Below are 56,300 nucleotides of genomic sequence, written 5' to 3' on the forward strand. Positions count from 1 at the left end.
CGGGAGCCCATCGATATTCTCAAACTCCCGCTCATCTCTCCGAGCGATCCCTGGTGGCAGGACTGGTTCGCCGCTGCAGGAGAGACGAATGTCGACCTCTCGCGGCGCCCCGACAATTCGCTGGGGGTCCAGCAGCTCGAGGGCATGGCTGCCATCGCCGGGCAGGGCGTCGCGCTCATCAATCCCTTTTTCTTTCCCGAGGACTTGGCCTCCGGACGGCTGGTGAAGCCATTCGATCTGCTGGCCACCACGGACCGGAGCTACTGGCTCGTTTATCCGAAGGCCCGGAGACGCTCCGCAAAGGTCGAGGCTTTCAGGGATTGGGTGTTGAGCGAGGTGGCAGGGGACAGCGAGGCGGCGGATTGCAGGGCCAATGCGAAAACCGGGGCGTGACGCCCCGGTTTTCATCACTTCTTATTCCGCCGCCTGCGCTTCTGCGGGCTTGGGCTTCAGATGGACGAGCATGTCGATGAGCGCCCGGTCGTGGAGAACGACCATCCGCTCCTTGTTGTGCAACCAGCTGACGGCATCGTCGATGGTTTCGGCATCGACGAGTTTAGCCTCCGCGAGGGCCCGCTCCGTCTCGATGATGCCGCGCTTGCGGGGCAGGGCGGGCGGCAACATTTCGAGGTGCCGCTCCCGCAGGTTGGCATCCTCATAGATGGCCCGGACACTGTCGGCGTCGTCAAAGCCGAAAGCGGCATTGCGAGCCTGCAGCTCGTTTGCGCGCGTCGCGATGGCAGGCGGCTGGTACTCCTCGGGCGTACGCAGAAGCCCCAGCCGTTTCAGCGCCAGACCGGCGCCGAGTTGGCCGCTGAGCCAGGAAAGGGGAATGGCAAGCAGCAGGCCGATGATCGTGGGGGACATCCAAAGGAACAGGGATGTGGCGATCATGAAGGCGGAGATGCCGGCCAGTATTCCGAGAACCGTGTGGGCGCGGTGGCGGCGCACGATATCCTTGAATGGGATGGATCCGTCGTCGCGACGCTGCGGCTGCCAGCCCGTGTCGCGTCCGAGCAGGATCTGGAAGACCGAGCCCGACTGGATGAGCATCAGGATCGGTGCCAGGAGCGCGGAGAGGATGATCTCGATCGTGGACGAGATGATCAGCCGGATGCCTCCTCCCGATGCCCGCCGGTCGCTGCTGCGGATGAGCATCAGCAGGAGACCGAAGATCTTCGGGGCCAGCAGGATCCCCATGGTCAGCGCGAAGAGCGCCAGGGCTCGCTCGGGGTCGAACCGGGGCCAGATCGGATAAAGGCGGAAGTCACGGGCGAAATATTCCGGCCGGATGTAGGTGGTCTGCAGGACCAGCGCGATACCGACGATCAGCTGGAACAGCCAGAACGGTGAGGCGAGATAGGACATGATGCCGGTGGCGAAGTGCTGTCGCGTCGGCAGCTTCAGGCCTTTGGCCCCGATGACCCGCATGTGCTGGAGATTGCCTTGGCACCAGCGCCTGTCACGAGCCGACAGGTCGATGAGGGACGGCGGGCTCTCTTCATAGGAGCCCTGCAGATCCGCCAGCATATAGACCGACCATCCGGCACGGCGCAGAAGGGCCGCCTCGACGAAGTCATGGCTCAGGATATGGCCGCCGAAGGGAGGTTTGCCCTTCAGGTCGGGCAGCCCGCCATGGGCGGCGAAGGCCTTGGTCCGGATGATCGCATTATGGCCCCAGTAATTGCCGTCTCGCCCCATCCAGACTGCGAGGCCCATCGCGATGACCGGACCCGTGACACGCGCGGCATATTGCTGAAGCCGGGCAAAGAGCGTGTTGCGGTTGATGATGAGCGGCAGCGACTGAATGATTCCCGCATCGGGATCGGCTTCCATGGCGGCAGCCAAGCGCACGATGCACTCACCCGTCATGAGGCTGTCGGCGTCGAGGACCAGCATGTGCTCGTAATGCCCGCCCCAGCGGGACACGAAATCGGCAATGTTGCCGGCCTTGCGATGGTGGTTCTTCTGGCGATGGCGGTAGTAGAACCTCGCTCCCGGGCCAAGACGCTCCCTTAGGGCAAGGAATGCCCGCTCCTCCGCCACCCAGGCATCCGGATTCGTAGTATCGGACAGGATGAAGTAGTCGAAATGGTCACCGAGGCCTGTCGCCTCGACCGATTCATGGATCGCTTCCAGGGCTGCAAAGGTCCGGTCCGTCTGCTCGTTATAGACAGGCATGACGATGGCAGTGCGCTGCTTCAGCGAAGCAGGCAGGTGCCCCCTGTGTCCGGGGCGCCGCAGCAGGGCGAAGAAGCCTAACAGGGCGCTGGTGAAAGCGACTGCGATCCAGGAGAAGTTCACGGTGAACAGCGCAACGAGCACCCACTGGAGCGCCGTCGTCCGGCTCACCGACACGACTTGGTACATCTCGTAGGTGCCGTAGGCGGTCAGCAGCAATCCGCCTCCGAAAACGAAAAGGCGGGCGAGCCAGATCCCCAGCTTGGGGTGCTGGTGAAGCGGCCGGCGCTCCTCCGATTCCGACCAGCGGCGAAGCGACTGGGTCGGCATGTCCAGGTGCTTTTCCGGCGGCATAGAGGGTGTGGGCCGTCCGAGGGCGGCCACGTTCGGGTTAGAGTCGGGACCTACGGTGTCCAACGATAAAGCCATGTCTCGCTAATCGGTTTCCCGCCTGCTTCAAGGATCAGGCGCATCTCACACGCGTTTTCGTTGCCCGGGTCAAGCTCGAACGCAACACGTACTGTCTTTCGTTCCGGATATGGCAAAAGTTTGAGGTTCTGAAACGTTCCAGGGCCAACGGTCAGAACCGATTTTAGGTCCGTCGGCAGATTGTCGCCCAGCGCGTCGCCGGTAAAGTCGACCGTGAATCGCCGTCTCCTGCCCCCGCTGCCCCGGCCCGAGCGCGTCGCCGATACGGTTGCAAGGGGCGGCCGTTCAGGGGCGTTCCATCCCCAATACTGCCGGTACGCAATGGCGACTTCGGACCCGGCCGCCATCGGCGCCTTCGGACGCCAATAGGTCAGAATATTGTCGTTGATTTCCGAGTCGGTCGGAATTTCGAGCAGCTGGACGCTGCCTTGGCCCCAATCGCCCAACGGCTCGATCCAGAGGCTCGGCTTGCGCTCGAATCGCTGGTCGTCGTCCTGGAAGGCTTCATAGGAACGCTCCCGCTGCAGCAGGCCGAATCCACGTGGTGAGCTGTCGACGAAGGCCGAAATCTGAAGAGTTTCGGGATTGTGCAGCGGACGCCACAGCCATTCTCCCGAGCCGTTCAGCATCTGGAGCCCGGAGGATTCGTAGACGGCGGGGCGGATGTCGTCCGAGTTGAGAAGATCGTTCGGCCCATAGAGGTAGGTCGAGGCGATCCCCCCGAGGCCCACATGCTCCAGGTTGACGCGAGGGAAGAGGGTCATCTCCACGTCGACGATGGTCATGTCGCCAGGGCGGAACGTCATTCGCACCGCGCCGGTGGTCGATTCCGAATCGAGTACGCCATGCACGGTGATGGCGTTGCTCCCTACGGCCGGACGTTCGAGCCAGAATGCACGGAAAACCGGAAATTCCTCACCACGTGCTTCGGCCGGGCGCAAGGTCAGAGCCCGGGCGATCGCACCGTAAGACTGGCCGCGTGCGATGGCACGGAAGAAGGTGCCGCCCTGAACGAAGGCGAAGTCGAACGGTTTCCCGTTTCCGAGCTGCGCGATCAGCTTGAAGCCCGAAAAGCCGATATCCGGCAGATTGTTCGGCGGATTGATGCGGCCATAATCGAACTGGCTCGGGCTGAAGCCGATCCGTCTGACGGCGCCATCCTCCACGAGGTAGAGATCCACCGCATCCCTGAACACGAAGCCTCGATGAAGCGGCTCGACGGAGATGCCGCGGTTTTCCGTGCTCCAGATGGCCGGCTGATTGTAGCGGATGGTGGAGTATTGCTCCTGATTCAGGTTGCCGAACACATCCGGCAGATCGTTCGGGGCGGCTACATACGGCTTCTTGGAGAGCTGCCGTGCAATATCGATCACAACCGCCGGGTCGAACCGCTGATTCTCGCCCATCCTTGCTGAAATTGTCGCTTGAGGTGTTTGGGCTCGGACGGCAGGCGCGTATGCGAGCCCGGCGACGGAGACGCCGATATAGGCCAGCATGTCGCGCCGGCGAGGATGAAAAGGGGAGGAACCCCTTGGCGGAACCGGCACAGCGATACTCTTGTGTGAACGAGGCTCTTCAGCCAGACAGTTGGAATGCCCTATACATATCGTCAATCGTGAGCATGAAGTAAACGCAGCTGGCGGTGGAAAGCGCCTCATTGCTTATGAAAAGATTGCTGAAATACCCCTTCGGACTAAGTTCGACACCAAAGTGTCACGGGATTGAAACTGTATGACCTCGCCTGACTCCTTCAAGACGCCATCGTCACGTAGCTGCCTTGCCGTCGTACTGGCCGCAGGTGAGGGAACCCGGATGAAATCCGGAAAGCCCAAGGTCCTGCACCAGGTGGCGAACCGTTCCATGGTCGGCCATGTGCTTGCCACTCTCGCGAAAGCCGGCGCCTCGAGTGTTGCTGCGGTCATCGGGCCGGACCGGGACGATGTCGCGAAGGAAGTGCAGAAGGGTTTTCCCGAAGCGCGGATCTTCGTTCAAAAGGATCGGCTCGGGACAGCCCATGCGGTGCTGAGTGCCCGGGAGGCTCTGGCCCTTGGAGCGGACGATGTCATCATCGCCTTCGGCGATACGCCGCTCGTCCTGGCCGAAACCTTCGCCAAGCTCCGGGCTCCGCTCGCGCAAGGGGCCGGCGTTGTGGCCATGGGTTTCGAGGCGAAGGATCCCACTGGTTATGGCCGTTTCATCACATCCGGCGATGAGCTTCTAGCCATCCGCGAGCACAAGGACGCCAGCGAGGCCGAGCGCAGGATCACGCTCTGCAACGGCGGCTTGATGGCAATCCGCGGCGACCTTGCCCTCACGTTGCTCGACCAAGTCAGAAATGACAACGCGAAGGGCGAGTACTATCTCACGGACATCGTCGAGATCGCTCGCTCCCTTGGATATAGGACAGCCGCCGTGGTCGTCCCTGAAGACGAGGTTCACGGCGTCAACGACCGGGCCCAGCTCGCGGCAGCCGAGCGGATCATCCAGGAGCGGCTGCGCCAGGAGGCCATGGCATCGGGTGTGACCCTCGTGGCTCCCGAGACGGTCTTCTTCAGCCATGACACCCGTCTTGGACAGGATGTCGTGGTGGAGCCTCATGTCGTCTTCGGTCCCGGCGTTGTTGTCGAGGAGGGGGCTGTCGTGCATAGCTTCAGCCACCTTGAGGGCACGCGGATTGCATCCGGAGCCGGCGTCGGGCCCTTCGCGCGGCTGCGCCCGGGCGCCTCGATCGGTCCCAAGGCCAAGGTCGGCAATTTCGTCGAGATCAAGAACACGGAGCTCGGGGCCGGCGCCAAGGTGAGCCACCTGACCTATCTGGGCGATGCCAGCATCGGAGCCGAGGTCAATATCGGCGCGGGCACGATCACCTGCAATTACGACGGATACGGCAAGTACCGGACGGAGATCGGCGAGGGAGCCTTCATCGGCTCGAACTCCTCACTCGTGGCTCCCATCACCATCGGCAAAGGAGCTTTCGTCGGATCCGGGTCGGTTATTACGGACAATATCCCTGAGAACGCTTTGGCCCTCGGCCGCGGACGTCAGATTGTAAAAGAAGGCTGGGCCCTTGCATTCAGAGAGAAGGCTCAGGCCGCCAAGAAGAAATAAGGACCCTTGTCACAATAGGTTACGCAAGTTGATTCCGCCGTAAGGCCGAGCCTCTGTAAGGACACCTCGGAGCTTAGCGGCTGTCGGATTAGATGGAGGAAGTTTCAGGGCATGTGCGGAATCGTTGGAATTGTCGGAAAGACTCCTGTCGCGCCACAGATCGTGGAGGCTCTCAAGCGGCTGGAGTATCGCGGGTACGATTCCGCCGGCGTCGCGACTCTGGAGGAAGGCCGGCTCGACCGCCGGCGTGCCGAGGGCAAGCTGCGCAATCTGGAGACCAAGCTCTCCCAGGCCCCGCTCTCCGGTGTGATCGGCATCGGCCACACCCGGTGGGCCACTCATGGCAAGCCCAATGAGACCAATGCCCATCCCCATGCGACCGATAAGCTCGCGGTCGTCCATAACGGTATCATCGAGAACTTCCGGGAGCTGAAGACGGGGCTCGAGGCGAAGGGGGTGCGGTTCGAGACGGAGACCGATACCGAAGTGGTTGCCCAACTCGTGACCTATGAGATTCGCCAGGGACGGCTACCCATCGAAGCGGTCGCCGTGACCTTGCCGCGCCTGCGCGGTGCTTTCGCGCTCGGATTCCTGTTCTCGGGTGAGGACGACCTGCTGATCGGCGCCCGCCACGGCGCACCCCTCGCCATCGGCTATGGCGAGGGCGAGATGTATCTCGGCTCGGACGCTCTGGCCTTGGCCCCGTTCACGGATGAGGTGGTCTATCTGGATGACGGCGATTGGGCGATCCTGACCCGTAGAGGGGCCGATATCCGGGACGAGAGCGGCAAGCCGGTGCAACGGGTCCGACACAGGATACCGGTTGGTTCCTTCCTAGCCGACAAGGGCAATTACCGCCATTTCATGGCCAAGGAGATCCATGAACAGGCGGAGGTCGTGGGCCGCACGCTCGCCCATTACGTGAACTTCGGAGCCGAGCGCGTTGAACTGCCAGTCGAATTGCCTTTCGACTTCAGGGACCTGAAGCGGATCTCCATCTCCGCCTGCGGAACCGCGTATCTCGCGGGGCTGATCTCGAAATACTGGTTCGAGCGTCTGGCGCGCATCCCGGTCGAGATCGATGTCGCGTCCGAGTTCCGTTACCGGGAGGCTCCTCTGGAGCCAGGCGGCTTGGCATTGTTCGTGTCCCAATCGGGCGAGACGGCGGATACGCTGGCTTCGCTCCGCTATGCCACCGCCGAGAAGCAGCATACGCTCTCCGTGGTGAACGTGCCGACCTCCACCATGGCGCGCGAGAGCAATGTCATCGCGCAGACGCTAGCGGGCGTCGAGGTGGGCGTGGCCTCGACCAAGGCCTTCACCTGCCAGCTCACGGTCCTCCTGTCTCTTGCCATCGCGGCCGGCCGGGCGCGCGGCGCCCTCAGTGCCGAGGAGGAGAAGGAGCTGGTCAATGCCCTCATTGCCGTTCCTGGTCAGATGACCGAGGCCATGAAGCGCGAGCATCAGATCGAAATCCTGGCCCGCGACCTCTCCAAGGCGAAGGACGTGCTGTATCTCGGGCGCGGCACGTCCTATCCACTCGCCATGGAAGGAGCTTTGAAGCTCAAGGAAATCTCGTACATTCACGCTGAAGGCTATGCGGCGGGCGAGCTCAAGCACGGTCCCATTGCGCTCATCGACGAGACGATGCCCGTGATCGTGATCGCGCCGCACGACAACATCTTCGAGAAGACTGTGTCCAACATGCAGGAAGTGGCCGCCCGCGGTGGACGCATCATCCTCATCACGGACGAGCGCGGTGCGCTGGAAGCCGGTCTCGACACCATGGCGACCATTATCCTGCCGTCCGCGCATCCGGTCGTGGCACCGATCGTGAACGCGGTTCCGATCCAGCTGCTCGCCTATCACACGGCCGTTTTCATGGGCAAAGACGTGGATCAGCCGCGCAATCTCGCGAAATCCGTCACGGTGGAATGAAACCTCCGGGTTATGCCATCCGCCTGGCGCGGCGGGACGATCTGGACCGGCTCGGGGCCGTCGAGCGCTCCGCTGCGTCGGTCTTTCGCGACGTCGGTCTGGCGTGGCTCGCCGACGGTGATACGATGAATCCGGGCGTCTTGGCCGATCTCTGCCGAGGCGGGACGCTGTGGGTGGCTGCTGACGGAAACGACGAGCCGGTCGGCTTTCTCGCCGGCCACGAGCTGGATGGCTCGTTCTACATCGCGGAGGTCTCGGTTGCCCAGTCGCACCAGCGCCAGGGAATTGGTGTCCGGTTGATAGAAGCTGCCATAGACCATGGCAGGCGACTGGGATTCGGTGCCATTACGCTGTCGACCTATCGTGACCTGTCGTGGAACGGGCCGTTTTATGCCCGATTGGGGTTCGTCGAGGTCGACCCGGACGAGGCCGGAGCTCGGCACCGCGAGAAGCTGCGGGACGAGGCAGCGGCTGGGCACGATCCGGCCCGGCGCTGCATCATGGCGCTGCGCCTCGATCAGCCCGCCCGCAGCAGCCGGATCGCCGAGTCCCGTTCGAACAGGTAGAGCAGCACCCGCAGAGCCTGTCCCCGCTCACTCACGAGATCGGGATCGCGGTCCACGATCAGGCGGGCGTCGTCCCGGGCGGCTCCGAGGAGATCGCCGTCCACCTCCAGTCGGGCGAGCTTGAAACCCGGCGTTCCGGATTGGCGCGTGCCGAGGACCTCGCCTTCGCCGCGCAGGCGCAGGTCCTCTTCGGCAATGCGGAAGCCGTCCTCGGTCTGGCGCATCATCTCGAGCCGGGCCTGGGCGACCTGGCCCAAGGGTCCCTTGTAGACCAGCAGGCAGGTCGATGATTTCGAGCCCCGGCCGATGCGGCCGCGCAGCTGGTGGAGTTGGGCGAGGCCGAAGCGCTCGGCGTGCTCGATGACCATGATCGTGGCGTTCGGCACGTCGACTCCGACCTCGATCACCGTGGTGGAGACGAGGATCTTGGTCTCGCCGCCGGAGAAGCGCTCCATGGCGGCATCCTTGTCCTTGCCGGCCATCTTGCCGTGGACGAGGCCGACCTGATCGCCGAAGAAGCTCTTCAGCATCTCGTAGCGCTCCTCCGCGGCCGCGAGATCGATGGATTCGGATTCGCCCACGAGCGGGCAGACCCAATAGACCTGATCGCCGTTGGCGATGGCGCGGCCGATGCCGCCGACCACCTCGTCGAGCCGGTCGATGGCAATGAGCTTCGTGCCGATGGGCTTGCGGCCGGCAGGCTTTTCGCTCAGCACCGACACGTCCATGTCGCCGAAATAGGTGAGCGCCAGGGTGCGCGGGATCGGGGTGGCGGTCATGACGAGAATGTCGACCGCCTCGCCCTTGGAGCCGAGCGCGAGGCGCTGGTGCACGCCGAAGCGGTGCTGCTCGTCCACCACGGCGACGCCGAGGTCCTGGAACGCCACGCCTTCCTGGAACAGGGCGTGGGTGCCGACCGCGATCTGGATGCTGCCGTCCGCGAGTCCCGCCAGGATGGTCCGGCGCGCGACGCCTTTCTCCCGCCCGGTGAGCAGGGTGATGGTGAGCCCCGCCTGTTCGGCCATGGGGGCGAGGCGTTCGTAGTGCTGGCGGGCGAGGATTTCGGTCGGGGCCATCATGGCGGCCTGCCGGCCCGCCTCGATGGCGCTCGCCATGGTGAGCAGGCCGACCACCGTCTTGCCCGAGCCCACATCGCCCTGGAGCAGGCGCAGCATCTTCTTGTCGGACGTGAGGTCGTGCCGGATGTCCTCGATGGCCCGGGCCTGCGAGCCGGTGAGCCCGAAGGGCAGGGCGGCCTTCAGCCGTTCGACCAGATGGCCGTCTCCGGCGTTCACCCGGCCCGGCAGCCGCCGCATGCGGCTGCGCACGAGCGCCAAGGCCAGCTGGGAGGCCAGCAGCTCGTCATAGGCGAGGCGCCGGCGCGGCGCGGACTTGGCGATCGCCTCCTCGGAGAGCTGCGCGGCGTTGTCGGGCTTGTGCAGGGCAAACAGCGCCTGCCGGAAATCGGGCAGGGCGTTCCGGTCGAGCCAGGCCGCATCCTGCCATTCCGGCAGACCGGGGATCTTTTCGAGGGCGGCTCCGATAAACTTGCCCACCATCCGCGAGGAGAGACCCTCGGTGAGGCCATAGACCGCCTCGACGGCGGGCAGGTCCGCGATGCCCTTCTCGTCCAGGATCCGGTCCGGATGGACCATCTGGCGCCGTCCGTCCCATAGCTCGATCTTGCCCGACACGTAGCGGCGCTCGCCCACCGGTAGGATCTTTTCGAGGCGGGCCTTCTGGCCGTTGAAGAAGACCAGTGTCACGTCGCCGGTCTCGTCTTCCACGAGGATCCGGTAGGGAGCCCGGCGGCCGGGCGGCGGGGGACGATGCCCCACGACGGTCACGGAAAGCGTCACCGGCTCGCCCACGGGGGCATCGGCGACCGATCCCTTCATCTCCCGGGAGATGCCGCTGGTCGGCACGTGGAACAGCAGGTCCATGACGCGCGTGGGCTTGCCCGGCTCGCCGAGGAGACGGTCCAGCAGGGGGGCGATCTTCGGGCCGACGCCGGGAAGGGTGTTGGCAGGGGCGAAGAACGGATCGAGGATGGACGGACGCAATGACATTCAAACGGGTGGCATCTGGAAGGGAGATGGTTATATAGCGGCTAGAGCATCGGACCCAAAAGTGGAATGCACTTTTGGGAGCTATCCGATGCTCATTGCTTTAGGCGGCGCATCGTGGGGCCCTCTTGGTCCGCGCGATGCGCTGGGTCGCCTGGAGGCGACGTTATCTTTGATCGATCGGAGCAAAGCCATGAGCGGAACGACACGCAGCAGCGCCGGCCTCGACACCCGCCGCAGGCAGATCCTGTATCGCTCCTGGCATCGCGGCATGCGGGAGATGGACCTGATCATGGGCCGCTTCGCGGATGCGGAGATCGGCGAGCTGTCCGAGGAGGACCTCGACGAGTTCGAGCGCCTGATCGAGGTGACCGACCGCGACCTGCTCGGCTGGATCACGGGCGAGATCGAAACGCCCTCCAATTACGACACGCCGCTGTTCAAGAGGCTGAAGGCGTTCCACACCCACACGTCGCCGATTCACAGCTGACGCTCACCACGTCATGGCCGGCCTCGTGCCGGCCATCCCGATAAGGAAAGGCTCGGCGCTTCAATTGGTCGGGATCACCGGCACAAGGCCGGTGATGACGTGGGTGGTTGGTCCCCATACCAGTCACAAAGCGTGGCGCCTCACCGGGGATGACAGGAGCCCTTGCATCGGACTAAACCACACCGCTCCTTCAATTTAACGAACCGGCCCCTCGGGCCTGCGTTCTCCTTGATCTCTGAACCGATACCTCATCATGAAGCCAGCCCTGACCCGTGCTCTCGACGCCCTGAAGAAGGGTCAAAGCCTGACGCTGTCCAGCGTGCCGGACGGCTTCGACGCGCTTGCCGTCGCCGATCTTGCACGCGGCCTGTCGGGGCAGGTGGAGGGGCCGGCGGTTCTGGTTCATGTGGCACGCGACGGACAGCGGCAGCAGAACTTCGCCAACAGCCTCGCCTTCATCGCGCCCGAGATCGAGATCCTGACCTTCCCGGCCTGGGACTGCCAGCCCTATGACCGGGTCTCGCCCAATGCGGCGATCACGGCCCAGCGGATGACGACGCTTGCCCGGCTTGCCCGCTCCAAGACCTCGGAGGACAAGCCGCGCATCCTCTCGACCACGGTGAATGCCCTGGTCCAGCGCGTGCCGCCGAAAGCTCGCATCGCGGCCGAGACCTTCTCGGCAGCGCCGGGCAACGTGGTCGACACGACGCAGCTCATCAACTGGCTCGAGGCCAACGGCTTCCTGCGTACCGGCACCGTGCGCGACACGGGCGAATACGCGGTCCGGGGTGGCATCATCGATCTGTTCCCGGCGGGGCTTCCCAACCCGGTGCGCCTCGACTTCTTCGGCGATGCCCTGGAATCGATCCGCGCCTTCGACCCGGAGACCCAGCGCACGGTCGGTACCCTGCGGTCCCTCGATCTGGTTCCCATGAGCGAGGTCCAGCTCACCACGGAGAGCATCCGGCGCTTCCGGCAGTCCTACGTGGCGGCCTTCGGGGCGCCGACCCGGGACGACAGGCTCTACGAGGCGATCAGCGAAGGCAGGCGCTATCCCGGCCTCGAGCACTGGATGCCCCTGTTCCACGACCATCTCGACACCCTGTTCGACTACCTGCCGGGCATTCCGGTGGTGTTCGACACGCTGGCCGACGATGCCGCCGGAGAGCGCCTCGCCCAGGTGAAGGATTATTACGACGCCCGCCGCGAGGCCATGGGGCAGAACCAACCCGGGGTCGCGCCGTATCGCCCGCTCCCGCCGGATGCGCTCTATTTCAAGCCGGACGAATGGTCCGACCGCACGGCCAAACTGCCGCTCGCGCGGCTGACCCCCTTCGCCGTGCCGGAATCCTCCGGCCGTCTCGTCATCGATTGCGAGGCCCGGCAGGGACGCAACTTCATTGCCGAGCGTGCCGACGAGAACGCGAACGTGTTCGAGGCGGTGGTTCGGCACATCCGCGAACTCCAGGCCGGCAAGAAGCGTGTGATGCTTGGCGCCTGGACCGAAGGCTCGCGTGAACGCCTGTGCCATGTGCTGCAGGACCACGACCTGCGCCAGACGAAGCCCATCGCCCGTTTCTCCGACGCGATGGCCTATCCGCGCAACGAGATCCCGGTCGGCATCTGGCCGCTCGAATCGGGCTTCGAGACGGCCGACCTCGCCGTCATCAGCGAGCAGGACATCCTAGGCGACCGCCTCGTGCGCCAGAAGCGCAAATCAAAGCGGCCGCAGGACTTCCTCACCGAGGTTGCGGCGCTGACGCCGGGCGACCTCGTGGTCCATGTGGATCACGGCATCGGCCGCTTCGAGGGCCTGAAGACCATCGAGGCGGCGGGCGCGCCGCACGATTGCCTCGAGCTGCATTATGCGGGCGGCGACCGCCTGTTCCTGCCGGTGGAGAACATCGAGCTTCTGACCCGCTACGGGTCGGAAGAGACGGAAGTCCAGCTCGACAAGCTCGGCGGCGGGGCGTGGCAGGCCCGCAAGGCGCGCATGAAGCAGCGCATCCGCGAGATGGCGGGCGCGCTCATGAAGATCGCCGCAGCCCGCATCCTCAAGGAAGCACCTCGTCTGACGCCGCCGGAAGGCCTCTACGACGAATTCGCGGCCCGCTTCCCCTATGACGAGACCGAGGACCAGCTCAACGCCATCGAAGCGGTGCTGGACGACATGGCCTCGGGCCGTCCGATGGATCGCCTTGTCTGCGGCGACGTGGGCTTCGGCAAGACGGAGGTCGCGCTGCGCGCCGCGTTCGTCGCCGCCATGAGCGGCAAGCAGGTGGCCGTGGTGGTGCCGACGACGCTGCTGGCCCGCCAGCATTACCGCACCTTCTGCGACCGCTTCCGCGGCCTGCCGCTCAACGTGGCGCAGGCCTCCCGCTTCGTCCCGGCCGCCGAGATGAAGAAGACCAAGGAGGGGCTGGCCGACGGGTCGGTCGACATCGTCATCGGCACCCATGCGGTGCTCGGCAAGACCATCAAGTTCAAGGATCTCGGCCTCATCATCGTCGACGAGGAGCAGCATTTCGGCGTTTCGCACAAGGAGCGCCTGAAGGAGCTGCGCGCCGAGGTGCACGTGCTGACTCTCTCGGCCACTCCGATCCCGCGCACCCTGCAACTGGCGCTGACCGGCGTACGCGAGCTGTCGCTGATCACCACGCCGCCGGTGGACCGTCTTGCGGTGCGCACCTTCATCACGCCCTTCGACCCCCTCCTGATCCGCGAGGCGCTGCTGCGCGAGCGCTACCGGGGCGGGCAGGCCTTCTACGTGGTGCCTCGCCTCGACGATCTCGGCGACGTGAAGGCCTTCCTCGACAAGGAGGTGCCTGAGGCGAAGGTGGCGGTGGCGCACGGCCAGATGGCGGCGGGCCAGCTCGAAGACGTCATGACGGCCTTCTACGAGGGCAAGTACGACATCCTGCTCTCCACCACCATCGTGGAATCGGGCCTCGACATCCCGACCGCCAACACACTCATCGTCCACCGGGCCGACATGTTCGGCCTGTCCCAGCTCTACCAGCTGCGCGGCCGCGTCGGACGCTCGAAGACCCGCGCCTATGCCCTGTTCTCTGTCCCGGCCAACAAGACGCTGACTGTCCAGGCGGAACGCCGCCTCAAGGTGCTCCAGACCCTCGACACCCTGGGCGCGGGCTTCCAGCTCGCCTCGCACGATCTCGACATCCGCGGCGCGGGCAACCTGCTCGGCGAGGAGCAGTCCGGCCACATCAAGGAGGTCGGTTACGAGCTCTACCAGCAGATGCTGGAAGAGGCTGTGGCGCAGCTCAAGGCCGGGATCGAGGAACCGGCGGAGGATCAATGGTCGCCCACCATTGCGGTCGGCGCGCCGGTGATGATCCCGGAAAGCTACATTGCCGACCTGCAATTGCGGCTCGGGCTCTACCGTCGCCTCTCGACCTTCGAGACCGACCAGGAGATCGACGCGTTCCGGGCCGAGCTGGTGGACCGTTTCGGACCGGTGCCGTCGGAGGTCGATCAGCTTCTCAAGATCATGGCGATCAAGGTGCTCTGCCGTCGTGCGAACGTGGAAAAGGTGGACGGCGGCCCGAAGGGCATCATTATTTCCTTCCGCGACAATTCCTTCGCCAACCCGACCGGGCTCATCTCCTATGTCACCGAGCAGGCATCCTTCGCGAAGGTACGCCCCGACATGAAGATCGTGTTCGTCCGCGACACCGAAACCCCGGACGAGCGCATCAAGGCTTCGACGACGATCCTCCGCAGCCTCGTGCGAATCGCGGAGAAGAAGGCGGCCTAGGGCGTGAACGCATGACGCGTCATCACCGGCCTTGTGCCGGTGATCCCGATGGCATGAAACGCCGAGTCTCTCCGTATCGGGATGGCCGGGACAAGCCCGGCCATGACGTGGGGACTGTCATCCCCGGCGGCCTTAGGCCGGGAAGGGGATCCACCGACACGCCCGGAGCTATGGATTCCCTGCCCCTCCGCGACGCTTCGGCCGGGAATGACACCGAGGGCGGTCCTATAAGCGAGATCACCGGCACAAGGCCGGTGATGACGTGAGAGGGTTATAGCGGACCCGAAAGCTCAGATGTCCTGCGCCGCGACGGCGTGCATGCTGAGCTGGTTCTGGAGCATCGTGACGGCGCCGCTCACGCCGCCCGTAAGGATCACGGGAGTGCCGCTCTCGGCCAGGTTCTTGCGGAGACGGTTGGCGAGTTCCAGGAAGCGGCGCCGCTCGGCCCAGCCGGCCTCCCGGGGCATCTGCAGCACCACGGCCGCAGGACTCGGAATCAGGGCCAGAACATCGTCGGCGGCCTCGAAGGGGGTCGTGACGCTCGCATATCCCATGCCGGCCAGTTCCATCGACAGAGCACTGTCGGGAGCACGGTCGCCGTTGTCGACGACGAGAACCTTCGGCATTGCGTTCATGACGATACCCTGCAGTTGGACGCGACAGATGAGACAGGAGGTGCTCACCTAACGTCGAAGCAGAGCATTTGTTTCATCATCTACATGAATGGAAGCTCAACAATAGGCCCCGTGCACGGCCCATCGGGGTTAGTGCGGCTGCCACCACCAGGTATCGATATTGGTCCCCATGAGCGGCGTCCTGTCCGGCCGCCTGAGATCGGCCTTGTGGGCAAGCCATTGATCTTTCAGGTAGAAAAGAGGAACCACGTAGAAGCCTGAGAGGAGGGCGCGGTCGAGCGCCCGCACGGACGAGACGAAGTCCTCCCGGCTTTTGGCCTCGAGCAGGCTGTCGATCAGGCGGTCGATCGCCGGCGAGGTAACCCCCGCGTGGTTCTGGGACCCACCCCTTTGCGCCGCGGCCGAGCCCCAGCGGTTGCGCTGTTCATTGCCCGGGGAGGGCGTTCCGGGCCAGAGCCATTGCACCATGTCGAAGTCGAAGCGGGCGAGGCGGCGCCAGTACTGCACGTCATCGACGAGGCGCACACGGGCCTGAATGCCGATTCGGCTCAAGGATTGCGAGAAGTTGAGCGCGAGCCGCTCCTGCGAGCGGGAATTGACCAGCATCTCGAAGGCGAAGGGCTCGCTCGTGCCCTTGCGGCGCAGGACATCGTTCTCCAGCATCCAGCCCGCCTCGGCCAGAAGCGTGAGGGCGCGCCGCGCCGTCTCCCGGTCCCGGCCCGAGCCGTCGCCGGCGGGCGGTTCCCAGCGGCCTTCGAGGATGTCCTCGCGCACGGCGCCGGGGAACGCCGCCAGCAAGGAGCGTTCCCGCTCGTCGGCGGGCCTGCCCGTCGAGGCGAGGTCGGAACCGGCGAAATAGCTGTCGGAGCGGGTGAGCTGGCCGAAATAGAGGTTGCGGTTCACCCAGTCGAAATCGAACAGGTAGCTCAATGCCTCCCGAACCCGCACATCCGCGAAAAGGGCCCTGCGGGTGTTGAACACGAAGCCGTTCATGCCCTTGGGCAGCCGGGTCGCCAGGGTCTCGCGTACGATGCGGCCGTCCCTCACGGCGGGGATGTCGTAGCCTGTGGCCCATTGACCCGGATCGCCCTCGATCCGGAAATCGTAGAGCCCGGCCTTGAAGGCCTCGAACAGGCTGTTGGCATCGCGATAGAAATCGTACCGGATCTCGTCGAAGTTATAGAGGCCGCGGGTGATGGCCAAATCCTCGCCCCAGTAATCCTTGCGGCGCGTCAGCACGACCCGCTCGCCGGGCCTCACCTCGGTCAGGGCATAGGGGCCGGAGCCGATGGGCGGTGTCAGGGAGGTTTTGTCGAAGGTCTCCATGTTGGTCGCATGGGCCGGGAAGATCGGCATCGTCATGCCGATGAGGAGCGGCAATTCCCGGTCGTTGGAGCCGGAGAGATCAAAGCGGATGCGGTGCGGGTCGAGGATCTCGACGGCCTTTACCTGCCCGAAGCTGGAGCGGTGGAAGGGCTTGCCGTATTTCTTCAGCGCCTCGAAGGAGAAGCGCACGTCCTCGGCCGTCAGGGGACGGCCGTCCGAAAAGCGGGCGCGGGGATCAAGGTTGAAGGTGATGAAGCTCCGGTCCTCCGGCATCTCGACCGTTCGGGCGACGAGGCCGTAGATCGTGAACGGCTCGTCGGTCGAGCGCATCATCAGGCTCTGGAGCACGTAGCGCGGCACCGCGTCCGGGGCGACGCCGAGGACGATCAACGGATTGAGGCTGTCGAACGTGCCCTGGAGGGCCAGCGTGATTCGACCACCCTTCGGCGCCTGGGGATTGGCGTAGGGCAGGTGCTCGAAGCCCGGCGGAAGGGCAGGCTCCCCGTGCATCGCGATGCCATGCCGCGGCGCCTCCTGACCGGCCTCGGCTGCGAGTCCCAGGGCCGGAAAGAGAAACGCGGCGACAATCAGCAGATTCCGTATAAGCCTGAGGCCCATGACGCTCCCGGTGCAAGACGGCGTTCAACCTGAGCAATGTTGTACAGAAATTTGCCCGAGGTGACTGGAAACCTACCACACGAAAGGTTAAAGGAGCCGCACACGTCTTGTCTTCGCCACATTAGGCAAGGATTTGGACCCCGTCATTGCAGGTTAAGAACACGCCGGATAAACGGCATATTCGAAAGCCGACCTTTCGACTGAAGAGGATCACAAACATGTCTTTCGCGACACGCTTCGCGAGCCTGGGGGGGACCCGTGGCCTGGCAACCGCCATGGCTCTTCTGGTGAGCGCACCCGTTCTGGCTCAGACCGCTCCGGCCCCGAAGCCCGCGGCTCCGGCGACCCGTCCGGCCGCCCCGGCCCAGCAGCCCGCTCCAGGCGGCGCCCAGCAGCAGAATTCCGGCCCGACGGTCGTGCAGGTGAAGGCCGAGCCGTCCCAGCCGGAATGGACCAAGGTCTGCGGCAAGGACCAGAACACCAACACCGAGATCTGCTACACGACCCGCGACTTCGTGTCGGACCAGGGCCAGCCGGTTCTCGCTCTCGCCGTCTATGACGTGAAGGGTCAGCAGCCGCAGAAGGTCGTCCGCTTCGTGATGCCGCTCGGACTGCTCCTGCAGCCCGGCCTGCGCTTCGCCGTGGATCAGGGCCAGGCGACCGCCGGCCGCTACGTCATGTGCCTGCCCAACGGCTGCTTCGCCGAGGCTCAGGTGAAGGACGACTTCATCGCCGCCATCAAAAAGGGCAGCAACCTGAACGTCAGCGTCCAGAACCAGATGGGCCGCGAGATCACCTTCGCCGTCCCGGCCGCCGGCTTCGGCAAGGCTTTCGACGGTCCTCCGATCGACCCGAAGGTGCTCGAGGAGCAGCAGAAGAAGCTCCAGGAAGAGCTGCAGAAGAAGAGCGAGGAGATGCGTCAGCGCATGCTCCAGAGCCAGGGTCAGGGCGGCGCGGCCGCTCCCGGCGCTGCTGCTCCCGCCGCTCCGGCTGCTCCCAAGCCGTAAGGCTCGAAGCATCGACCAAACAGAAACGCCGGGCTTTTGGCCCGGCGTTTTCTTTTGCCTCGATCGAAGATCTTAGTTGGCCAGGATCGGCTTGGCCTTGTAGATGCCGTTCTTCTCCAGGGTGAACATCTCGGCAATCATCGGATTGCGCAGAGGCTCGTCGGAATGGTCGGGCAGAAGGTTCTGCTCGGAAACGTAGGCAATGTACTCGGTTTCCGCGTTCTCGGCGAAGAGGTGGTAGAAAGGCTGGTCCTTGCGGGGCCGGACGTCCTCAGGGATCGACAGCCACCATTCCTCGGTGTTGTCGAATTCCGGATCGACATCGAAGATGAGCCCCCTGAAATCGAAGACCCGATGCCGAACCACTTGGCCGATCGCGAATTTTGCTGAACTCGCTTTCATGGTCTTAACTCCTTGATCTCCATATAGAGATCCTCGCTGGAATCTCCAAATCGGCCATCTGTCACAATCAGGAGAGCGAAACCGCTCCAGGCTGGAGCCTTGCATTTCGCGACTGCCGCCCTTCCGAAAGGCAGGATTGCCGCAAGATGGGAACCTTGTCAGAAGAGGCATCCACCTCGGGGCCGTCGTACCTTCCTCCCGCTGTCCATTCGGAGCCGCCGATGTCCGACCTGATCGGGCTGTTCAATCTTCTTGCCCCTTTCTTCGGCCTCATCGGGCTCGGCTTCTTCTGCGGCAGGGTGGTGAAGCAGCCCGAGGCCGGGCTCGCCTGGATGCAGTTCTTCCTCATCTACGTGGCGCTGCCCTGCCTGTTCTACCGGCTCATTGCCGATAAGCCCCTGGACGAGCTGGCCAATTGGCCGTTCGTCGCTGCGACGACCTTCTCGACCGCTTGCGCCTTCGTGCTCTCGTTCGCCACCGGCTGGCGCCACACGAAGGACCTGCCGCAATCCGTCATGCAGGGGGTGGCCGGGTCCTATTCCAATATCGGCTACATGGGGCCGCCGCTCATCCTCGCGGCCATCGGCACCTCGGCCAGTGCCCCGGTGGTCTTGATCTTCGTCTTCGACAACCTGTTCCTGTTTTCCGTGGTCCCGCTGCTGATGTCGATGGCTGGCCTCGACCGGCTCAGCCTGCCCGCAACGATCCGCCGGATCGTCTGGCGCGTGGTGACCCATCCGTTCAACGTCGCCACGGCCATCGGCATCGCGGCGAGCTACCTGCATGTCCGGCTTCCCGGGCCCGCCGAGCAGATCGTCTCGTGGCTGTCCGGAGCGGCTGCGCCGTGCGCACTGTTCATCCTCGGCGTGACGGTGGCCCTGCGGCCGTTGCGACAGATGCCGGGCGAGGTTCCGGCGCTCGTCTTCATCAAGCTGATTCTCCACCCGCTGCTGGTCTGGGTGGTGCTGTCAGCCGTGGGCGATTTCGGCCCGGCCTGGACCTACGCCGCCATGATCATGGCGGCCCTGCCGCCCGCCCTCAACATCTTCGTCATCTCGACCCAGTACAATGTGGGCGTGGAACGCGCCTCGGCCTGCGTCCTCGTCGGCACTCTGGTGTCGATGTTCACCCTGACCGGCATTCTCTACCTCACCACGAAGACCGGGGTTCTGCCTTACGACCTGTTCCCGTGAGGGTATAATCCTCTCTCCACGTCATCACCGGCCTTGTGCCGGTGATCCCGGTTGGAAAAGCGCCGTGCCTCACACGATCGGGATGGCCGGCACGAGGCCGGCCATGTCGACGGTGGTTTCAACCCGACCTAACCCTGCATCAATCGGGGCGCGCCGACGCGCGGAAGAACGCCCTCGCGCATGACGATCCGGCGCAGGGGGCCGATGTTGCTCAAGGCCAGAAGACCGGCGCCGCGCAGGAAATCGGTCGGGATCATGCCCGTGAGGAGCGTCCTGTTCAGGCCGTCCACGGCGGCCGTGCGCAGGCGGACATCGAGGTCCCGGCTGCGCTGATACTGCGTCAAGGTCTGGTCCGATCCGGGGGCGTGACCTTCGTCTCCTGCATCGACGACAGCATCCCGCAGGGATGCGACGTCCCGGAAGCCGAGGTTGAGGCCCTGGGCGCCGATGGGCGGGAACACGTGGGCGGCCTCTCCGACAAGGGCGAGGTGCTGCGAGCTGTACCGATTGACCGAGAGACCGCTCATGGGCACGAGCCCGCGCGGGCCGTCGATGCGCATGGCCCCGAGATGCGATTGCGCCTGCCGCTCGATGGCAAGGGCGAGGGCCGTGTCGTCGAGGCCCGAGAGGCGTTCCGCCTCTTCCTTGCTAGTGACCCATACCAGGCTGGACCGGCGGCCGGGCAGGGGCACCAGGGTGAAGGGTCCGTGGCGGGTATGGAACTCCGTCGAGGTGTCCCGGTGCTCCCGGTCGTGGGCCAGGATGACCGTCACGGCGGATTGCGGATAGGACCACGTCTTCGCATCGATTCCGGCGATCTGGCGCAGTTTGGAGTTCCGTCCGTCGGCCGCGACCACGAGGCCTGCTCGGATTGTCGCGCCGCCCGCCAGGGTCAGGGCCGCACCCTGGTCGTCCTTCGCGAAGCCCGTTGCGAATTCCGGCACGAGAGTCAGGTGCTCGGACTTCCGGGCTACGTCGGCGAGGGTCTCGACGAGGGCAACGTTCTCGATGTTCCAGCCGAAAGCGTCGAGGCCGATCTCACCGGCCCGGAACGAAGCCGGGGGCGGACGGAACAGGCTGCCCGTGTAGTCGATGATGCGCATCGTCTCGAGCGGGGCCGCGACGGAAGCCACCGCGGGCCAGACGCCGAGCACTTCCAGGAAGCGCACGGAGCCGTTGAGAAGGGCGACGGTCCGCCCATCCCGGCGCACGTCGAGGCCGCCGATGAGAACGGTTTCGTAGCCGTCGCGGGCGAAGGCCAAGGCGGCACTCAGGCCCACGGCTCCGGCGCCGACGATGGCGATGTCATAGGTGTTCTCGGTCACGGGCACTCTCACCATCAGGTTGTGGACGGTTGGCGGACTCACAATAAACCACGGATTCGGCATTGCCGACCGGCGCAGCGCTTCCCTATGATCGTTCCATAACGGAAGTTCGCCCCCGTTCGGCCCTTGCCAAGAGCCGCGCGGGCCGTCATCCATGTGCAAATTCCTAACCAGCTGCAACCCTTGAAATCAGAGTCGCTTGTGTGAAGGCAGACGTAGCATCATCGGGGCCGCCCCTCGTCGAACTTCAAGGGATCAGCAAGCGCTATGGCGACCTTCTCGCCAATGACGGGATCAATCTGGCCATCCAGCCCGGCGAGATCCACGCTCTTCTGGGTGAGAACGGCGCCGGCAAATCCACACTGGTCAAGATCCTCTACGGGGTCATCGAGCCGAGCGCCGGCGAGATCCGGTGGGAGGGCCGTCCGGTCTCCATCGGCTCCCCGGTCGAGGCGCGCAATCTCGGCCTCGGCATGGTGTTCCAGCATTTCTCGCTGTTCGACGAACTGACCGTTGCGGAGAACATCGCCGTGGCGCTGTCGGACGAATGGAGCCTGTCCACCGTCCGCAGCAAGCTCGGCGAGATCAGCCGGACCTACGGCCTGGCGCTCGATGCCGACCGCGCGGTCTGGACCCTCTCGGCCGGCGAGCGCCAGCGCATCGAGATCGTCCGCTGCCTGCTCCAGAACCCCAGGCTTCTGATCCTGGATGAGCCGACTTCGGTTCTGACGCCGCAGGAGGCAGAGCATCTTTTTACCACCCTCGACCGTCTCTCGGCGGAGGGCTGCTCCATTCTCTACATCTCGCACAAGCTCGAGGAGGTGCGCCGCCTCTGCCGCAGCGCCACGATCCTGCGTGCCGGGCGGGTGGTCGCCACCCTCGATCCACGGGCCAGGAGCGCCCGCGAGATCGCCGCATTGATGGTCGGCAACGAGGTCGGGGAAGTTCGCACCGACGCGCCGCACCATGTCCTGGGCGAGATGCTCAGGGTCTCGCACCTTTCGATGCCGCCGGCTGGTCTCCACGGACAGGCCCTGCGCGACATCGATCTCGAGGCACGGGCCGGCGAGGTCGTGGGCATCGCCGGCGTCGCTGGCAACGGGCAGAGCGAATTCTTCGCCGCGCTGTCGGGCGAGCGTCTGGCCGATCGGCCGGATGCCATCGTGATCGCCGGGAAGCCCTCGGGAACCATGGGCATCGACGCCCGCCGACGCCTGGGCGCGGCCTTCGTGCCGGAGGAACGCCTCGGCCATGCGGCGGCTCCGACCCATCGCCTGAGCGAGAACACCCTGATCTCCCACGCGGCGACCGAAGTGAGCCGCTCCGGCTTCATCCTTCTGAATGCCGCCAAGCGGCTCGCCCGGTCTATCATCCAGAGCTTCGACGTGCGCACCCCCGAGGGGGATCCGCAGGCACGCAAGCTCTCGGGAGGCAACCTGCAGAAATTCGTGATCGGCCGTGAGATCATCCGCAAGCCGAAGCTCATCGTCGTCGATCAGCCCACCTGGGGCGTCGATGCGGGTGCGGCGCGGCTCATCCGTCAGGCGCTCGTCGATCTCGCCCGCGCGGGCAGCGCCGTCGTGGTCGTCAGCCAGGATCTCGACGAGCTGTTCGAAGTGGCCGACAGGATGGCCGTGATCCATCAAGGGCAGTTGAGCCCGGTCAAGCCCGTCGGTGAATGGACCAAGGAAGCCATCGGCCTGGAAATGCTCGGTGTCGCACAAGCCCAGGGGGGTGCTCATGCGCTTTGAGCTGACGCCCCGTCCCAACGTGTCTCCCGTCATGCGGACACTCGCTCCAGTGGCGGCCTTCGTGACGGCCTTCCTCATCGCGGGATTCGTCATCTGGCTGATGGGCCGCTCGCCCATCGCGGCCTTCGACGTCTACGTGCTCCAGCCCCTGAGCGACCCGTGGTCCCTGCAGGAGCTTCTCGTCAAGGCGACGCCGCTGGCCCTCATCGCCATCGGCCTGTCCTATTGCTTCCGCGCCAATCTCTGGAACATCGGCGCGGAAGGCCAGTACGTGATCGGCGCCGTGCTCGGCAGCTGGCTCGCGCTTAAAGTCCATGGCACGGAGGCCGGTTTCTGGGTGCTGCCGCTCATGCTGCTGCTCGGCATCATCGGCGGAGCGCTCTACGGGTTGATCCCGGCCTTCCTGAAGACGCGCTTCGGCGTCAACGAGATCCTGACCAGCCTCATGCTGGTCTATGTCGCGCAGCTGATCCTCGATTATCTGGTGCGCGGCCCGTGGCGCGATCCCAAGGGCTTCAACTTCCCGCAATCGGTGACCTTCGACCCGTCAGCCACGCTGCATCCGATTTTGGAAGGCGGCCGTGTCCACTTCGGAGCCGTGTTCGCGCTGATCGCCGTCCTGCTCACCGCCGTGATCCTCGGACGGACCCTGTTCGGCTACCGGCTCAAGCTGACCGGCGACGCGCCCCGGGCGGCGCGGTTCGCGGGATTCAGCTCCAAGGCGACCACGATGGCCGTCTTCGCCATCTCGGGCGGGCTGGCCGGTTTGGCGGGCATTTCCGAAGTGTCGGGCCAGATCGGTCAGCTGCAGCCGTCGATTTCGCCCGGTTACGGCTTCACGGCCATCACGGTGGCCTTCCTGGGGCGCCTTAACCCCATCGGCATCCTGATCGCGGCCCTCGTCGTCGCCCTGACCTTCATCGGCGGCGAGAGCGCGCAGATCATGCTGAAGCTGCCGCTCGATCTGACGCAGGCCTTCCAGGGCATCCTGCTGCTCTGCGTGCTCGCGGCCGACGCGCTCGTGAGCTACCGCGTTCGTTTCGTCTCACAGGGAGGGGGCAAGTGACCACTTTCGAGGCCATTCTGCTCACCATCGTGACGGCGTCCACGCCACTCCTGATCGCCGCCCTGGGCGAGCTGGTGACGGAGCGCTCCGGCGTCCTCAACCTCGGCGTCGAAGGAATGATGGCGATGGGCGCCGCCTGCAGCTTCGCCGCCGCCGTGACCTTCGACTCGACCCTGCTCGGCGTCGCCGCCGGGATGCTCGCGGGCGTCCTGATGGCCGCCCTGTTCGCCCTGGTGGTGCTGGGCTTTGCCGCTAATCAGGTCGGCTCGGGCTTGGCGCTCACGATCTTCGGCCTCGGCCTGTCCGGCCTGATCGGCGCTCCTTTCGTGGGCGCGCGGCGCGACCCGGTCGCACATCTCGACATTCCCTTGTTGAGCGATATCCCGGTCGTCGGTCGCCTGTTTTTTGAGCAGGACCTTTTCGTTTACGCCTCCATCGGGCTCACGATCCTGGTCGCCGTCTATCTCGCCAGGACGCGCTCCGGTCTCACCCTGCGCTCCATCGGCGAGAACCATACGTCGGCCAATGCGCTGGGCCTGCCGGTCTGGCGGGTGCGCTTTTGGGCCATCCTGTTCGGCGGCGCCTGCGCGGGCTTGGCCGGGGCCTATCTCGCCCTCGTCTATACCCGCTTCTGGTCGCCCGGCATGACGGCGGGGCGCGGCTGGATCGCCTTGGCTCTGGTGGTCTTCGCGGCGTGGCGGCCGGGCTGGCTCCTCGTCGGCGCCTATATCTTCGGGGCCGCGACGGTGCTGCAGCTCCACGCCCAGGCGGCCCAGTTCGGCGTGCCGCCTCAGCTCCTGTCGGCCGTGCCGTATCTTGCCACGATCATCGCCCTGCTGCTCCTCTCCCTGCGCCATGGCCGGGCCATCGGCGCCCCAGGTTCCCTGGGCGTGCCATTCGTGCCTGACCGGTGAGCAAACTGGTGTTAATCTGACCAAAGTGTAGGCAGAGGAATTCTTGCCAGAAGCCTTCAGACCTGCGACGGAATGTGTGAAATCCAAACTCGAGGGAACGAGCATGTTTTCAGGGAAAGTCTTCGGAGCCGTTGCGGGGGCAGCGATCCTGGCTCTGTCCGCCACCGGCGCATTCGCGCAGGCGAAGGACAAGATCAAGGTCGGCTTCATCTATGTGGGCCCCGTGGGTGACTTCGGCTGGAGCCACCAGCACGACCAGGGCCGTCAGGCCATCGAAAAGGCCTTTCCTGGAAAGGTGACGACCACCTTCGTCGAGAGCGTGCCCGAGGCCGATTCCGAGCGCGCCATCGAACAGCTTGCCCGCACCGGCCACGACCTGATCTTCACGACGTCCTTCGGCTTCATGGAGCCAACCCTGAAGGTCGCCAAGAAGTATCCGAACATCAAATTCGAGCACGCCACCGGCTTCAAGCGCGCTCCGAACCTCTCGACCTATGCGGCGAAATTCCACGAAGGCCGCTACATCACCGGCGTGATCGCCGGCAAGATGACCAAGTCCAACACCATCGGCTATGTGGGCGCATTCCCGATCCCGGAAGTGATCGCCGGCATCAACGCCTACTATCTCGGCGCGCAATCGGTGAACCCGAACGTCAAGATCAAGATCGTGTTCGCCAACACGTGGTTCGATCCGGCGAAGGAAGGCGATGCCGCCAAGGCACTGCTCGACCAGGGTGTCGATGTCCTCGCTCAGCACACGGACAGCCCGGCTCCAATCCAGGCCGCCGAGGCCCGCGGCAAGTTCGGCTTCGGCCAGGCTTCCGACATGGAGCGCTTCGCCCCTAAGGCGCAGCTCACTGCCATCACCGACAATTGGGACGACTACTACGTCTCTCGCGCCAAGGCGGTTCTCGACGGGACCTGGAAGTCGGAGGACACCTGGGGCGGCATCAACGCCCACATGGTCGTGATGACGCCCTACAAGAACGTGCCCGACGACGTGAAGAAGATGGCCGAGGAGACCGAGGCCGCCATCAAGTCCGGCAAGCTCAACCCCTTCAAGTGCCCGGTCATCGGCCAGGACGGCAAGGAGATCGAGTGCAAGGGCAACGGCGCGCTCTCCGACGAGCAGGTGCTCGGCATGAACTTCTACGTGAAGGGAATCGAGGACAAGATCCCGCAATAAGCGGAACGAGCTTGAACCAGGAAGGGCAGCCGGGCGACCGGCTGCCTTTTTCTTTGCGGCCGCTATATCGGTCCCCAAAGACACAGGGAATGAGCGATGACCGAACGGATCACGATCAAGCCAGGTGAGCACGACGTCCTCATCGTCGTGGATGTGCAGGTCGATTTCCTGCCGGGCGGTGCGCTGGCCGTGCCGGACGGCGATGCGGTGATCGGCCCTGTCAACCGGCTCGCGAAGCACTTCCGCCACGTGGTGCTGACGCAGGACTGGCACCCGGAGGGACACGCCTCCTTCGCGTCGAGCCATCCCGCCAAGCAGCCCTTCGAGACGACCGAGCTGCATTACGGCTCACAGGTGCTCTGGCCGGATCATTGCGTGCAGGGGACGCCCGGCGCAGAGATCTCCCGTGACCTCGCGATCCCGCACGCGCAGCTCGTCATCCGCAAAGGCTACAATGCTGGGATCGACAGCTATTCGGGCTTCAAGGAGGCGGACCGGCTGACCTCGACCGGGCTTGCCGGTTACCTGAAGGAGAGGGGCTTTCGCCGGGTCTTCTGCGTCGGGCTCGCCCTGGACTTCTGCGTCGCCTGGACGGCCCTCGATGCGGTGGAGGCCGGGTTCGAGACGTTTCTGATCGAGGACGCGTCGCGGGCCATCGACACGAATGGATCCCTCGAGAATGCCCGGCAAGACCTGAAGTCGGCGGGCGTTCATACGATCCGGAGCGAGCAGATCGTCGGGGCTTGAACTCTACCGTCATGCCCGGCCTTGTGCCGGGCATCCACGTGTGGCCTTTATGGCAGTTGCCCTCAGAAGCCCTCATCCTGAGGAGGATCGCGTCAGCAATCCGTCTCGAAGGACGGGGGCGCCTCTAGAGAGCTCTGGACGATCCTTCGAGACGCAGCTTTGCTGCTCCTCAGGATGAGGTGGGAGGGTTGAAATGAAATCACCGGCACGAGGCCGGTGATGACGTGGAGTATGGGGATCGGCCTGCGCCCTAAACCACCGTCCCGTGGAGGTCGTACTCGTCCGAGCTTTCGATCTTCACGTTGACGATCTCGCCGGGCTTCAGCGGCGCCTTCGAGGCCACGTAGACGACGCCGTCGATCTCGGGGGCGTCGTATTTGGTGCGGCCGGTCGCGACCGTGGCGCCCTGCTCGTCGATGATCACGGGGAGGGTCTTGCCGACCTTGTTCTTAAGAATCCTGGCGCTGACCTTCTGCTGGGTCTGCATGAAGCGGTGCCAGCGCTCCTCCTTCACCTCCGGCGGAACCGCGCCGTCGATGTCGTTCGCAGGCGCGCCCTGGACCGGCTCGTACTGGAAGCAGCCGGCGCGGTCGATCTTGGCGTCGTTCAGCCATTGCATCAGGAAATCCACGTCCTCTTCCGTCTCGCCGGGGAAGCCGACGATGAAGGTCGAGCGGATGGCGAGATCGGGGCAGATCTCGCGCCATTTGTGGATCCGCTCTAGGGTCTTCTCCTGGTTGCCGGGGCGCCGCATGGATTTCAGGACACGCGGGGAGGCGTGCTGGAAGGGGATATCCAGGTAGGGAAGGATCTTGCCCTCGGCCATCAGCGGGATGACCTCGTCCACATGCGGGTAGGGATAGACGTAGTGCATGCGAACCCACATGCCGAGATCGCCGAGTTCCCTGGCGAGCTCGAAGAACCGAGTGCGGACCTCGCGGTCCTTCCACAGGCTGGGCTGGTACTTGATATCGAGGCCGTATGCGCTGGTGTCCTGGGAAATGACCAGCAGTTCCTTCACGCCGGCCTTGGCGAGCTTTTCAGCCTCGCGCAGCACGTCGGCGATGGGACGGCTGACGAGGTCGCCGCGCAGCTTCGGAATGATGCAGAAGGAGCAGCGGTTGTTGCAGCCCTCGGAAATCTTCAGGTAGGCGTAGTGGCGCGGCGTCAGCTTCACGCCCTGGGGCGGAACGAGATCCACGAAGGGATCATGGGCCGGCGGCACGGCCTGATGTACGGCCGAGACTACGGACTCGTACGCCTGAGGCCCGGTGATCGCCAGGACGTTCGGGAACTGGTCGCGGATCTGCTCGGGCTCGGCACCCATGCAGCCGGTGACGATGACTTTGCCGTTCTCGGCCATGGCCTCGCCGATGGCCTCGAGGGACTCGGCCTTGGCGCTGTCGAGGAAGCCGCAGGTGTTGACGATCACCACGTCGGCCCCGTCATGCTCCTTGGTCAGCTGGTAACCTTGGGCGCGAAGCTGGGTGATGATGCGCTCGGAATCCACCAGGGCCTTCGGGCAGCCCAGGGACACGAACGAGACTTTCGGCGCGGGAGCATTCATCCGCAAAATCCACTTATCTAATCGAAACTGACATCCGCGAGGCACCTGCCGGGAGCGGCGCATCGTGACGAATCCACGACGGGGAAACCTGTCGATCGAGGGCAGGAACACTCGGTACGGTCCGGCAGGATTGCACTGAGGACGTGCCGGCGATGTCGCCTGGATCGATCCAGCGCCTCGCGCAGGCGTTCCAACACATCAGGACCGCGCGACTTAAGACGCGATGTGCCTTTACAACACCGGGTTGGCCTTTACAACATCCGGTTTGACGCGGGGATTTCCCGCAATGCGAAGCGAGGGAGCCTCGGTCGACCCATCCCGTGGGCATTGAAGCCTGGCCGTGTTGCGGTAGACGGCTGGGAGACCGAAATCGCCCATGACGACGGCTCGCATCAGCCCGTGCGCCCCAGAAGTCAACGCGGTCCGGCGGGAGGACCCTGATCGACCAGCACGACCGTGCGCTCCGACGCTCTAAAGACCGGCCTCAGCGCGCTCCTTCTCTTGAGGCTTCGTCTATGACCGCCTCGAACTCCCGTTCATAGAGGCGCGCCACCGCGTTGCCAGTGTACTTGCCTCCCTGGGAGCGGAGCTTCTGCCTGTCGATCTCGGCGTCCAGCACGGCGGCCATCTCGTTCGCAAGCGCCTTCGGGGAATCCTGCTCCGTTATTCGACCGTAGCGTCCGAAGCCCACCAGTTCGAGGGTGCCCATGGAAGCTTTGGTCACGACGACGGGGCAGCCCACATACTGGGCCTCAATGACAACCGTCGGCAGCGCCTCCCAGCGAGAACTCAGCACCAGGGCCGATGCAGCGGCCAGGAACGGAAAGGGGTTCCTGAAGCCGGGCATGTCCACATGGTCCTGCAGGCCCAGTGCTCGGCACTCCTGCTCCAATTCCTCTCTGAGCGGACCATCCCCCAGGATGATCAAACGGGCCGGTCTCTGCTCAAGAACCCGGGCAAAGGCACGAAGAAGCAGTGAATGGTTCTTCTGCTCGACCATGCGTCCGACGCTCAGGAACACCGGAAGCTTGCCCCCCATCCATGGGTGATCGACCTCCTCGGCGGCCAATTGATCGATGTTGTCGCCAATCACCACATTGGGCATGACCGAGAGAGGCAGGTCTTGCCGCCGCGTGAACGCGGCCACCGAGAGCAGGCTGCTCTGGTCGACGCAGAAGATGCGCGCGAACCGACCATAGACCCAGGGCGCAAGCCGGTATGCGAGAAGACCGGCGATCCTCTTTTTGTCGACATGATAAACCGCGTTCATATCGCCGTGTTCGATCGCGATCATGGGGAGCCACGGGACGAACCGACCGGCAAGTGCAGCCAGCACATTAGCCGCTACCAGGGCAGAGACCAGTATGTCGGGACGGCTCGCCCGCAACGCGCGTACGAGCTTCGGAAGGCTGCGCATCGCCCGCCCGGCTCCAAGATCCGTGACGCGCACCGCAGGCGAGATCAGGGCCTCGCAAGGCCCTGCGCGATTGGCGACGATAAGCTCGACCTCATGGCCGCTGGCTGCCAATGCATTGGCAAGCATCACGTGAGCCCGCTCGCCTCCGCCGCCATCCAGGCTGGTGAGAAAGAGTGCGATGCGCATGTGGCGATCTGTTTCCGGTTTCGCGATAGCGTCGGGCAGCCGCAGGAGCCGTTCGATTTTTCCGATATGGTTCAAGGGCGTTCGCCTCGCGTACGTATTAGAGTTGTGGCGCTGACAATGGCTGGGAACGGGTGCATGACTGCCGTCTGGCATGAACGTTCCTCATGGAACCGCTTTCAGGATCCATCCGATGCTCATTCGTAATCCGGCGCATCGGCAGATTACCCTCCCTGACAGGGTCTCCGTGAGTGAGAATTGGTATGAGAGTCGGGAGCCTCTCACGGTGCATCCGTCTATCCCCGCCAGCGGGTGGCTAGAGCATCGTGCAGGACAGAGGGGCCGGTTTTCGCCATCGCGGCCCTCCGGGTCCGCCTCGAGCGATGCAGGTGGAAACAGCTCTCATCCGCGAGCGGCCATGGCCGGGTGCCATGGGAGCGGCGAGGGGGGAAGCTCCCTTCGCATTGCTCAGGTCGCCGTCATGGGGTTCGTTCGATTCTCTTTCAGATGAGCGTCCGATTTTCCTGGTGCGCCCTTTCCGTCCGCGGAGAGAAGGCGCCGCCGTCTCCTGATCGTGCGACCGACACGGGACAACGCATCCTGAAAGAGCGCCGACATCCCGGACATCGTCGTAGGATAGTATCGCAGAGTGACCCTGTTCACCTTGTTGGCCGCCCAGGTGTCGTGCCAGGGTTCCGCCTCACCGAGAAAATGGTGCCCGAGAAGCCCTTCCGCTTGGCCGTGCCTGAGCGCTTCATGGCTCAACAGCAATCCGGGCGAGCAATGTGCGAAATGTTCATCGTAGCCGATCTCGAGCTCCCATGACTTGTTGGCCCATATCACGTCGAGGCGAACAGCCGCCGTCGCGTTGCCGATCGTCATGAAGCCGAGGCGAAGGGCTCCTTCATGGGCCATCCGGGTGGAGTACATTCGGAAAAATGAGGAGCGCTTGCTGTCATACTGCAGGCCCGTTGCAGCCCGGCCCTTCCAGCCGGAGGACTCGACCCTGCAGAATTCGTCGAGAAGCTCGGGGAGTTCGTCAGGGCGAGGGCGCGTGATGGTGAAGCGGACCGTTCCGTGCTTCTCCGCAGCCCTGCGCTTCCGCCTGAGTGTGCAGCGCCGCTTCGTTGACATGCGCTCTTCGAGATCCTGGCCGATATCGCTGAATGGAACGAAGGAATCCTGACTGCCACTCGTTTTTTCCACCCACAGGCCGGCGCGTGTCAGCCTTTTGAACTCATGAACATCCTCGCTCGTGGTCGCGCTACCCCGTAGAAGCAGTGGGTAGCGCGCCATTCTCAAAACCTTGAGCAGGAGTTGAAGGTAATGCTCGTTGCGAGCGATCAGGCGCTGCGGCTCCGAAAGCTTGTGGTCGAGGCATTCCAGCCGATGTGCCAGACCGTAGCGACGCAGAACGAAGGGTGCTACAGCCTGGATTGTGCCGGACTTCCGCAAGACGATGATGCACAGCCTGTCGTCCTGATAGGCTCGGGCGGCCGAGATGATCCACCCGAATTGGGCCATGGGCCATGGGATGCCCCAGGCTAAGGAATTCCACTCGCCCTCGAGGGCTTCGAGATGCGGGAGGTCACTGACCACCTCGACTGTCAGAGCCGTGCCAGCCACGCAAATGGAAAGAGGCTCCCCCCGCATCTGTCGATAGCCCCTTAGACGAGGAAGAAGTCTTTGTGCGTGACGGCCAGGTGAGGAGACAGTTTGGCGATATATTTCTGAGAAGCACCGCCTGTTCCGTCGGGATCGTAGTAAAGATTGCCCGAATTGGAGTCATAGATGATGCGATCGTTCGCGTCGTGGGCGGCCGATCCGGTCCAGAACGCATATTCCTTCAGCCACCCTTTTGGTCCCGCTTTGGTGTAGATCGACCGAACGAGCTGGATCGTATCGTCCCGCACATTGAAGTCGGTGATCGTGTCCATGTTCCCTTTGGTGGGAGTGACGTCGAACACGAAAGTGTCCTTGCCGCGGCCGCCCAGGAGAACGTCCTTGCCGAGCTGTCCGCAGAGAAAGTCGTTTCCGTTACCGCCATTCAGCTTGTCGTTACCACGGCCGCCAAAGAGATAGTCGTTCCCAGCTTCTCCGCTCAAGTAATCGTTTCCGCTGTGACCTTTGAGCCGGTCCGCTCCGGCGCCTCCATAAAGCCAGTCACATCCCACATTGCCGAGAAGCGTATCGTCTCCGTTCCCGCCGCCGAGCGTCGCGCCGCCATAAGTGAACCGGTCGGAGGTCAAGTCGATCAGGTCGTTCCCTTCTCCGCCGTAAATCTTCGTGACGTTCACCAGGAGCGGCGTGCTGTAACCTTTGCGCTCGAGAAAGATGAGGTCCGCATTGCCGGTCCCGTTCAGCGTGTGTTGGTCGCTGGCGTCGCCCATGTGGCAATGCTGGCAACGCCGGAAATGTCCCCTCCCATTTTCTCGGGCGGCTGAGTTGCCGTGGGCGGGTCGCCCGGTGTGCCGAGATCACCCCATTGGATGCCGAATTCGAATGTTCCGTCCCAGTTCAGATATTTCATGGTCCCAGCCTTGCTCATGACCGAACGTCTTGCTCGGTAGCTCATGGAACTTGGGCATTCTTCCTAGGATGAAGATCTTGACTTCATCGTCGCTATGCCCGTGGGACAATATATTGCCGCGATAAGATAAGAAAAAAATAGCTCTAAATAGGGTATAATCCCTACCTCACTTTAGGACTCTTTCTAATACTAAGTCTCATTGCAGGATATTCTGGTGGTAATTGGATCTAACCAAAGGAAGGATTTCACGGCAGGTTGATCGCGTTGCCGCATTCCTCGACAACCTGGATGCGATCATTCTGAATTACAGATTGTGACTGGAGGAAGCGCATCGTCGCGCAATGCCGGCCTGCTGCGGCGTGCGGACCCGGGGGCAGCTCTCGAACCATGCACCGGGTCTAAGAAATGAGCATCGGATCCGATGCTTTGGGAGTGGGCCGTGTCTGGCGGCTTGCTGTCGTGGCTGTGCCAACATACATGTGCGATGCTAAGCGCTACGCTCAGCTCTCGTTCTCAAATGGGCCAGGACGAGAGCCGCCAAGAGGGCTGTGAGACTGCCGCCGAAAGGTGCTCCGGCAAAAGCGGCAACAAGCCCGTAGGGCAGGAGCATAGCAAATGTGATAAGACCGCCCAGCAAGGCTGCCGTTAAAAGCAAGATCATTTTAATCCTCACCGCAGCAATTTCCCTACTATGAGGTAATCCCTTGGCGCCTGTCTAGTCCCGAGACAGAGCAACGCATGCTGCAAGGCTTCGCCATGGGCCCGCGGAAAACCTTGCCGGCAGGCGCATGCCTTCGCTGCCGGCTCCCGGAACATGTCCATCAAGGCCACGCAGCAACCTGGCGGCGAGGGGCGGCAGAGGTCCTATAGCGAGCCCTGATCACACCTCCTGATCCTTGTAAATAACCTAGGCTAAAATTCTGCCGACTATCCCGAGGTACTCATCTCCACTGCTGTTGGGTCAATAAGGGAGAGTTGGTCGATCATCCGTTTGATCCTCGCTCAATCATTTTGAGCCCTGTGTAATTCCAGTGACTTAGTGCAGTGTAAACGGGCAACCGTCACGTTTCCGTGATGACGGCGCGGTGTTGGCGTTCTCTGCGAGGGGTACCAAGTTCAGGGAGGGGTATTTGCTCCTACAGAATGAGAAGCCGGCTCATTTGGGCCACCCTGCAGATGCATCGCCCCCTGCGCTTGGAACACAGTCTGAAACCCAAACCACCTTGGCTCAGACGATCCGCCACAATGCCGAACGTCTCCCCCAGCAACCCGCGATCGTTTCATCCGCTTTCGCGCCCATGACCTACCAGGATCTTCAGATCCAGCTCGATGGGATCCGCCATCGGCTGCGCCAGGCGGGGTTCGGGTGCGGCGCCCGGATTGGAGTGTTGATGCCGAGCGGGCCTGAAGCGGTTCTCGCCATCGTGGCCGTGTCATGCTGCAGCATCGCAGTTCCGCTCGATCCTCGACTGCCCCTCTCGGAGCTGGGTCGACGCCTGGACATGCTGCGCCTGAACGGTCTCCTTGTTCCGCGAGGCGGCGCTTCGGAAGCACGCCAAATGGCCGAGGAGAGAGGTCTTCCCGTCATGGAGGCCGGCCCGGTCGGGCAGGGCAGGCTCGGACTCCATATCACCGTTCACTCCCCTGCTTCTCCCGTCGCCGATACCGAACCGGACCCTTCGTCGCCGGCCTTCATTCTGCAGACCTCCGGAACAACCGCAGAGCCGAAGCTGATCCCTTTCAGCCACTCCAATATGCTGGCTGCAGCCTCGCGACTTCAGGCCTGGTTCGGGCTCACGTCGCAGGACCGCTGTCTGAGCGTATCGCCATCCTATTATTCCCACGGGCTCAAGGTGACCATTTTCACTCCGCTCCTGACGGGCGGCAGTGTCGCGATTCCATCGAACATCGCCGTCCTTGCCCTGGAGGAATGGTTCGACGTCCTGCGATCGACCTGGTACTCGGCGGGACCAACGCTCCACAATTCCATGTGGGAGAAGGTCAAAAGCCTGTCGGGCGCGCCGATGTCGCACACCCTTCGTTTCATCACGTCGGGTGGCGCGCCGCTTCCGAACGACGTCAGAGACGGCCTGGAGTGGATCCTTGGGGTTCCTGTGTTGGAGCATTACGGCTCCAGCGAGGCCGCGCAGATCGCAGCCAACCAGCCGGCACCGGGCTCAAGCAAGCCGCGAACCTGTGGACAGCCCTGGCCAGGCACGGTGATGATCGTGGATGCGGACGGGCACGCGCTGCGGACTGGAGAGCGTGGAGAAATCTGGGTACGTGGCCCGACCGTAATGGCGGGCTATCTCGACGCGCCTGAACACAACCGGGATTCCTTCGTGAAAGGCTGGTTTCGGACCGGCGATATCGGCAGTCTCGACGGCGACGGCTTCCTGACACTGCACGGCCGCATGAGCGAGATCATCAATCGCGGAGGAGAGAAAATCGCTCCGCTCGAAGTGGACGTCGCGCTTCTGCGTCACCCGGCTGTCGCCGAGGCCGCGGCCTTCAAGATCCCGCATCCGCGCCTCGGCGAGGATATCGCAGCAGCCATCGTTCTGCGTCCGGGCGCGGAAGTCACGCCGGCCGAAATCCGCAAATTCCTGCAAGGCGAACTGGCTTCGTTCAAAATCCCACAGCGCATTTTGATCCTTGATCAATTGCCCAAGGGAACGACCGGAAAGGTTCTGCGGCGACGGCTCAGCGAAGCGTTCGGAACGCCGGCGAATCCTGTCCCTGCATCCCCGAAAGTCGACGCTGCTGCGAAGCCATTGGATCTCGAAGCCGAATTGTTGACCATTTGGCAGAGGCTCCTGAAATCCAGAACACTATCGGTCGACGACGACTTCTTTCAATGTGGTGGAGATTCCCTTCTGGCGACGGAAATGCTGCTTGAAGTCGAGCGCCTCGTCGGACGCCCCTTACCCGAGACGATCCTGTTTGGCGCGGAAACCATCCGCCAGCTCGTGCCGAAAATTGCCGGTGTTCCGATTGCGCCCGTATCGCCCATCTTCGAGTTCCACGCCGAAAGCAATCAATCACCCTTGTATTTCTTCCATGGGGATCTCGCCAGCGGCCACTCGAGCCTGAGGCGGGTCGTTGAACTTCTCGGCCGAGATCATCCGATCACATCCATAGATCCGCACGGTCTGCGTGGAGAGGCGATACCATCGACGATCGAGAAGATGGCCGCCGATCGGCTGCCGCTCATTCTGGAAAGACAGGCGAGAGGGCCCTTCCTTCTCGGCGGCAAATGCAACGGCGCCATGGTGGCTTTCGAAACGGCCCGCCTGTTGGTACAGGCTGGTCACGAGGTGGCGATGGTCGCCATGGTCGACCCGCCGATCGTCGGGGCCCGCCCTATGTCGCGGGCTGTTCTCAGGATGATGAAGGGTCTGGTTTCACCGCGGCGCCTCGGCCAGATACACGAGCATTTCGCCTGGCTGGAATGGTTCCTCAAGTTGCCGCTGAGCGAGCGGGCGAACCGCTTGACGCGGTTCTTGAGCCTGCCGATGTGCGAGAAAGGTGCAAGGCTTCGTGAGGTCCTGTTGAACTCCAATGATGGAGTTCCGCCATTGTTGTGGGACGGTTACGCATTTGCCATGGCGCAATATCTTCCGACACGTCTCGATGTGCCTGTCGTCTTCTACGCAGCCGACTATGACGGCAGGGCCTGGCGGCGCATCAGCCCCCGCCTCGAAGTGGTCCAAGTGCCCGGCGGACACCGTGATTGCCTCACATTCGGCGCGGAGCTGCTTGTGGACCATCTACGGCAGCGACTGGCCGCGGCAACGGCCGGGACCGTTCGACTGCAATAAGCAGAGCATGCGGCAGAGAGCGTTCTTCCTCCGTGGAAATCCGCGATGACCCCAGCCGTCCCGGGGGAGCCAGCGCATGGATCTCATGCAGAGCGAAGCATTCGGTCCTTCTCTGAACATGCGACGTTCCGGAGAAGGTACTACCGCTGAAGACTACCTGACACATATCGGATCCGAAGCTAGGCTGTAGACCTCGGGAATACCTCGCGGCCTATGGCGGGGTGAGTACTGTTCAACCCGTCTCCCTTCCCAGCCATGCAGAAATGCGGCCAAGCAGCAGAGATTGGTCAACCGAACCAGGAAGCCATGCGATTGCTGCTGAAGATTCTGTACGTGAGTTTTCCCCGTTATCTGAAGCGCTATGGTGTCGCCAATGCGGCTCTCTATGCCACCTACCGGCTTGCCAACAGTGCGATCATATTGCTGATCTTCAAGGTCATGACCTTGGAGCCAGGCGATTTGGACTGGAGCCTGATAGCCGGGCAGGACGAACGATGGAAATTCCTTGGCCCGGACGAACTCGGACGTTTCTCCGAGCAGGATCTCTCTCTCGAACTAGATCCCAGCTTCCTCTCAGCCGCTTTTGCTCGAGGAGACCTATGCTATGGCTTTGTAGAGAACGGAATCCTGGGATCGTATACCTGGTATGCGACAGGGCCGACGCCGCTCTCGAAGCATCTGACCGCCTATTTCCGGCATGATTATATCTACATGTACAAATCATTCACTGCGCTAGCCTTCCGAGGCCGGCATCTGTGCGGAATTGGTGTCAGCAGGGCGTTCCATTCCCTGACGCGAGAGGGGATTCACAAACGGCTTGTCAGTTATGTCGAGGTACATAATCAACCATCACTGAAGGCCCTTAGACGGGCTGGTTTTAAAAGCGTCGGAAAAGCGGTTGTGCTCGGAGGCAAGAGCCCGAGGCTGTCTTGCACCAGCCCAGGCAGTCCAGTGGTGTTCCGGATCAAGAATCGTTCGCGCATGGCGCGCGATTGAGTTCGAAGCAGGATCCAGCCGGTTCGGCATGAACCACTTCGGAGGTCCAGTATGTGGCCCCGTGAGCCCATTTCAGCCGGTGTTGCAGCGGGAGGTCGTCGAACCGACGAGTCGAAGTCCATACAGCCGTTCTGCAAAGACCACACGGGCGCCCATGAGCAGCCACGCGCCCGAGGGAAGGGGGCGCCCTCTGTCAGAGTGCCGCGTGAACTGATTGCCCGACCTGTGAGTCCGGCTGTTTTGATGTTCCGATTCACATTGTCGACACGACAGCTCGAATCGCAAACCGGATATGCTTGTATGCCGGTTGGGCGAAGCAATGAACCTGTACCGGTGTCGGCCCGCTGACTCGCTCATGAGCGTTAATTCACAAGGTGAAGCTTTCCCTGGATTGCGGGTAGTGTCGGAGGATTGGAGTAATTCACATTATCCACCCATCGAATATTGCAGTTCGGAAGAAACTGATGATCATTCTTGTCAGGTGATCGGCAGACTTCGGATCAAACAAATTTAAAGGATCCGCCTGATCGATCTCCTTAAATGCGGTCGTATGGTCCCAGATGGCGAAATTGGAAGACGCAGCGTGCTGTTGACGCGCCGCCGCAAGGCGTGGGGGTTCGAGGCCCTCTCTGGGAGCCATTCCATTTGTCTGCGTTGCTCGTCGTACCCGCATTTGGGCGAGGTGATGAAGCGGATAAGTGTGAGCGCGTTCATCTCGCATCTTGCCACGTCGTATGCGGTGAAAAGTCGGACGCGTTCTCTCAAGAAATTGCTGCACGCGTGTAGGTAACAAGCATCGAGCTCACCCACAAGACGGATCCAAGTCGTGCGGGCGAAAGGGCCCTCATTGCCGGAGGATCCTGCGTGTCCCTTTCGAGCTACTTCAGGAAGGTCGATTTCGTGACCTAGCCGGCGCTGAAGAAACTGGTTCCTAAAGTTGTACTGCGATTGATGGTCTTGTTTAATTCCAGGCAGGCCAAATAATTCGAGATCAAAGGGTGTCGAAATTCGCAAGAGGCGATCCTGCACACCTTCCCTCATCGGCGAATGTAGCCTTAATTCTGTACTGGATGTAATCAATGCACGAAGCAGCCCAGGTTCTCCGGTTTAAGCTGACCGGCGGAGACACGAAACGTATTTTCGATGTCGTTATGAGTGCTTTAGCGATTATATTCCTGGCGCCGTTGATGGCCGCGGTGTATCTGTTGATCATCATAACGGATGGCGGCCCCGGGGTTATCAGGCATATGCGACTTGGGCCTTCCGGTTCGGTGTTTCCGTGCTTGAAGTTTCGTACGATGGTCGTTGATGCGGCCGAGGTGCTTGCGCGACATCTGGAGAGCAATCCCGAAGCGCGGGAGGAGTGGCAGCAAAATCAAAAACTGAAAAACGACCCGCGTATAACACCGCTCGGTGCGATCCTGCGCAAGACGAGCCTTGATGAGTTGCCTCAGTTTTTCAACGTGCTGTGGGGGCACATGAGCCTTGTGGGGCCGCGTCCCATCACGTCAGAGGAAGTTCAGCACTACAACAAGTCGATGCACTTCTACTATCGAACCCGACCGGGCATAACCGGCCTGTGGCAAGTCAGCGGGCGTAACAACACCTCATATCCTTATCGCGTAAAGCTGGACGAGGACTATGTTATGAATTGGTCCTTCAAGCGTGATATCGCCATCCTCTTCAAGACTGTCGTCTGCGTCGTCACGATGGATGGGTCCCGGTGACCGTCAACGCTCTTACCCGGGGCTAAGCTCGGGGCAGGGGCTTATGACAATGGCATGGGTAAGGACACTGTCAAAAAGGGTCTCTGTCACGGCTCGAATGAGGTAGCTTGTAAGAGACTGAGCGAAGCGTTTCAAGCACCGTAGATCTTGGGTAGTTTGCCTCACGCTCAGTGATCAAATACCCACGTGTCAGCCGCTTCAGATTTGCGGGAACTGGCAAACAATGAACATGATGACGGGAGGAATTGTTCGGCTGATGGCGGTTCAAGGTCAAATGAATATCCGGACGAGCCACAATGGCGTCGTCGGATACCAGAAGAGGTCGAAGCGGCAGCGGCTGGCCTCGGCAATGGTCGCGACAGGTGCCGTGCGGATGTTGGAAAAATTCCCGCAGCGGAACTGCCTGGTGGTGCTCAACTATCATCGCATCGGCTCTATCGGCAACACTGCTGGGGACCCGAATTTATACTCGGCAACCCCGAGGGACTTCGAGGAACAGGTTCGCTGGATCAAGAAAAATTATCATATCAGCTCTATGGATGAGGCGATCGCATTCGTAGAAGGAAAGGAGACGTTCCGTAGAACGGGGATCCTTCTGACATTCGACGACGGATACAAAGACAATTACGACTATGCTTTCCCAATTCTACAAAGACATAAAGTACAGGGAACGTTCTTCATCTGCACGTCGTATATCGGCGGTTCGCAGCTTCCCTGGTGGGATCAGATTGCCTACATGCTCAAGACGTCGCAGAAATCCGAAATGGTCCTGAACTATCCAGAACGTTTGAGTTTCGACCTGAGTGCGAGCTGGATGCAGGTACTGGACCGTCTGCTGGCGATCTACAAATCTGGCCATGATCTCGATAAGGACAGGTTTCTTCGAGAGATAGGGTTGGCAACGGGAACAGGTGATCTCCGCCCGAACGAAAGGATATTCATCGACAAGGATGAATTGAAGGAGATGTCCGAGGGCGGAATGGCGATCGGATCCCATACCCACTCTCACCCGCTCCTCAGTCATTTGAGCCAGGAGGAGCAATTGGAGGAGGTGGTGTCTTCCAAGAGGCTGCTTGAGGAGCACCTCGGCATCGACATCCAATCGCTTGCCTATCCGGTTGGTTCTCCCGATAGTTTCGACGGCCGCACGCAAGCGGCCCTCCGCGAGGCCGGCTATAGGGTTGCGTTCTCGTTCTATGGCGGGAGCAATGTTGCAGGGAGAACCGAGCGCTTCGACATCCGGCGCCATCATGTCGGAATAGGGGATGGCGAGGCGCTTTTCAGGGTTCGCACCTCCACGGCGGCCGTAATGGGAAAACCCCTGTTCTAGTTCCTCCACGGCGCATCATATCGCCTTCACGTCCGGCGGGTATCTCTGCATTGCGCGCTCAATTCAGGGGTGAGCCCGGAACAAGAATAATCGTACGACGCTCGATCTCACGGAGCGTTGGTGGCTCACGGGCCGGCCAACGCTCCGCTTTGTGACGCGTAAAAGTGAAGCAAGACGGCGCCTAGCGCCAATCATCTCTAAGCTGCTGTAGTTGCAAAAGGGTTCTAGCCCATTTGCGTTCTATTTCTTGAGACGCTCTGCGCTTAGAGTTGCACAATAACTAGGCTTCGTTCCCAAAAATGGGTCACTCGATGAAAGCGGTTGTTGTTCCAGGAAGCGAGCTTCCTGAAGAGTTGATTATTCGCTGGGGTGAACATCAGGAATCGAATCCTTTGTTGTTCAGCCCCTTTTTTCGTCCGGAGTTCACGCAGGCGGTGGCCCGGGTGCGCCGCGATGTGTTCGTGGGCGTCATCGATGGTGGCTCTGCATTCCTGCCGTTCCAACGTAATTTTCTGGGCCTCGGCCAACCGGTTGGCGGTCCCGTATCGGATTACCACGGGCTTATCGCGCCGCCGGACTACCGGGGCGATATGCTGGCGATCATGCGAAGCTGCGGATTGAGAACCTGGTGCTTCAACCACGTTCCGGCGCAACAGGCCATGTTCGAGCCATGGAGGGTGATTGAAACGGAATCGCCTGTCGTCGACCTGGATCAGGGCGAAGCCCCCGGTTCAACGGCTCTCTATGCCGATCACAGACGGAAACGCCGCCGTCTCGAACGGGAGGTCGGTCCTGTCGAGGTTGAGCTGCAATCGACCGATCCGTCGATGCTCGAATTCTGCCTCGAGTGGAAATCGGCCCATTATCGTCGCATCGGGACACCCGATCTCTTCTTAAGGCCTTGGGCCCGAGCGCTGATGGAGTTGATCGCTTTGCATCGGAAGCCCGAATTTTCCGGAATGCTTTCAGTGCTGCGTGCCGGCGGGCAGCCGATCGCCGCGCATTTCGGACTGCGGTCCAGGAACGTCTGGCACTACTGGTTCCCGACCTACGATCCTCAGTTCCAACGCTATTCTCCAGGAATTCTCCTGTTGCTGGACATGATGGCCGGGGCGCAAAAACTCGGGATCAACATGATCGATTTCGGACGAGGTGATAATGACTACAAGCTCAGGATTGCGAACCGAAGAGTGCCTCTCATCGAAGGAACAGTCGTCACGAATCCTTTGATCTGGAGCTGCCGTTCGAAGCTCACGCAACTCGTCAAAGCTGCACCGGCGATCAAGTCCCTCTTGAAACCCGCGCATAGAATCTACATGGAAATGGACCGTGTCGCAAAACTACGATGAATCTGGATTGATATATTTCACCCGAGCGCAACAATCGGAGCGTTGATGCCGGTGCTCATGGAGATCCAGCTCGATAGCGCAAGCTGCAGAAGTGGCATCTGGAAGGCAGAATTGTCGGTTTGACCTTGCTTCAAGGGAAGGCGTTCCTGACAGTGGACCACGGGAGTGATGCTTATGGCCTTTGGAAAAATCCTGGCTTCCGCATTCCTGACGGCAACGATCCTTCAGATCGTGCCCGGCAAGGCGGAAGTGCTTTATGTTTCGGTGTCGGGAAACGATTCCAATCCAGGGACGATGACCCTCCCACTCCGGTCGATTACCAAGGCCGCCGCAGAGGCAAAGCCAGGAACCAGGGTGACGGTCCTCGGCGGTTTGTACAAGGAAATCGTCGTCATCACGGCGGGCGGTACTCCCGAGCTTCCCGTTGTGTTCGAGCCGGCGCCGGGTGAGCAGGTCACAATCGATGGGGAAGCTGCGCCGCCGGATACGAACCTGGTTCAGATCAGCGCTAGCAACATTACGTTTCAAGGGTTTACCGTCCGCAATTCGACGCGCAGCGGCATTGCCGCCTGGGGAACGCATGATGTGAAGATCGCGAACAACAAAGTCAGCGGCAGTAAGAAGGCCGGCATCTGGGTCGGTCACTCGGAGGTCGGGCAATCGCACTCGAATCTCATTGAAGGCAATGAGGTGTGGAACAACTGCCTGGAGAATGTCTCGCCCACGTCAGAAGGAGGCTGGCCTCAGGGCATCAGCCTCCAGGCCTCAGACAAAAGCGCCATCATCGGAAATCGGGTCTATCGCAACTACGGCGAAGGTATCGGAACTCTCTCCACCCACGACGTTCGGATCTCTCAGAACATCGCTTTCGATAATTATAGCGTGAACATTTATCTCGATAATGCTCCGTCGACAGTCGTCCAGGATAACAAAGTTTATCATACCTACGCGAAAGAATTCTATCGCAACGGCTTGCCCGCCAAAGGCATCATGATCGCGAACGAATACACGGAAATCGAGCTACCTTCCCGAAACATAAACGTAACGCAGAATATATTGGGAGGCGTCGGGAGAGTGACATATGGGGACTACCAGCGCGCTTCCGGATTGATCGACAGCGTCATCAACGTGAACACGATCCTCGATAAACCTGAATCGCTGTGGTAATTTTGTGACCGTGCAGATTGGCCACCGGTCCAGTTTCCAGGTTCGATCGGAGCTCAGATGAGCTCGCATAGCGCGGCGATCCGTGGATTGTAGCCTTGCAACAGCGCCCATATGACGGCGCTGTTCATTGCGATCATAATGGCTGCGGTTCTTGATCCGCCAAGTGACAGCCATCCAGTATGGGCCGGCATGCCGCTCCAGAGAACGGGATGCTGGCCTTGTTGCGAGTGCTGTCGATCTCAGACGCCCTGACCATGCTCACGCCGGACAGGGACCACGTGCGGACGCCGCGAGCCATTTCATAGGAAAAGATACGCAATACGCGGACGGGGTTATCCGTAATTGCCATTGTTCTCCGCCGCTAGAGATCTGCCCTCCCTAGACGGTTCAATCCCCCAAGGACCCTTAGGCCCAATAAGTGGCAGGGCTCTAACTCGGAAGATCAATGCAGTGCGATGGGAGGCAGCGCTAGATTTAGATGGAATTGAAAAGGCATCCGCCGCTTGGGGTCTAAGCGTCCTGGGCAGTGTGGTTCCAATTCCTTCTGATGAAAAGGAACAATGATGCACAGGTTCTCCGTCTCGACGTTTCAGGCTTCCGGGTCGCGGTAGAGATCGATGTTTTCTCGGCAGGAGCTGAACCGCAAGGTTGCCGCTGGAGCGTTCTGGGCGCATCTGGCGTTTGTAAGCACAAAGCTAATCACATTGCTGAACATGGCTGTCCTGGCGCGGTTGCTCGGGACAGACGATTTTGGCTTGGTGGCGGCAGGTCTAGCGGTCTTGGCGTTACTCGAGGCCGTCTCCGAGGGTGGGGTGGGAGCCGCGGTCGTTTGGCGCCGCCAAGACCCCGAAAAGACTGCCGCGGTGGCCATGGCCATCAGTCTCATTGGCGGGATCCTGGTGGGAGGAGCGGCGTTCCTGGCCGCTCCGATCGTTTCCGCGATCTTCTTTGATGAGCGATCGACCGAGATCATGCGGGCTCTGTCCGTGTGTCTCCTCCTGGCCGGGCCCTCTTCCGTTTTCGTAGGCCTTCTTCAGCGGGACTTGGCATTCCGGAAGCGGATCATTCCAGAAGTCATCAAGGCTGTCACCAAGACGGTCGTGTCGGTCGCACTCGCATTTTCAGGTTTCGGCGCCTGGAGCCTCATTTACGGTCACATTACAGGAATGGTCGTGGGCCTCGTCGCGCTCTGGTGGCTGGCCGGGTGGTCGCCCCGTCTATCCTTGGACCGCAAGATCGTCTCCGATATCCTCCCGTTCGGGATCCAGATGACGCTTGTCAGTATCGTGAGTGTCGTCAGCAAGAACGCCGATTATATGCTCATCGGTCACTTTCTCGACGTTGCGACTCTGGGCGTCTATGTCCTTGCCTTCGCTTTGACGGACCAGATTATCCTGGGGATATGCTGGGCTGCGAGCCAAGCCTTGTTTCCGGCCTATGGAGCCATCCAGACCGACCTTCCAGCCCTGCGTCGCTCCTATGAGGATAGCCTGACAGGCATTGCCGCATTAACGCTGCCTGCCGCCGCAGGACTCATGATCGTGGCCGGTCCCCTGGTCCATGTTCTCTATGGCGAGAAATGGCACAATGTCATCCCGGTGGTACAAGTTCTTGCTGCCTATGCGATGGTGCATTCGGCTGCTTTCAACGTCGGGGACATCTTCAAAGCCATGGGGCGGCCATGGGTGCTGACATGGACGAATGTCCTCGGTCTGGTGCTGGCTCCGCCTGTTGCGTTCGTTTCCACCCATTGGGGGGTCGTCGGATTCGCCGTCGGTCAGATCGGGATCATGATCAGCCTGTCGATCGTGCGCCTCGTGATCGCCAATCGGCTCATCGGGATCGGCCCAAGGAATTTTGCCCGGTCTCTGAGATGGCCATTGCTCTCGACCATCGTAATGGCAGGCGTGACGATGAGTATCGACAATCTCGTCCATATCCAAGGGGATCTGGTCAGGCTGATCATTCTGATCTCCGCTGGCGTAACGAGCTATGTGGTCGCACTTGCATTGAGTGCACCATCCCTTCTGTCCGCCGTCGCCGCAATTAGGCGGCCGAAGCGGCAGCAGTTGATGTCATCCTAGTGGCTACGATGATGGTTCATCCCATGAAGCTCACGCAATCGCACAAGAACATTGCGTTCGCTCTGTTTGCGGTGCTTCTCGTTGCCACCGCTTTGGCGCCGGTCGAGACGATACTGGCGCTGGGCGGTTTCCTTGGCGCGGCGATCCTGTATCGGTGGCCTCAATATGGCGTGGCTTTGCTCGTCGCCGGTACCGTCACGAACGCGTTCGGCGTCGCATCCAATGTGCACGGGCTGCCAGGAATTCAAACGCCCGTGACCGTGGCCCTTGGGATCATCCTTCTGATCCGCTGGGCTGCTGGAAAAGAGGATTTGACGGCCGGTTTGTTGTTCATTCCGCTGCTTGTATTCGTTTTCAGCATCTCTCTGCTGTCTCTTATCCACGTCGAGGATTTCGAGCCGACTTTCGAGAGATTGAGCGAGCAAACGAGAGATCTCGCCACTGCGGCAGTCGTCATCGCCTATCTTACGTCGGGCAGCCGCTTGCGCACGACGATACGCACGACAGTATTGGCCATGGGAGCCATCGCGCTTCTCAGTGTGAAGCAATACCTTTCAGGAAGCTTCAGTGACCCAGCCTTCGGGTTCGCCCAGGCAGCCATGAACCAGATCGCAGGCGAGGTTCACCAATGGAGAATCTCGGGAACTCTACCAGATGCCAACTACTACGGACAGATTCTCGTCATTACGCTGCCGCTTGCATGCGGTCTCGCATACATCGAGAAAAGGCCGGTTGTCCGCCTCCTGTTCTTGCTTTGTGCGTTGGCAATTCTAGCCGCGACACTGTTCACCTTCTCTCGAGGCGCTATCCTGGCGATCGCGGCGATGGTCATTGCCGGCATACTGACGCTTCGGGCGCGCTGGCGGCTTCTCGGTGCAGCGTGTTTGCTGGGCGCGGTGGGAATTGCCGCAATGCCGAGCGCGTTTATCGATCGAATCGCGCTGATCCTTCAGGCCATCCAGATCCAGATGACCGGAGACCAGGCGATTAGCGATCCGTCACTGAGCGGCCGGATCGCCGTGATGGGGACCGCTCTGCGTATGTTCTGGGATAGTCCCCTGGTCGGGATCGGACTCGGACAATACACCGGTCACTACGGTCAGTATGCCCTCGCTTCTGGGATCGACCCTGGCGCCGCGCCTAATCCGCATAGCCTCTATCTTGAAGCGCTTGCGGAGGAAGGTGTCTTCGGGATCGGTAAGTTGCTCGCGATCATCATCGTCGCCTTGATGGTGGCGATACGTGGCGCGAGGCTGTTGTACGCGAAGAATGATACGCGCCAGGCGGCGCTTGCCACGAGTTTATGTCTCGGATTCATCGGCTACCTGGCGACCGCTCTCTTCCTTCACGGCGCATTTCTCCGCTTCTTCTGGATCGAAATCGCGCTTCTTCTGTCGCTGTGGCGGATCAGTAATGTAGCGAAGCCGCGGCCAATCCCACTACGTGTCAAGAAAGAATGGAGTTCTAAAATGATGCACAGGGCGCTGTCTCCTGCCGAGGTGCTCGGCATTGTTCGAGAACGCAAGTATCTCATCGGAGCGGTCACGATTGCTTTCATGCTGGTGCCGATGCTGCAGGCGCAGCAATCAACCGCCGAAAGCACACTTCTCTATCGTTTCGGCAGAGAATATTTCCCGGTGAGGCCTGGCGAAGAGCACCGGAACTGGGGTGAAAACGTCCAGGTCTCACTCGACGCTGCCCTGTTTACCGAGATGCACCTGCTTCGCAGTCGCGAAGTCATCGAGTCGACGGTCGCCGACATCGGATTGGACAAAATCACGGAGCCAAAGGAATCCGCCCTTTCGGGAGTCGCGACACAAACCATGCGAGCCCTGAGATCTGTGTACACGTTGGGCGGCCTGCTAGATTTCGACAAGTCCGACAAGCCTTCGAAAAGAGCCGTTGATCCCACAGTCTCCGCCGCCAAGGATCTCGCTGAAAGACTACGCATTCGGCGCGTTGAGGGTGCCGCGATGATCGCCGTAGGAATTCAGGACGCCAATCCAGAACTAGCGGAAAGAATCATAACCGCACATGTCGATTCTTACCTTCGTAAGCGTCAGCAACTCTTCGAGAGAGACCCTTCGAAGTTCTATAGCACCGAGATTGCAAAGGCACAGCTGGAGCTGAATAGCATCTCGGAGAAGATCAGCTCTCTGCGTCTTGAGCAGGGCATCCCCGATGAGACTGTAGAGCATTCCGTCCTGTCCGACCGGCTGATTTCACTGGAACGCCAGCGGGAGAGCATGAGGCAGGCAGATATTCCGGTCCTGCAGAAGGATTTGAAGGAGACCCGGGAGGCTCTGTTCGGTCTGAATGCATTGACGGCTACGACAAAGCTTCTTGAAGCACGCTATAAGAGCGTCGCCGAGAACCTGGAAAGGATGCTGCAGGAACAGAACCGGTGGCGTCTCGACAGTGCCTATGTTCGGGAACTCGGTCCGACAATCGAGATCGTCGAGCCGGCGGCGTTCAGCGCTCGTCCAGCGGGGTTGCCGCGGATCGCGCGAATGGTCCTGGGCGGTGTGATCGGCTTTGTCTTTATAACCGCTCTTCTCCTCGGGTTCGCGACCCTCGGGCGGAAGAAGAGGCCGAGCATGCAGCCAGTACAAACCGAGGCGCCGCGCGTGAAGGTCTACTCAAACTCCTAGGTGCCGGGGACTCACGGGGTCGGCTGTCGAAGTTGAGCTTCTTGGGGAGTCCTCTTCGCGAGGACCGGAGCCGCCGTCTCCGGACGGCGCCCCTGGCTCCATCTTGCCGTTACTTCGCAATCTGGAACGCTTCGTGAGCAAGTAATGCATGGGTTCAAGGCCCCTCGGTTCAGCGCCGGTGGGCTCCTGTCCGAAAGGAAGTCAATGGCTTTCCTCACTTGGTCAGGACTGCAGGATTAAGCTGTACCTCTTCGGAGCAAATAGATGAGTTTCGCGTAATCTGGTAGCATAAATTGCCTTCATGAAAGTAGTTGCTCCAGCAAAGTTTCACAAGCTCAGTTCCGATGTCGCAACCTATCCTTGAGCGAATTGTCCGCGGCCGGCAGGTGAAAGGAAACCTTTTTGTTGACTCATCAATCAGCCAATAGAGTTGAGCTCGCGCCGAGCTATATAGCCGAGAAGGATGCGAAGCCTGAAAGGAGACGCCTGGCTGTTATCGTCACGGAGTTTCCGAAAACAACCGAGACTTTCATCATGCGGGATGTGATTGCATTCTCGCAGAGAAATTATGACATCCGGATCTACCATCTCACGCATTTCAATCGGAACGAGGTCGTTCATGACTTTGCGAAGGAGACTATCGCATGGTCGCGCGATTTCGCCTATCTCGCATCGAGAGACGTAATCGCCGCTTCAATCCGAATGCTGTTGAAAAGACCAAGGGTCTTAGGTCGAATGATCCGTGACATTCTCGTGGGTTGTCGGCGAGACCCCGTGATGATGCTGAAATCTCTCTTCATTCTGCCGAAATCGCTTCGTATCGCGGAAGATATTCGCGAATGGGGCGGTGACCACGTTCATGCGGCATATGCCGGCCACCCAGCGACATGCGCATGGATCGTACGGCGTGCGACCGGCGTGCCGTTTAGCGTCAGCTGCCACGCTCATGATATCTTCGAGACACAGGCGCTCCTGAGTACCAAGCTCCCTGAAGCGGACTTCGTGCGCACAATCAGTGAGTACAATCGCCGGTACATCCTCAGGCATGTTCCGGCGCTGGCTTCGAAGCCTCCGGTCATTATCCACGTCGGTGCATTTCTGGAGAGCATTACCCCGTCGACTCTATACCCGTCTGACCGGCTCCATGTGCTCTATGTCGGATCCCTCGAATACAGGAAAGGGGTCGACGTCCTGCTGAGAGCGCTCTCCCAAGCCCGCTTAGGAGAATGGCGCCTGGACATTCTAGGGGGAGGTCCGGAACGCAGCAGGCTAGAGGCATTGTCAGCGGATCTTGGACTTACGGATCGCGTCACGTTTCATGGTGCTCAACCGAACGAGCGCGTCGCTAAGGCCATGTCGCAAGCCAGTGTCATGGTCGTTCCAAGCCGCATCGGGCCGCGGAACCAAACGGAAGGCCTTCCAACCGTCATCGTGGAAGCATTTGCGCATGAGAGGCCAGTGATCGCGTCCCGTCTGACGGGCATCCCCGAGATCGTCGTCGACGGTGTGACCGGGTGGCTGTTCGAGGTTGACGACGTCTCTGGCCTCGCCCGCTCGCTGGAGGAGGTGCAATCGAACCCTCAGGAGGCGCGGCGCCGCGCCACCAGGGGAAGGGATCTCGTGGTGAGCGAATTCGATCAATCGAAGAATGCGGGAGCGCTGCTATCGATGATCGACTCTTTCGTCGAGGCAAGACGATGGGAGTAGGCATGGAAGAACTTGCCCACAAGATGTCTGGAGACGAAAGGGTGTACCAAAAGCCAATGCGTGAGATCCTGGATGTAGTCCTCATCATCGATGACCTTGGAATTGGCGGTGCACAACGCGTTCTCGAAGTTCAACTTCGTGCCATGCTCAATGGCCCTTACTCGATCCGCGTCATCAATCTGTCCGGACCCAGCGCGGCATCCGACAGAATTCGGGCTATGGGGATCGAACTGGTCGAAATACACCAGCGGAACCTGTATGATCAGGCGGCGTGGAAAAAACTGAAAAGCATAATCCTGCAATGGCGCCCGAAAGTCATCCATGCGCATTTGACCCACGCGACGATTGTCGGGGCGATCCTGTCGAGGATGGTAGGGGCGCGATTCATCGTGACGCTGCATAGTCAGGGGCCGGAATCGAATGGATGGCGCACCCGTGTGAAGAACGGGCTAGAGCGTTTGGCCCTAAGCTACGGTTCCGATCACATTGTCGCTTGTGGTCCGCGCGTTGCTAAGCTGCAGTACGAACGCGTCGGCCGCACGCCTGTGAGCGTCATCGAGAATCGTGTCGAAAGGCCGCCAGGGTGGAGTTCGGACGTGCGTTCCCAGGTTCGCTCCTCCCTTGGATACGAACCTCGGGACATCGTGATGATCTCTGTCGGTCGGCTCACGGTGGCAAAAGGCTTCGACATCCTGATTAGGGCGTTCAGCAAGGTAAATCGGTCTTCTCCGTCCGCCAAGTTGCTGATCGTGGGCGGCGGTGATGATCATGACCGTCTCGTGCAGATCATCCGTGAAGTAGGGGCTGAGGAATATGTCCAGCTGACCGGCGCTCGGGCCGACGTCGGCAAGCTGATGGCGGCAGCGGACGTGTTCGTTCTTTCGTCGCTGTGGGAAGGCCTTCCGATGGTTCTACTCGAGGCAGTGGCGGCCGGATTGCCCGTGATCGCGACCGACGTCGGTGACGTCTCGACGGTAATTCGAGACGGAGCCGGAATTCTTGTGCCACCAGCTGATGAGGAGCAGCTGGCCCATGCGCTGTCGGAAGTCGCGAGCAAATCCGAGTTGCGGGCTTCTCTAGCGGAGCGCGGCAATCACCTGGCGAAAAGGTACACCGATCTCGACGGATTCTCGCAGGAATTGCACTCCGCATATGCCCATGGTGTCCAGTGAAAGCAGTTTTGATGAGCAAAGAGATTCCGAACAATCGTTCCGAGCAAGATCAGAGCCTAAATATCCTTCTGATCGCCACACGGGACGTTCGTGGTCAGATGACCGGGCGCAAGTCTGTGCTGAACACCACGGTGGATTGCCTGCTGAGACTGGGCCACCGGGTTGTTGTCGCGTTTTTTGACGCCGGCATGCATGGTTCAGACGGGGACGCAACCGATACAGACGACCAAGTAAGGTATTACCGCATTCATGGGCCGCGTCCTTTAGAGTTGATAACTCAGCTGGGGTCCGGATTTCTGTTCGGCAAGAAACCTCTCAACGAATGTCTGTATTCCAGTGACAGGGCACTGACTGCACTGCGTGACATCGCTCATTCCGAGAAGATCGATGTCGTCATTACCGATATGGTTCGCACGGCCGCTTATGGCGAGAGTTTGAAGCTACCTTGGATATCCGATTTGGACGACCTTCTGTCACTGCGGTATAGCCTGATTGCGAAGGAGCGTAAAAATCTGGACGGGCTCCTTGGATATCACAAGGCGCCTGCCTTGCGAGCTTTGAATCGATTGGCTCGGCCGGTGATCAAGTCTGTCCTTCGCAAGGAATCGGCAATCATTGCGCGCCGGGAAAAAGATATAGCTCAACGAGCCAACCTGACCCTGACTGTCAGTTCGGCCGAGGCGGAAATTCTCTCGTCCAGATCGTCACGAATGATCTCCACCACGCCGCTCCTGGTTAGAGGTCCGAGCCAGATCGCACCGCTCGCCGAGCGGCCACACGACTTGGTGTTTCTTGGCGGTCTGGCGTACCAACCCAATCGGGATGCGGTCTACAAGTACGATACCGAGATCTCACGGCAGTTGAGCTCCTACGGATTGGAGGAGCTTCCCCTTCATGTCATCGGAGGGGGCGAGGGGAGTGTTAACTATAAGTTTTCACCCGTCATACGTTTTGTCGGTTACGTCGAAGATCTCGATTCGGAGTTGCAGAAGTACAAAGCGATGTTGATCCCGGAACTGGTACAGGGCGGGATCAAAACGAAAGCTGTTCATGCTGCTCTGAACGGAGTCATGATTCTCGCCCATGACAGCGCGATCGCCGGAATGCGGCTTCAGCCGAATGTCGATGTTCTGACCTGGAGATCCCCGGCAGAGTTGGCCGCGCTCCTCGGGCTGGTTCGTGACAACGATCCCGGCCTAGCGAGGATCGCCGAGAATGCCCGGCATTGGGCCATCGCCAATTTCGGCGAACAGAGGGCGGATGCACAGTGGCGAGAGTATTTGGCTTCAGTGACGGCCGGCTCCGAGACAGCGTCCTCACAGCCGTTTCCCGTCATTGGCGTCGAGGCGTCTTCGCAGCGGCGCCCATCTCAGTTCGCCGGTAGCCTCTCACGGATCGTTCCATGACAAGACGTGTAGCGCCAGGGTTGCGAGACAAACAGTACCCGACCCGGACACGAGCCAAGGTATGGTCGCTGTCGGACTCGGGATTTGACGGAAACGGGATCGTTGCTTTGGCGAATGGGGGGTATGAATGGCAGTCTGTCTGAACTTTATTCGAACGTCAGTTCGAGCTCGAATTGTCGTTGCGGCTCTCGGCGGCCTGTTTCTTCAGGGCAATGACAGTATCGCTGCCGAGTACAGGCTTGCGCCCGGTGACACGATAGAGATTACCATTTCAGGAGCGGCACAGCTTCAGCAAAAGGCAGTGCTGGGCTTGGATGGGACTGTTTCGCTTCCAGTCATGGGAGAAGTCAAGGCATCGGGACTATCGCTTTCCGAGCTTCGTTCGAAGATCGCCGCGGAGATGCCAAACAAGATGATGCGCCAACGAACCGGGGAGGGGCGCGAACTCATTTTTACGATATTGCCGCAAGAGGTCACGATTAACATCGCGGAGTATCGTCCGATTTATGTCAGTGGCGATGTCGCTAAGCCTGGCGAACAGGTTTTCCGCCCTGGCATGACTGTCCGCCAGGCGCTCGCAATCGCCGGCGGCTATGACGCGATGCGGTTGCGAACCGACAGCCCGCTTACTCAGCTTGTGGACTCACGGAGCGAGTATGAGACGTTGCAAATCCAGTTCGTTCAAGCGATGCTTCAGGTCAAGCGTCTGAAGAGCGAGTTGGGGCAGCCGGCCGATCTCGATGAAACGGCACTCGACAACATGCGCATTCCTGAAGGTTTGCTCGCTCAGATATCTGCGGTCGAGAACGAGCGGTACACCAGTAGAACGAATAATCTGAAGAAAGAAAAGGAGTACATGGAGAGGAGGATCTCCCAGTTCGATTCTCAAATATCGATCCTTTCCGATCAGCAGCAGAAGGAAAAGGAAGCGATGCAGAGCGACCTGGATGATCTGAAGAACCTCAAAGACTTTCACGACCGTGGAACGGTTCCGATCACCCGCGTCATGGACGCAAAGCGGGCGAGCCTTGTATCGGCATCAAGACACCTCCAAGCGATGGCACAATTGGAACAGGCGCGCAAGGAGCGCGAAGAGGTCGTTCGGAACCTTGCCAAGGTCGATGAAGCAAGGCGCGACGAACTTCTGCAGGAATTGCAGAATGCAAATCTCCAGCTGTCTTCGATGCGTCCCCGTCTGGCGGCTCTCCAGCAGAAGCTTCTCGCCTTCACGGGAAGTGTTCGTTCACAATCTTTGGAACGTTCCAATGCGCGGCCGGAGATCTCAATCTCGCGGAAAACAAACGACCGGTTCGAGAGGATCGTGTCCGGTGAGAACACGGAACTCTTGCCTGGAGACGTTGTCGAGGTCGCACTACGGATCGACTGACATGACGCATGGAGCCTGATCGGTGTGTGTTGCTGTGTTCATACGGTGGGGACGCCAGCTGCAGCAATACAGATCGGAACATGGACAATCTCCCGTGCTCGATTCGATCTGGGCGACCATGAAGAAGTGACGGCCGTGAGAGCGCCTAACAGAGTCGCCTGTAGCGGCCGAGGGCGCCGGCTGGCTCCGCTCAGGCTCAAACGGTGCAGTACATCCATCCAGTCGACAACAACTTGGCGCGTCGTGCCTGATTGTGCCGCGAACCTTTCGAGCTGATTCCACGTCAGTGGGATCAGCTCTCTTCTTTGCCTTGCCGCATTTTTGACGATGAACCGGGTCCACTTCTCCGAAGAATGCTGTAGGTTCGGGCCGGGTAGCAGTGCCCCCCTTTTTTACGGCAATCGGCGGAAGTGAACGCAGCCTGGCTCCATTCGAGTTTCCCGGCTTCTGCCATGCGCTCAAGCAGAGTGGCGTGCAGGCGCATCCGCACACCGGCAGCCCGCCGGTCGTGCAGCTTGCGCCGGAACGTGATAGGTGCCTGAAAATGCCGGCGACAACCTGGGTGCCGCAGCGTGGCGGCACTCCTGTATCGGCAGCAATGTTGCCGATGAGGTCAATCGACTACGTGAGTTTCCCAATCTTGCGATCAGTGATCAGCAGTGAATTGCAACTCGTTCCAGGGCCTTTCCTGAGTTGATCGCCCTCGAGGTGGTATTCCTTGTATCCGAATTTCTGCAACAAGACCCCAATGCGCGGGTCTTCGGCATAATCTTCGATCAGCAGTACTGGCTCCGCGCGCGCTAAGGTTTCGGTCCCACCAAGTAGCACACTATACTCATAGCCCTGCACGTCGAGCTTGATAAAGGAAGGGGAGAGTTTCAGTGAATCGAGTGTTTCGATCCGGCATTGAACCTCGCCGATGCTGAGCTTGGATCGCTTGTATCCATACACGTAATCGGCGCTGAGAAAGTTCTCAGCTTCGCTCCTGTCGATCGAGGCAAGGCCGTCGTAGACGCAGCGATTATAAGTCGGGACATAGAGTGTAAACGTGCCAGGCACGTCACCGAGCCCTGCGGCATGGACAGTTATGTTGGGCTGCCGTGCATAGCGCGCCTGCAGCTTTGCGGCTAAAGATGGATTTGGCTCAAACGAGATGATTTGCGCTTTGCGCCGGAACAGAAGGATCGATTCGATCGACTGTCCTTGGTTGGCGCCGATGTCGAGGAACAAGTCGTGTGGATCGGAAAAGCGCTTGATGATCCGGAAGTCCTTCTCGTGAGGGGTGTTGAGGATCCTGTGGCCATGACGAGACAGAGCATTTTTAGCCGTCTTAAGCCCTGGAAAAGCGCCCTGAGCTGCTCGAAATGTTCTCATGATTACTGGATGCATAAGAAGCTCCACACTTGAATGAGCGCTTCACCCCGGATGCGGTCGATGCGCTTGTCCGATTGGGATGGTTTCCGACCCTTGTGAGGATTGGCCGTGAAGGGTTGGGATGCAAGCAATCAACGGAGGGATATCGGGGCCAAAGCCTACTCAGATTGGGTTATCCTTCGACACTGACCTTCCTCCAGCACCAACCGAATGTTGAGCCGCACGTTTCCGTCGTTCACCTCAAGCTAATGGCTTAACTTGTTCGTCGGTAAATGCCGCCGGCCACGCAGCCATCGGCAGCGTTGCCATATTGATGTCACATTTCATGTTATACCTCATGGCCAATTAAATAATGATAATGATAAATGAAAAAGAGATAGGGGTATTACATGAAATACGATTTATATTTGACGGCCTTAAGGTCGGGACTATGCCTGCGTTTTGACTAGGCGTATCCCTCATTTGACCTTGCCGCACCCATAATCGCGTCTGATCCAGGCGCATGTCACCCATCGTGACTCTCTCCTTATTCAGGCTTGGCACAAGTATTCCTTGTGTATGCTTCGCATCGGCACAGGTGATCGTTTAGATCTCGGCTGTCGGTTCGCAGTTTATGCCAACATGTTCCTGATCCAAGACTTTATAGAGTGTATAGTTTTTATTTAAGGAGGTATTGACTGCGTTTTGTTGATTGGTAATAAAAGTAATATGCGCTGACACAGCGTTATTGTACTGATCTATATTCACTAAACATTGCGATGCATGCAGCTTTTCAGGCTGATCCAGCAATATTCCCAATAATTTTAACCCAAAGAATAGCGAGAAAAGCTATGGCCACTATTTACGTTTCGACCACGGGCAGCGACTCGAACTCGGGGGCTTCGGGCAGCCCGGTCAAATCGATCACCAAAGCCGCCGGGCTCGCCAAGGCGGGCGACACCGTGCTGGTCTCCGGCGGCGTCTACAACGGCAACGTCTCCATCTACAACAGCGGCACCGCCTCGGCGCCGATCACCATCAAGGCCGCCGACGGCGCGCATGTGGTCATCGACGGCAGCCAGTCCGCCTCGGGCTCGGATCTCGTCACCATCACGGGCGACTACGTCACCTTCCAGGGCTTCGAGGTGCGCAACGCCAAGCGCGGCGGCATCAGCCTGTGGGAGACCCATGACACCAAGATCCTCGACAACAACGTGCACGACAGCGTGCGGGTCGGCATCTGGGCCGGCGGCAATGTCGGCAACTCCTACAACAACCTGATCGACGGCAACGAGGTCTGGCACAACGTGCTGGAGAACAGCAGCCGCTCGATGACCGGCGGCGGCTGGGCGCAGGGCATCAGCCTGGACAAGTCGGACGGCAGCGTCATCAGCAACAACTACGTGCACGGCAACTACGGCGAGGGTGTCGGCGCGATGTTCACCAAGGATGCCAAGATCACCGGCAACAAGGTCTACGACAGCTTCAGCGTCGGCATCTACCTCGACAACGCGCAGGGTGCGGTGGTGCAGTCCAACACCGTGGCGCACACCTACGACACGGACTTCTACCGCGGCGGCAAGCCGGCCACGGGCATCGAGATCGCCAACGAGAGCGGGGATCGCCAGCTTCCGTCCTCGGGTCTGGTGGTGACCAACAACGTGCTCGGCGGTGTGGGCGACGTGCATTACAGCACCTACGGCGCCAACACCGGACTGGTGAACTCGACG

39 protein-coding genes and 1 tRNA gene (1 of these 40 only partly in view) are annotated in these 56,300 nt (G+C 61.1%); 27 read left to right on the forward strand and 13 right to left on the reverse strand.

Translation table 11 applies throughout. The annotated features are described in order from the left end of the window. Positions 1 to 393, forward strand: the end of a protein-coding gene (gcvA, locus tag DDF70_RS14695) for a transcriptional regulator GcvA (protein ID WP_114945603.1). The gene continues 543 nt to the left of window position 1, outside the view; 393 of the gene's 936 nt are visible here — the last part of the coding sequence; its start codon lies off the left edge, out of view; the stop codon is at positions 391 to 393. Between the two features lie 21 nt (positions 394 to 414). Here gcvA and mdoH read toward each other — a convergent pair whose 3' ends face one another. Together mdoH and DDF70_RS14705 are read right to left on the reverse strand one after the other, a co-directional pair. Beyond that, positions 415 to 2,610 carry a glucans biosynthesis glucosyltransferase MdoH gene (gene mdoH, locus DDF70_RS14700; protein ID WP_114945604.1) on the reverse strand — a complete coding sequence of 732 codons (2,196 nt, stop codon included), beginning with the start codon at positions 2,608 to 2,610 and terminating at the stop codon, positions 415 to 417. Further along, positions 2,586 to 4,016, reverse strand: coding sequence for an OpgD/OpgG family glucan biosynthesis protein (locus DDF70_RS14705; RefSeq protein WP_114945605.1), 1,431 nt, complete (start codon positions 4,014 to 4,016; stop codon positions 2,586 to 2,588). Before DDF70_RS14705 ends, mdoH begins: the two co-directional genes overlap by 25 nt. Positions 4,017 to 4,341: 325 nt before the next feature. Here DDF70_RS14705 and glmU point away from each other — a divergent pair, with 325 nt between their 5' ends. The 3 genes from glmU to DDF70_RS14720 all read left to right on the forward strand — a co-directional run bounded on the left by glmU (position 4,342) and on the right by DDF70_RS14720 (position 8,222). After that, entirely contained in the window at positions 4,342 to 5,718 is a 1,377-nt protein-coding gene (glmU, locus tag DDF70_RS14710; RefSeq protein WP_114945606.1) for a bifunctional UDP-N-acetylglucosamine diphosphorylase/glucosamine-1-phosphate N-acetyltransferase GlmU, read from the forward strand. A 111-nt stretch (positions 5,719 to 5,829) separates the two neighbouring features. Continuing rightward, entirely contained in the window at positions 5,830 to 7,656 is a 1,827-nt protein-coding gene (gene glmS / locus DDF70_RS14715) for a glutamine--fructose-6-phosphate transaminase (isomerizing) (protein WP_114945607.1), read from the forward strand. Then, on the forward strand, positions 7,653 to 8,222 hold the full coding sequence (locus DDF70_RS14720) for a GNAT family N-acetyltransferase (RefSeq protein ID WP_114945608.1): 570 nt from the start codon (positions 7,653 to 7,655) through the stop codon (positions 8,220 to 8,222). The genes glmS and DDF70_RS14720 overlap by 4 nt, the downstream gene beginning before the upstream one ends. On the opposite strand, the gene recG is transcribed toward DDF70_RS14720, so the two are convergent. Continuing rightward, positions 8,174 to 10,291 carry an ATP-dependent DNA helicase RecG gene (gene recG / locus DDF70_RS14725; RefSeq protein ID WP_114945609.1) on the reverse strand — a complete coding sequence of 706 codons (2,118 nt, stop codon included), beginning with the start codon at positions 10,289 to 10,291 and terminating at the stop codon, positions 8,174 to 8,176. The two genes, DDF70_RS14720 and recG, sit on opposite strands and share 49 nt — an antisense overlap. A 190-nt stretch (positions 10,292 to 10,481) precedes the next feature. Here recG and DDF70_RS14730 point away from each other — a divergent pair, with 190 nt between their 5' ends. Then, complete coding sequence (locus DDF70_RS14730) at positions 10,482 to 10,778, forward strand: FAD assembly factor SdhE (RefSeq protein ID WP_114945649.1); 297 nt, start codon at positions 10,482 to 10,484, stop codon at positions 10,776 to 10,778. Positions 10,779 to 11,031: 253 nt separating this feature from the next. Further along, complete coding sequence (mfd, locus tag DDF70_RS14735; protein WP_170316077.1) at positions 11,032 to 14,553, forward strand: transcription-repair coupling factor; 3,522 nt, start codon at positions 11,032 to 11,034, stop codon at positions 14,551 to 14,553. A gap of 290 nt (positions 14,554 to 14,843) precedes the next feature. Here mfd and DDF70_RS14740 read toward each other — a convergent pair whose 3' ends face one another. Further along, positions 14,844 to 15,188 (reverse strand): response regulator, encoded by a 345-nt coding sequence (locus DDF70_RS14740; protein ID WP_114945611.1) that lies wholly within the window; start codon positions 15,186 to 15,188, stop codon positions 14,844 to 14,846. 129 nt (positions 15,189 to 15,317) lie between these two features. After that, positions 15,318 to 17,132 carry an extracellular solute-binding protein gene (locus DDF70_RS14745; protein WP_114945612.1) on the reverse strand — a complete coding sequence of 605 codons (1,815 nt, stop codon included), beginning with the start codon at positions 17,130 to 17,132 and terminating at the stop codon, positions 15,318 to 15,320. Between the two features lie 218 nt (positions 17,133 to 17,350). Here DDF70_RS14745 and DDF70_RS14750 point away from each other — a divergent pair, with 218 nt between their 5' ends. Further along, entirely contained in the window at positions 17,351 to 18,139 is a 789-nt protein-coding gene (locus tag DDF70_RS14750) for an invasion associated locus B family protein (RefSeq protein WP_114945613.1), read from the forward strand. Between the two features lie 72 nt (positions 18,140 to 18,211). On the opposite strand, the gene hspQ is transcribed toward DDF70_RS14750, so the two are convergent. After that, a complete protein-coding gene (hspQ, locus tag DDF70_RS14755) occupies positions 18,212 to 18,541 on the reverse strand; it encodes a heat shock protein HspQ (RefSeq protein ID WP_114945614.1) in 330 nt (109 codons plus the stop codon). A gap of 221 nt (positions 18,542 to 18,762) precedes the next feature. Between hspQ and DDF70_RS14760 the strand changes: the two genes are divergently transcribed. Next, on the forward strand, positions 18,763 to 19,734 hold the full coding sequence (locus tag DDF70_RS14760) for an AEC family transporter (RefSeq protein WP_114945615.1): 972 nt from the start codon (positions 18,763 to 18,765) through the stop codon (positions 19,732 to 19,734). Positions 19,735 to 19,862: 128 nt separating this feature from the next. Here the strand turns inward: DDF70_RS14760 and DDF70_RS14765 are convergent, their stop codons facing one another. After that, positions 19,863 to 21,074 carry a UbiH/UbiF family hydroxylase gene (locus DDF70_RS14765; protein ID WP_170316078.1) on the reverse strand — a complete coding sequence of 404 codons (1,212 nt, stop codon included), beginning with the start codon at positions 21,072 to 21,074 and terminating at the stop codon, positions 19,863 to 19,865. A gap of 188 nt (positions 21,075 to 21,262) precedes the next feature. Between DDF70_RS14765 and DDF70_RS14770 the strand changes: the two genes are divergently transcribed. The 5 genes from DDF70_RS14770 to DDF70_RS14790 all read left to right on the forward strand — a co-directional run bounded on the left by DDF70_RS14770 (position 21,263) and on the right by DDF70_RS14790 (position 26,723). Next, on the forward strand, positions 21,263 to 22,810 hold the full coding sequence (locus DDF70_RS14770; protein WP_114945616.1) for an ABC transporter ATP-binding protein: 1,548 nt from the start codon (positions 21,263 to 21,265) through the stop codon (positions 22,808 to 22,810). Further along, positions 22,800 to 23,876: an ABC transporter permease gene (locus DDF70_RS14775; protein ID WP_114945617.1), complete on the forward strand. Its 1,077-nt coding sequence runs from the start codon at positions 22,800 to 22,802 to the stop codon at positions 23,874 to 23,876. The genes DDF70_RS14770 and DDF70_RS14775 overlap by 11 nt, the downstream gene beginning before the upstream one ends. Continuing rightward, entirely contained in the window at positions 23,873 to 24,790 is a 918-nt protein-coding gene (locus tag DDF70_RS14780; protein ID WP_114945618.1) for an ABC transporter permease, read from the forward strand. Before DDF70_RS14775 ends, DDF70_RS14780 begins: the two co-directional genes overlap by 4 nt. 103 nt (positions 24,791 to 24,893) lie before the next feature. Continuing rightward, positions 24,894 to 25,976, forward strand: a complete 1,083-nt coding sequence (locus DDF70_RS14785; RefSeq protein ID WP_114945619.1) for a BMP family ABC transporter substrate-binding protein — start codon at positions 24,894 to 24,896, stop codon at positions 25,974 to 25,976. A 96-nt stretch (positions 25,977 to 26,072) separates the two neighbouring features. Beyond that, on the forward strand, positions 26,073 to 26,723 hold the full coding sequence (locus DDF70_RS14790) for a nicotinamidase (protein WP_114945620.1): 651 nt from the start codon (positions 26,073 to 26,075) through the stop codon (positions 26,721 to 26,723). A gap of 250 nt (positions 26,724 to 26,973) precedes the next feature. On the opposite strand, the gene rimO is transcribed toward DDF70_RS14790, so the two are convergent. The 5 genes from rimO to DDF70_RS14815 form a co-directional block, all read right to left on the reverse strand. After that, on the reverse strand, positions 26,974 to 28,290 hold the full coding sequence (gene rimO, locus DDF70_RS14795; protein WP_114945621.1) for a 30S ribosomal protein S12 methylthiotransferase RimO: 1,317 nt from the start codon (positions 28,288 to 28,290) through the stop codon (positions 26,974 to 26,976). A 484-nt stretch (positions 28,291 to 28,774) separates the two neighbouring features. Next, positions 28,775 to 29,968, reverse strand: coding sequence for a glycosyltransferase (locus DDF70_RS14800; protein WP_162820411.1), 1,194 nt, complete (start codon positions 29,966 to 29,968; stop codon positions 28,775 to 28,777). A 390-nt stretch (positions 29,969 to 30,358) separates the two neighbouring features. After that, entirely contained in the window at positions 30,359 to 31,516 is a 1,158-nt protein-coding gene (locus tag DDF70_RS14805) for a GNAT family N-acetyltransferase (protein ID WP_162820412.1), read from the reverse strand. Positions 31,517 to 31,557: 41 nt separating this feature from the next. Beyond that, the gene (locus DDF70_RS14810) at positions 31,558 to 32,280 is read right to left on the reverse strand and encodes a calcium-binding protein (protein ID WP_114945624.1); all 723 of its coding nucleotides are present in this window, start codon (positions 32,278 to 32,280) and stop codon (positions 31,558 to 31,560) included. Beyond that, entirely contained in the window at positions 32,250 to 32,438 is a 189-nt protein-coding gene (locus DDF70_RS14815; RefSeq protein ID WP_114945625.1) for a hypothetical protein, read from the reverse strand. The genes DDF70_RS14810 and DDF70_RS14815 overlap by 31 nt, the downstream gene beginning before the upstream one ends. A 1,205-nt stretch (positions 32,439 to 33,643) precedes the next feature. Between DDF70_RS14815 and DDF70_RS14820 the strand changes: the two genes are divergently transcribed. The 13 genes from DDF70_RS14820 to DDF70_RS14880 all read left to right on the forward strand — a co-directional run bounded on the left by DDF70_RS14820 (position 33,644) and on the right by DDF70_RS14880 (position 53,217). Further along, the gene (locus DDF70_RS14820; protein WP_245435497.1) at positions 33,644 to 36,241 is read left to right on the forward strand and encodes an AMP-binding protein; all 2,598 of its coding nucleotides are present in this window, start codon (positions 33,644 to 33,646) and stop codon (positions 36,239 to 36,241) included. A 312-nt stretch (positions 36,242 to 36,553) separates the two neighbouring features. Then, positions 36,554 to 37,237: a GNAT family N-acetyltransferase gene (locus DDF70_RS14825; RefSeq protein ID WP_162820413.1), complete on the forward strand. Its 684-nt coding sequence runs from the start codon at positions 36,554 to 36,556 to the stop codon at positions 37,235 to 37,237. A gap of 554 nt (positions 37,238 to 37,791) precedes the next feature. Beyond that, positions 37,792 to 37,876 (forward strand) — tRNA-Asn (locus DDF70_RS14830). Between the two features lie 440 nt (positions 37,877 to 38,316). After that, entirely contained in the window at positions 38,317 to 38,964 is a 648-nt protein-coding gene (locus DDF70_RS14835) for a sugar transferase (protein ID WP_114945627.1), read from the forward strand. A gap of 223 nt (positions 38,965 to 39,187) precedes the next feature. Further along, complete coding sequence (locus tag DDF70_RS14840) at positions 39,188 to 40,294, forward strand: polysaccharide deacetylase family protein (RefSeq protein WP_114945628.1); 1,107 nt, start codon at positions 39,188 to 39,190, stop codon at positions 40,292 to 40,294. Positions 40,295 to 40,605: 311 nt separating this feature from the next. Continuing rightward, positions 40,606 to 41,643 (forward strand): GNAT family N-acetyltransferase, encoded by a 1,038-nt coding sequence (locus tag DDF70_RS14845; protein ID WP_162820414.1) that lies wholly within the window; start codon positions 40,606 to 40,608, stop codon positions 41,641 to 41,643. Positions 41,644 to 41,817: 174 nt separating this feature from the next. Further along, positions 41,818 to 42,810: a right-handed parallel beta-helix repeat-containing protein gene (locus DDF70_RS14850; RefSeq protein WP_162820415.1), complete on the forward strand. Its 993-nt coding sequence runs from the start codon at positions 41,818 to 41,820 to the stop codon at positions 42,808 to 42,810. A 617-nt stretch (positions 42,811 to 43,427) separates the two neighbouring features. Continuing rightward, the gene (locus DDF70_RS14855) at positions 43,428 to 44,894 is read left to right on the forward strand and encodes a lipopolysaccharide biosynthesis protein (RefSeq protein ID WP_114945631.1); all 1,467 of its coding nucleotides are present in this window, start codon (positions 43,428 to 43,430) and stop codon (positions 44,892 to 44,894) included. A gap of 8 nt (positions 44,895 to 44,902) precedes the next feature. After that, the gene (locus DDF70_RS14860; protein ID WP_162820416.1) at positions 44,903 to 47,545 is read left to right on the forward strand and encodes an O-antigen ligase family protein; all 2,643 of its coding nucleotides are present in this window, start codon (positions 44,903 to 44,905) and stop codon (positions 47,543 to 47,545) included. A 777-nt stretch (positions 47,546 to 48,322) separates the two neighbouring features. Beyond that, positions 48,323 to 49,252 carry a glycosyltransferase family 4 protein gene (locus tag DDF70_RS14865; RefSeq protein ID WP_162820417.1) on the forward strand — a complete coding sequence of 310 codons (930 nt, stop codon included), beginning with the start codon at positions 48,323 to 48,325 and terminating at the stop codon, positions 49,250 to 49,252. A gap of 2 nt (positions 49,253 to 49,254) precedes the next feature. Further along, positions 49,255 to 50,424, forward strand: coding sequence for a glycosyltransferase (locus DDF70_RS14870; RefSeq protein WP_162820418.1), 1,170 nt, complete (start codon positions 49,255 to 49,257; stop codon positions 50,422 to 50,424). Between the two features lie 11 nt (positions 50,425 to 50,435). Beyond that, complete coding sequence (locus DDF70_RS14875) at positions 50,436 to 51,830, forward strand: glycosyltransferase (protein ID WP_114945635.1); 1,395 nt, start codon at positions 50,436 to 50,438, stop codon at positions 51,828 to 51,830. Positions 51,831 to 51,957: 127 nt separating this feature from the next. Next, positions 51,958 to 53,217 carry a polysaccharide biosynthesis/export family protein gene (locus DDF70_RS14880; protein WP_114945636.1) on the forward strand — a complete coding sequence of 420 codons (1,260 nt, stop codon included), beginning with the start codon at positions 51,958 to 51,960 and terminating at the stop codon, positions 53,215 to 53,217. A gap of 621 nt (positions 53,218 to 53,838) precedes the next feature. Here DDF70_RS14880 and DDF70_RS14885 read toward each other — a convergent pair. Continuing rightward, positions 53,839 to 54,606, reverse strand: coding sequence for an FkbM family methyltransferase (locus tag DDF70_RS14885; RefSeq protein WP_114945637.1), 768 nt, complete (start codon positions 54,604 to 54,606; stop codon positions 53,839 to 53,841). 815 nt (positions 54,607 to 55,421) lie between these two features. Here DDF70_RS14885 and DDF70_RS14890 point away from each other — a divergent pair. Next, on the forward strand, positions 55,422 to 56,300 hold an 879-nt coding region (locus DDF70_RS14890; RefSeq protein WP_114945638.1), incomplete at its 3' end, for a right-handed parallel beta-helix repeat-containing protein.

The organism is Microvirga calopogonii (assembly GCF_003347665.1).
GTDB classification, from domain to species: domain Bacteria; phylum Pseudomonadota; class Alphaproteobacteria; order Rhizobiales; family Beijerinckiaceae; genus Microvirga; species Microvirga calopogonii.

Coding starts and splice junctions, on each gene's coding strand:
- DDF70_RS14785 (WP_114945619.1), top strand. CDS start 24,894: ATGTTTTCAGGGAAAGTCTTCGGAGCCGTTGCGGGGGCAGCGATCCTG.
- DDF70_RS14860 (WP_162820416.1), top strand. CDS start 44,903: ATGATGGTTCATCCCATGAAGCTCACGCAATCGCACAAGAACATTGCG.
- DDF70_RS14765 (WP_170316078.1), bottom strand. CDS start 21,074: ATGGTGAGAGTGCCCGTGACCGAGAACACCTATGACATCGCCATCGTC.
- DDF70_RS14730 (WP_114945649.1), top strand. CDS start 10,482: ATGAGCGGAACGACACGCAGCAGCGCCGGCCTCGACACCCGCCGCAGG.
- DDF70_RS14840 (WP_114945628.1), top strand. CDS start 39,188: ATGAACATGATGACGGGAGGAATTGTTCGGCTGATGGCGGTTCAAGGT.
- DDF70_RS14750 (WP_114945613.1), top strand. CDS start 17,351: ATGTCTTTCGCGACACGCTTCGCGAGCCTGGGGGGGACCCGTGGCCTG.
- DDF70_RS14775 (WP_114945617.1), top strand. CDS start 22,800: ATGCGCTTTGAGCTGACGCCCCGTCCCAACGTGTCTCCCGTCATGCGG.
- DDF70_RS14865 (WP_162820417.1), top strand. CDS start 48,323: ATGATGCTGAAATCTCTCTTCATTCTGCCGAAATCGCTTCGTATCGCG.
- DDF70_RS14810 (WP_114945624.1), bottom strand. CDS start 32,280: ATGGGCGACGCCAGCGACCAACACACGCTGAACGGGACCGGCAATGCG.
- DDF70_RS14850 (WP_162820415.1), top strand. CDS start 41,818: ATGGCCTTTGGAAAAATCCTGGCTTCCGCATTCCTGACGGCAACGATC.
- DDF70_RS14845 (WP_162820414.1), top strand. CDS start 40,606: ATGAAAGCGGTTGTTGTTCCAGGAAGCGAGCTTCCTGAAGAGTTGATT.
- DDF70_RS14855 (WP_114945631.1), top strand. CDS start 43,428: ATGTTTTCTCGGCAGGAGCTGAACCGCAAGGTTGCCGCTGGAGCGTTC.
- glmS (WP_114945607.1), top strand. CDS start 5,830: ATGTGCGGAATCGTTGGAATTGTCGGAAAGACTCCTGTCGCGCCACAG.
- DDF70_RS14880 (WP_114945636.1), top strand. CDS start 51,958: ATGGCAGTCTGTCTGAACTTTATTCGAACGTCAGTTCGAGCTCGAATT.
- DDF70_RS14760 (WP_114945615.1), top strand. CDS start 18,763: ATGTCCGACCTGATCGGGCTGTTCAATCTTCTTGCCCCTTTCTTCGGC.
- DDF70_RS14720 (WP_114945608.1), top strand. CDS start 7,653: ATGAAACCTCCGGGTTATGCCATCCGCCTGGCGCGGCGGGACGATCTG.
- mfd (WP_170316077.1), top strand. CDS start 11,032: ATGAAGCCAGCCCTGACCCGTGCTCTCGACGCCCTGAAGAAGGGTCAA.
- DDF70_RS14815 (WP_114945625.1), bottom strand. CDS start 32,438: ATGAGCAAGGCTGGGACCATGAAATATCTGAACTGGGACGGAACATTC.
- DDF70_RS14870 (WP_162820418.1), top strand. CDS start 49,255: ATGGAAGAACTTGCCCACAAGATGTCTGGAGACGAAAGGGTGTACCAA.
- DDF70_RS14875 (WP_114945635.1), top strand. CDS start 50,436: ATGAGCAAAGAGATTCCGAACAATCGTTCCGAGCAAGATCAGAGCCTA.
- rimO (WP_114945621.1), bottom strand. CDS start 28,290: ATGAATGCTCCCGCGCCGAAAGTCTCGTTCGTGTCCCTGGGCTGCCCG.
- DDF70_RS14885 (WP_114945637.1), bottom strand. CDS start 54,606: ATGCATCCAGTAATCATGAGAACATTTCGAGCAGCTCAGGGCGCTTTT.
- glmU (WP_114945606.1), top strand. CDS start 4,342: ATGACCTCGCCTGACTCCTTCAAGACGCCATCGTCACGTAGCTGCCTT.
- DDF70_RS14790 (WP_114945620.1), top strand. CDS start 26,073: ATGACCGAACGGATCACGATCAAGCCAGGTGAGCACGACGTCCTCATC.
- hspQ (WP_114945614.1), bottom strand. CDS start 18,541: ATGAAAGCGAGTTCAGCAAAATTCGCGATCGGCCAAGTGGTTCGGCAT.
- recG (WP_114945609.1), bottom strand. CDS start 10,291: ATGTCATTGCGTCCGTCCATCCTCGATCCGTTCTTCGCCCCTGCCAAC.
- DDF70_RS14705 (WP_114945605.1), bottom strand. CDS start 4,016: ATGGGCGAGAATCAGCGGTTCGACCCGGCGGTTGTGATCGATATTGCA.
- DDF70_RS14745 (WP_114945612.1), bottom strand. CDS start 17,132: ATGGGCCTCAGGCTTATACGGAATCTGCTGATTGTCGCCGCGTTTCTC.
- DDF70_RS14835 (WP_114945627.1), top strand. CDS start 38,317: ATGCACGAAGCAGCCCAGGTTCTCCGGTTTAAGCTGACCGGCGGAGAC.
- DDF70_RS14740 (WP_114945611.1), bottom strand. CDS start 15,188: ATGAACGCAATGCCGAAGGTTCTCGTCGTCGACAACGGCGACCGTGCT.
- mdoH (WP_114945604.1), bottom strand. CDS start 2,610: ATGGCTTTATCGTTGGACACCGTAGGTCCCGACTCTAACCCGAACGTG.